This is a genomic window from Necropsobacter rosorum, assembly GCF_964241405.1.
In the GTDB taxonomy this organism is placed as follows: Bacteria; Pseudomonadota; Gammaproteobacteria; order Enterobacterales; family Pasteurellaceae; genus Necropsobacter; species Necropsobacter rosorum.
Map to the genome: position 1 here is coordinate 557,175 of NZ_CAXSXF010000001.1, position 57,671 is coordinate 614,845.

Below are 57,671 nucleotides of genomic sequence, written 5' to 3' on the forward strand. Positions count from 1 at the left end.
TTATCCGTTATCTGATCCGCCGCCGTATCGGCGAAGCGCAGTCGTTACTGATTAATACCAATTACAGCATAACCAAGATTGCCGGTTTAGTCGGCTACGATGATGCAAATTATTTCAGTACATTATTCGGCAAAATGATCGGAATTTCCCCCACTCAGTACCGTGCCGCGTGGATCGGTAAAAAAGTGCGGTCATTTTTTTAAAAGTTTTATCATGCGCAGGATAACAAAGCCATCCTGTCGGATTTGTGCGCCATATCGCAAAAAAACCGTTTTTTCCGCCGCATAAATCGCAAGATCGTCAAGATCGCCTTGCTCGCCGTTTTATATACTTTAACCGATGAAAAACCAAAACGGAGTGAAGCTATGAGCATCAGAATTTCCACCGCACCTTGCTGCTGGGGTGTCGATGACCCGAAAAATCCCCATCTGCCGCCTTGGACACAGGTATTAACCGAGGCGCATCAAGCCGGTTATCAGGCAATCGAACTCGGCCCTTACGGTTATCTTCCCATTGATATCGAAACCGTTTCCGCCGCATTGATGAAACACCGTCTTCATATTATCGCCGGTACGATTTTTGACGATTTAATCACGGCGGACAATCAGGCCAAACTGATACAACAGACTCATGCTATTTGCCGCTTGATTACCCGCCTCCCGCAGGCGCCGGCAACAGCGGGACAAAAATTTCCGGCCCCGTATTTAGTGATTATCGACTGGGGACATGACGAACGCGATTACGCCGCCGGTCATCCGGATAAAGCCCCTCGTCTGGCGAAAAATCTATGGCAACAAATGCTCTCGCATATTAAAACGCTGGCGCAAATCGCCGCAGATTACGGGGTACGGGCGGTCATTCACCCGCATGCCGGCGGCTATATTGAATTCGCCGATGAAATCGATGCCATTGTTCAGGCGATACCTTATGAATCGGCCGGTTTATGTTTAGATACCGGACATTTATGGTATTCCGGCATGGCGCCGGTGGATTATTTGCGTCAATACGCCGCTTGCCTAGATTATGTGCATTTCAAAGATATTAACCCGACGGTTTATGCGCGGATAATGCAGAAAAAAATCCGCTTTTTCGACGCCTGCGCACAGGGCGTGATGTGCCGTATCGGTGAAGGCTGTATTGATTACCGCAAAGTGCGGTCGGTTTTATGTGAGGAATTGGATTATCACGGCTACATTACGGTTGAGCAGGAGCGCGATCCGCGTAACGCGGCAACCAGTTTGCAGGATGTCAGAATCAGCCGTGATTACTTAACCGCTATCGGATTTTAAGGAGCCTATTATGATTTATGGTGAAAAAACCGTAGAACGCCCGATTCGTTGGGCAATGGTCGGCGGCGGCCGCGGCAGTCAGATCGGTTATATCCATCGCTGCGCCGCACTGCGGGATTTCAGTTTTGAGCTGGTTGCGGGCGCCTTTGATATTGATGCGCAGCGCGGCAAAGATTTCGGTAAAAATCTGCATGTGGATGCGACACGCTGTTATCCCGACTATAAAACCCTGTTTGCCGAAGAGGCAAAACGCCCTGACGGTATTGAGGCCGTCTCCATCGCCACACCGAACAACACGCACTTCGATATTTGTAAAGCCGCACTGGAAGCCGGCTTACATGTGATTTGCGAAAAACCCCTGTGCTTTACTTATGCACAGGCCAAACAGCTGGCCGCACTGGCCGCCAAACAACAGCGCATAGTGGGGATCACTTACGGTTATGCCGGCCATCAAATGATCGAAGAAGCCCGCCGCTTAATTGCCGACGGCGCATTAGGCGAAATACGCATTGTGAATATGCAGTTCGCCCACGGTTTCCATCATGTGGCGGTTGAAAACAGCACGGCAAGCACAAAATGGCGCGTTGATCCGAAATTTGCCGGCCCAAGCTATGTACTGGGCGATGTCGGCACTCATCCGTTATACCTTTCCAAAGTCATGTTGCCGCATCTCAAAATCAAGCGCTTACTTTGTACCCGGCAAAGTTTTGTACCAAGCCGCGCCCCGTTGGAAGATAACGCCACAACCTTAATGGAATACCACACAGGCGCGGTGGCGACGGTCTGGTCCAGTTGCGTAAACTGCGGTTCCATGCACGGGCAAAAAATCCGGGTGATCGGCGAAAAAGCCAGCCTTGAATGGTGGGATGAGCAGCCGAATCAATTACGTTTTGAAGTGCAGGGCGAACCGGTACGGATTTTAGAACGCGGTATGGGCTACCTGCATGACAGCGCGCAGCAGGAAGATCGTATCGGCGGCGGACATCCCGAAGGCTTATTTGAAGCCTGGGCAAATTTATACGCCCGCTTTGCCAAAGCAATCGCCGCAAACGCGCAAGGAAAAGCAACCGATTTCTGGTATCCCGATATCCGCGCCGGTGTCGAAGGCGTGCGCTGGGTGGAAAACTGCGTGAAATCCGCTGATGCCGGCGGCATCTGGGTTGATTATGAATAACAGCAAAAGGAGAAAACGATGAAAATAGCATTTGATGTGGATGTGCTCGCCAAACAAATGAGCATCAGCGATATGGTTTATCAGGTGGCGGATTGGGGATACCGGTATATCGAACAGTCGCCCCATCCCCGTATCAATCCGTTTTATAAACACCCGTTATTTTCCCGCGAATGCGAAAAAGAATACCGCACCGCGTTACAGCGTACCGGTGTGGCTATCTCTTCTTTTATCGTAGTCTATCGCTGGTCCGGTCCGAGCGAAGAACAACGCCGGCACGCCGTGGCAAACTGGAAACGGATGCTCGAAATTGCCGATAGCATGGATGTGCGCGTGATTAATACCGAACTGTCCGGCGACCCCCATCAACCTGAACTTTGCAACGGCATGCTATTCCGTTCGCTGGATGAGTTAATGCCGTATTTCGAAAAATACGCTATTCGCTGTGAAATTCAGTCTCATCCTTATGATTTCTGCGAGCTGAATAATGAAACCTGCGATATCGTCAAATCCTATCGTTCGGATTATCTCAAATACGTTTATTCCGCACCGCACGGCTTTTTCTACGACCGCGGCAAAGGCGACGTCCGCGCCATGCTGGCATACGCCGGCGAGGATTTATCCCATGTGTTATTTGCCGATACTTACAACCAAACCATGGATTGCCGCTATATTCTCAATCCGCCGCAAACCGATGCGGTCGTTCATCAGCATTTACCGATGGGCGAGGGCGATGTGGATTTCGAAGGGATTTTCGAGAGCTTAAGAAACATGGATTTTTCCCACCGCACTTATCCGGTCGGCGGCGAAGCCATCGCCTGCGTTTCTATGTTTGGATTTGCCGAAAAAATGGCCGTCGAAGCGCCGAAAGCCAGAGAACGGATTGAGCAGGAATTGTTAAAATAACGGTTAATCGCGGCGTTGCAAAAAAGCGCCGCGTTTTTATTTCATCCGATTTTGTGAAATCCATCTTATTTATCCCGACAATTTTCCCTTTCTGAAAAATTTTTATCCAAATTAGACAAGCCGTTTTTGTTCTTTTTCTTAATATAACCAGTGAAATACGGCGCCGTTTCTAATCAAACTAAGGAGATTATGATGAACATTGACAGATCCCGTTTTTGTATCAACCGCAAAATCGCTCCGGCATTAAGTATTGAAGCGTTTTTTCAAGTCGTGCAAAAGTGCGGTTTAAAAAAAGTAGAAATCCGTAATGATATGCCGAGCGGTAAAATACTTGACTCGCTCAATGCCGAACAATTTAATCGCTTGGCCGAAAAATATCATATCGAAGTGGTGACGATTAACGCACTTTACCCGTTCAACTTAGTTGCGGCAAGAGAAGCAGTGACACAAAAAGCAATTGAAATGCTGGAAACCGCGCAGCAAATCAATGCCGAAGCGGTGATTATGTGTCCGTTTAATGAACCCGATATGCGCAATGAGCAGCAACGCCAGTCGGAAACACTGGATTCCATTGATTATTTCAGCACATTGTTTGCCAAATACGGTATTAAAGGACTGATTGAACCTTTAGGGTTTCCGGTCAGTTCCCTGCGTTCTTTCAATCTTGCCGGCAAACTGATCAAACAAGCAAATTCACCGTTTAAACTGACGTTAGACACTTTTCACCATCATTTAGCCGGATTACCGCTCGAGAATTATGCCGCTACGGTCGATATTAACCAGATCGGTTTAGTTCATCTTTCCGGTGTGGAAGATAATCGTCCGACTGCACAACTGACCGATGAAGAACGTATCATGCTCAGTCCGGCTGATGTGCTGAAATCCAAAGAACAGGTTATTGAACTGGAAAAACTGGGCTATCAGGGCATTTATTCATTCGAACCCTTCGCTTCCGGTCTGAATAGCTGGGATGCCGCAGCGGTAGAAAAAGCGATCAATGCCAGCATTGATTATCTTTGCAGCGAATAAACCTATTGTAATCACTAAGGAGTCAAAGATGACATTGAAAATCGGTGTAATCGGTACAGGTGCTATCGGACAGGAACATATTGAGCGGTTAAGCAAAAAATTAATCGGCGCTCAGGTTGTTGCCGTTAATGATATTCACGAACAAAATGCACAATCGGCAATTCAGCGGATTGGCATTAACGCATTATTTTATTCGGATCCGTATGCGTTGATAAACTCCCCCGAGGTGGACGCCATCGTGGTTACCTCTTGGGGGCCGTCACATGAAGAATTCGTGTTGGCATCCATTGCTGCGCACAAGCCTGTGTTCTGTGAAAAACCCCTTGCGGTAACCGCGGAAGGCTGTAAAAAAATTGTCGAAGCGGAAATGGTTTATGGTACGCGGTTGGTACAGGTGGGATTTATGCGCCCGTTTGACCGCACTTACCGCCAACTGAAAGCGGCACTGGATGCCGGAGAGATCGGACAGCCCCTATTACTGAATTGCAAACACTTTAATCCGGCGGTCGGTGATAGCTACAAAACCGATATGGCTATTGTGGATACCTTTATTCATGAGCTGGATGTGCTACGCTGGCTGCTTAACGAAGATTATAAATCTGTCCGCGTTATTTATCCGCGTAAAACGACAAAAGCAGCCACCCATTTAATGGATCCGCAGATCGTCATTCTGGAAACCCAAAGCGGCATCGTGATCAATACGGAAATTTTTGTTAATTGCCAGTACGGATACGATATTCAGTGTGAAGTCATCGGAGAAAACGGCATCGCTTATCTGCCGGAGCCGAATCAGGTTATATTCAGAAAGGCGGCTAATTTGCAACGCGGTATCTTAACGGATTGGAAGAAACGTTTTATTGATGCCTATGATGTGGAATTACAAGCCTTTATTGATAACGTGAATTCCGGCATATTCAGTCAGGGAGCAAGCGCATGGGACGGTTATGCGGCGGCCGTTGCCGCAGATGCCTGTGTGAAAGCCCAGCAAACAGGTAAATCGGAATCCATCAACATGCCGGCCACACCGGATTTTTATCAATAAACGCCCCATCCTAAAAGCAAACGGACTAATAGACTAATTAGTCCGTTTTTTGTTATATTGAAATAAATATTTTTATTCTTACAGGGTAGCGATATGGATACTTTTTCGTATGAAGAATATTTTCAAAATGACAATACATTATTTGCTTTCAGTTATACCGACCCGGAAAACAATGAAATTGAACATACGCATGAATTTAATGAACTGGTAATCGTAGATAAAGGATGCGGCGTTCAGGTTTTTAATGGCGATCTCTATTTTATTCAGGAAGGTGATATTTTTCTGGTAAAAGAAGGTGACAGGCATTTTTACAATGAACTGGGAACGCTGAAGCTAATGAATTTACAGATTAATACCCGTTACCGGTTTCAATATCTACAACAATTTGAAGCAATTCTTGAACAAACCTATGTAAAAAACGGTGAAAATTTCATATGGTTAATGCCGAAAGATAAAGATTTCTGCGTAAATCTCATTCGCCGGATACCGCAAATTTACCGCCAGCCGGCACCGATAGCCTGCTTTCAGGCTGAAACGGCGTTTATGCAAATATTGAGCACGATTATGCTCAGTCACAGCTCGATTCAACATAGCAGTACCCAGTATAAAATACGGAATATCTTAATTTATCTGCAACGAAACTATGCGCAAGAAATTGATTGGCTGGTATTGTCCGATCTGTTTTTCATTACCTACAAAACGATGACGCGAAAACTGAAAGAACTGACAGGCATGACGCCGGTCAATTATCTGAACCGGCTGCGACTGCTTTCGGCCCGCGACAAATTACGTCACAGCGACGATTCGGTTACGGATATCGCCGGCTTATGCGGCTTTAATAACAGTGATTATTTCGCCAAATGCTATAAAAAACATTTCGCCCTTTCACCGTCGGACGAAAGAAAGAACTACTTATAAAATAAAACCTTTCCTGAAAATATCGGGCATTCACAGTTTGTTTAAATTTGTGAACTGCATCTTTTCGACCCTAATTATTTCGCCCTCGGATAAAGATTTTTATCCAAATCGAACAAGAGAACATTCACTAAATTCTCCTAAGATAACCTTAGTATTAGCCAAGCTAATGTAAGGAGAAAACGATGAAAATAGCATTTGATGTGGATGTGCTCGCCAAACAAATGAGTATCAGCGATATGGTTTATCAGGTGGCGGATTGGGGATACCGGTATATCGAACAATCGCCCCATCCCCGTATCAATCCGTTTTATAAACACCCGTTATTTTCCCGCGAATGCGAAAAAGAATACCGCACCGCTTTACAGCGTACCGGTGTGGCTATATCTTCTTTTATCGTGGTCTATCGCTGGTCCGGGCCGAGCGAAGAACAACGCCGGCACGCCGTGGCAAACTGGAAACGGATGCTCGAAATTGCCGATAGCATGGATGTGCGCGTGATTAATACCGAACTGTCCGGTGACCCCCATCAACCTGAACTTTGCAACGGTATGCTATTCCGTTCGCTGGATGAGTTAATGCCGTATTTCGAAAAATACGCTATTCGCTGTGAAATTCAGTCTCACCCTTATGATTTCTGTGAGCTGAATAACGAAACCTGCGATATCGTCAAATCCTATCGTTCGGATTATCTCAAATACGTTTATTCTGCACCGCACGGCTTTTTCTACGACCGTGGCAAAGGCGACGTCCGCGCCATGCTGGCATACGCCGGCGAGGATTTATCCCATGTGTTATTTGCCGATACTTATAACCAGACCATGGATTGCCGCTATATTCTCAATCCGCCGCAAACCGATGCGGTCGTTCATCAGCATTTACCGATGGGCGAGGGCGATGTGGATTTCGAAGGGATTTTCGAGAGCTTAAGAAACATGGATTTTTCCCACCGCACTTATCCGGTCGGCGGCGAAGCCATCGCCTGCGTTTCCATGTTCGGGTTCGCCGAAAAAATGGCCGTCGAAGCCCCGAAAGCCAGAGAACGGATTGAGCAGGAATTGTTAGCCGGATAGTTTCTGCATTTATTCACAACACGAATACCTTAACGGTGATTTACCGGCATATTTCGCATATGCGGGTAAAATCATGCGTTACCTTTTCTAACTTGAGCCAGCAAGGACATCATCATGCAAGCACATAACAATGCCACTAAAAGACATAATCTCGCCTATATAATGAGAATCAGCGCCGTTGCTTCTCTGGGAGGTTTGCTGTTCGGTTATGATACTTCTGTGATATCAGGTGCAATCGAATCACTGAAAATCTTTTTCAACCTCAGTCCGCTTGAAACCGGTTGGGCGGTTTCCAATGTTGTCATCGGCTGTGTCTTTGGCGCACTGATTTCCGGAGAGGTCGCCCGAAAATTCGGACGCAAAAAAGCGTTGATCATCGCCGCCTTACTCTTTACCGTCAGCGCGATCGGTTCCGCTGTCGTCAATAATTTCGCCTGGTTTGTGGCTTATCGGATGATCGGCGGTGTTGCAGTCGGATTAGCCGGCGCAATATCGCCGATGTATATTGCCGAAGTTGCGCCCAAAGATTACCGCGGCACCGCATCGTCAATGAATCAGTTTGCCGTCGTCTTCGGACAGATCCTGATTTTCTATATAAACTACAAATTAGCACAGGGTATGACGCAGGAATGGCTGGTCCATTCAGGCTGGCGCTATATGTTGGGTTCGGAAATTATTCCTTGCCTGCTATTTTGTCTGGTTATCGGATTTATTCCGGAATCTCCGCGCTGGAATGCGATGCGAGGCAGAGATGATCTCGCTCTTGCCACCCTCACGAAAATCTCCAATCCGCAACATGCGCGCAATTTATTGGTAGAAATCAAACAATCCATGCTGAAAGACGGGCAAAAGCAGAAACAAAAACTCAATTTCAAACGACCCGGTACATTGTTTATCCTCTCGGTGGCCTGTGTGCTTGCCGCATTACAACAATTAAGCGGCGTCAACGTAATGATGTATTATGCACCGACCGTCCTGAAATCCATTACCGGTAATATTGAATCGGCCATGTTCCAAACGATCTGGATAGGCGTGGCTCAGTTAGCCGGCATCACGATCGGTGCAATTCTGTTCGACAAAATCGGACGCCTGCCGTTAATGAAAACCGGCGCTCTCGGTGCCGCTGTCGGATTATTAATCACATCTTACGCTATGTACACACAAAATCCCGGTTATCTGGCATTATTCGGTATGATCTTTTTTATGATCTTCTATGCGTTCTCCTGGGGCGTCGGTATGTGGGTTCTCATTGGCGAGATTTTTCCGAACTATATGCGCGCGCAAGGCATGGCAATCGCCGTCGCTTTTCTATGGCTGTTTAACTTTATCGTCTCGCAGGGCTTCCCGATGATGAACGAACATCCCTATCTGCTTGAAAAATTCCACGGTGCGTTTCCGATGTGGCTGTTTGCCGGGTGCTGCATTATCGGCTTTTTCTTTATCCTGCGCTATTTTCCTGAAACTAAAGGTGTATCGCTGGAAAAAATGGAAGAAATTATGCTGGCGAAACAGGCGAACCGTTGACATAAGAAATTATGTATCCATAACAAGGTCGTTTAAATGTTAACCGGATCACAAAGCAAGCAAATTATTTTTCTTTTTCATTGACAAAAAAGATCGGCAAAAATATATTTTGGCGAAATAAAAATTTCTTAAAATAAGAATAACGAAAAATAATTTTCAAATCTATCTTGATAAGATTAACTAAAATCAATATTCCGGAGGATAACATGAGCTTTACCACATTCAGCATTCCCAACAAGATTATACACGGTGCGGACGCGCTAAATTATCTGTCGGTCTTACAGGGCAAGCGCGCAACCTTAGTGACCGGCGGCAGTTCGATGAAACGCTTCGGTTTTCTGGACGAGGCACAATCACTGCTTGAAAAGGCGGGCTTTGAAGTGCAGATTATCGACGGTGTCGAGCCGGATCCGTCGATCGAAACCTGTATCCAGGGCGGACATAAGATGGCTGAATTCAATCCCGACTGGATCATCGCTATCGGCGGTGGTTCGCCGATGGATGCGGCTAAAATCATGTGGGTTTACTATGAATATCCCGATTATGATTTTAATGAGCTGGTTAAGTTTAATTTCCCGACACTGCGCACCAAAGCCAAACTGATCTGTATTCCTTCCACCAGCGGTACCGCGTCGGAAATCACCGCCTTCAGCGTAATTACGGATACCCAAAACGCCGTAAAATATCCGCTGGTCAGTCCGGATATTGTTCCCGATATTGCGATTTTGGATACGCGGCTCCCGGCCAAAATGCCGCCGTTGATTACCGCACAAACCGGCATGGATGTGATGACCCATGCCATTGAGGCTTACGTTTCAAGCGCAGCGGATGATTTTACCGATCCCTATGCGGTAGCCGCTATCCGTCTCGTCTTTGAATATCTGGAAACTGCGGTCAATGAACCGGACAATATGCTGGCAAGAGAAAAAATGCACACCGCCTCGACCATTGCCGGTATGGCATTCAGTAACTGTTCGCTCGGCATTGTACACAGCATGGCACATAAAATCGGCGGACAGTTTCATTTAACACACGGCGAAGCTAACGCATTGATTTTACCTTATGTTATTCGGTTCAATCGAAAAGCAACGGATAAATACGCACGTTTGGAAGCCTTATTGCATATTGATCAGCTTGAACAGGCGATTTTCCGATTAAACCGACGTGTGGGTTTACCACGTTCAATCCGGGCAAGTCAGAATACGGAGATTCCCGAAACCGCATTTTTGGCCGCCGTCGACCGCATGAGCCGGCTTGCCGTTGAAGACGCTTGTACATTAACCAATCCGAGAAAACCAACAGCCGATGATATTAAAGCCATTTACAAAGCGGCCTATTACGGTCATGAACTGGAAATATAATGCAACGTTTTTCGTTTCCGGCAAAGCGCTTAATTTGATAACAGCCGTTTTCAATGCAACTAAAAGTATGGTATCCGCCATACTTTTATTGTCAGCGGAAAGCGAATGAGGATTTAACGATATTGATTTCACAACCGCCGGATCTCGAAAATTTGATCACTGCCACAAAAATGAAATTTATTTTTCATTTATATTCCATTTGGAATAAAGATGTGATTATATAACCTGAAAGTCGAGTCAGTTATTATCAGGAGATAAATATGAAAACAGTCAGACTTACCGTCGCACAGGCGCTTGTGAGATTCCTTGATAATCAATATGTGGAATTTGATGGCAAAGTCACCAAATTCGTTGCGGGCGTGTTCGGTATTTTCGGTCATGGTAATGTGCTGGGGCTGGGTCAGGCGCTGGAACAGGACAGCGGCGATCTCATCGTGCGGCAGGGACGCAACGAACAGGGCATGGCACATGTTGCGACCGGTTTTGCCAAACAAAAACGGCGCAGACAAATTTATGCCTGTACTTCTTCCGTGGGTCCCGGTGCGGCAAATATGATTACCGCGGCGGCTACCGCATCGGCAAACCGAATTCCGTTGCTTCTGCTGCCCGGCGATGTTTTCGCGACACGGCAGCCGGACCCTGTTTTGCAGCAAATCGAACAATCCTACGATTTAAGCATCAGTACTAATGATGCGTTTCGCGCCGTCAGTAAATACTGGGATCGCGTAAGCCGTCCGGAACAATTGATGACCGCCTGCATTAACGCCATGCGGGTATTGACTGATCCCGCCGAAACCGGCGCCGTCACCATCGCGTTGCCTCAGGATGTACAGGCGGAAGCCTATGATTTTCCGGAACATTTTCTGCAAAAACGCATTCACCGCATTGAGCGTACACCGCCGACCGAAGCGATGCTGCTGGATGCATTAACCCTGATCCAGCGTAAAAAGAAACCGCTCATCGTATGCGGTGGTGGGGTGCGTTATTCGGAAGCGGCCGAACAATTAAAACGTTTTGCCGAAACTTATCATATTCCCTTTGCCGAAACACAGGCCGGAAAAAGTGCGGTCGTTTCCGCACATGATTTAAATGTCGGTGGCATCGGCGAAACGGGTTGTCTGGCAGCGAATCTGCTCGCGAAAGAAGCGGATTTAGTGATCGGAATAGGCACCCGATACACCGATTTCACCACCTCTTCAAAATGGATTTTCCAGAATCCGGAGGTCAGTTATCTGAATATTAATACGGCGCGTTTCGATGCTTATAAACTTGACGGCGTACAAATCACCGCCGATGCCAGAGAAACATTAGAAAAACTGACCGCACTTTTAGCGCCGACCGGTTATCAGACCCAATGGGGCGACCGGATTGCCGATGCCAAAAAACAATTCGCCGTCGAATTGCAACGGGTGTACAGCCTGACTTACACGGGAGCTGATTTTATTCCGGAAGTCGCGGATCGTCTGAATACGGACGCCGTATTCGCCGAATTTATCGCAATGACCCAATCGGCACTGACGCAAAGCCGCGTACTGGGCATTCTGAATGAAACATTAACTGATAATGACGTTATCGTTGGTGCCGCCGGCAGCCTGCCGGGTGATCTGCAGCGCTGTTGGCAGTCTAAAGGAGAAAATACTTATCATCTGGAATACGGCTATTCCTGCATGGGCTATGAAGTCAACGCCGCGCTTGGGGTAAAACTGGCGCAGCCCGACAGTGAAGTGTATGCCTTACTGGGCGACGGCTCCTATATGATGCTGCATTCCGAACTGGTCACGTCGGTACAGGAACATCAAAAAATCAATGTCGTGCTGTTCGACAATATGACCAACGGTTGTATCAACAATCTGCAGCTTGGTCACGGCATGGATAGCTTCGGCACCGAATTTCGTTTCAGAAACGAGCAGACCAATCAGTTAAACGGCGGCCTGGTGCCGGTGGATTTCGCGATGAATGCGGCGTCCTACGGTTGTAAAACCTATAAGGTCACAACCGAAGAGCAATTACGCGCCGCATTGGCAGATGCGCGCAAACAAACGGTCTCCACCCTGATTGATATTAAGGTGTTACCAAAAACCATGGTGCACGGTTACGGCAGTTGGTGGCATGTCGGCGTGCCGGCGGTATCCGACAAAGAAACCGTACGCGAAGCTTATCAGCACTCGGTACAACGTATCGGTGAGGCCAGACGTTATTAATTTGCCTGAATTCCTCTTTAGCGCGGGAATAATCAGGCGGCAGAATACTCCAATCATTCTTTGACAAGGAAAAACTATGAAAGCTGAAAATGTAAAATTAGGTATCGCTCCTATCGGTTGGACGAATGACGATATGCCGGATCTCGGCAAAGAAAATACATTCGAACAATGTATCAGCGAAATGGCGCTGGCCGGCTTTACCGGCAGCGAAGTCGGCAATAAATACCCGCGGGATGTGGAGGTGCTGAAACATAAGCTGGCGGTGCGCGGAATGGAAATCTGTAATGCCTGGTTCAGTACTTTCTTTGTGGACGGGAAAAAAGAACAAACGCTTAAGGATTTTATTCAACATCGTGATTTCCTGCATGCCATGGGGGCAAAAGTGATCGGCTGTTCCGAACAAAGCCGCAGCATCCAGGGTACGACAAAAGCCGTTTTCAAAGAAAAAACGGTCTTTACCGACAGCGAATGGCAATTACTGGCCGAAGGTTATAACGAACTGGCGAAACTGGCAGCGGAAAAAGGCATGCGTGTCTGTCTGCATCATCATATGGGTACCGGTATCCAGACTCCGGCGGAAATTGATCGCTATATGGCGGCGGTAAATGACGACGTCTATTTACTATTTGATTCGGGTCATCTTTATTATTCCGAAGGATCTCAGCAGATTATGCGGGATGTGTTGGAAAAATACATTGATCGTATCATTCACGTTCACTTAAAGGATGTCCGTGATGACGTAGTCGCGGAGGTAAAAGCGAACAATCTAAGCTTTCTGCAAGGCGTTCGTAAAGGAACCTTTACCGTACCGGGCGACGGCGTTATTGATTTCAAACCGATTTTCGACATTCTGGATAAACACAATTACCAAGGCTGGATGGTGGTGGAAGCCGAACAGGATCCGGCGATTGCCAACCCATTCGAATACGCGCTGAAAGGCCGTCAATATATCAAACAAGTTGCGGGGATTTAATGATGATTAAACTGGGTATTATCGGTGCCGGCCGTATCGGCCGCGTACATTCCGAAAGTATTACGAAATATGTGAAAGGTGCTGAAATTAAAGCGATTTCGGATGTTCGTGTCACCGAAGAATTACAACGCTGGGCCAGCGCCATGGGCATTGCAAATGTCTATGAAGATTACAAACGGATTCTGCAGGATCCGGAAATCGATGCCGTACTGGTGTGTTCCTCCACCAACACTCATGCACCGATTTCCATTGAAGCCGCCCGAGCCGGGAAACATATTTTCTGTGAAAAACCGATTGATGCGGATGTTGCCCGTATCAAACAAGTCTTAGCGGAAGTGGAAAAAGCGGGCGTAAAATTTCAGGTCGGTTTCAACCGTCGCTTCGATCATAACTTTAAAGCCATCAAACAACGCGTTGCGGCAGGCGATATCGGTGAGCCGCATATTATCCGCGTCACCTCGCGCGATCCGGACGCGCCGCCGATCGATTATGTAAAAGTCTCCGGCGGTATGTTCTTTGATATGACGATTCACGATTTCGATATGATCCGTTACTTATCCGGCAGCGAAGTAACCGAAGTCTATGCCGCAGGCGGCGTACTGGTCAATCCGGAAATCGGCGAAGCCGGTGATATCGATACCGCAGTCATTACCTTAAAACTGGCTAACGGCGCAATCGGCGTAATTGATAACAGCCGCAAAGCGGTATATGGCTATGATCAGCGCGCGGAAGTTTTCGGTTCCAAAGGTGCGGTACAAACCCGTAACGATACCGATTCCACCGCAGTCTATTCCTGTGAAGCCGGCGTTATTGCCGAAAAACCGAAATATTTCTTCCTGCAACGCTACATGCAGTCTTTTGCCGACGAAATGCTGTGTTTCATTGATTCCGTAATCAATGACAAACCGACTTTAGTGAACGGCAATGACGGTTTACAGCCGGTATTAATCGCCATTGCGGCGAAAAAATCGCTGGAGCAGGGCCGTCCGGTAAAATTGGCGGAGATCAGCTAACCGCTTTCCACACCGAAACGAATAAAATCCAAAGGCGAGGCGTCAATGATAAGGCGCTCGCCTTTTTTACGGATAATGTGAAATCTGCCGCACTATTCAACCTGCCAAAAATCACGGCAGCAAAACCATTTACACTCACACCAACACCAACTCCACTTTCATTTCATGAATAGCGTCCTGTACGTTGGTTAGGAGATCTTTATCGCAAATCACGCAATCGAACTGGTTCAGCGGGCAGATGTGGAAGGTTGCGCTTTTGCCGTATTTGGACGAGTCCGAAACCAGCACTTTTTTCTGGCTGGATTGCATAATGGCGCGTTTGACCGGGAGTTTGTTTTCATCCGGTGTGGTCAGGCCTTTCAAATTCCAGGATGAAGTGGAAACAAAGGCGATGTCGAGGGAAATCTGGCGCAGCAGCTGGGCGGCAAGCTCACCGACCGATGAGTAATTCGCTTTATTTATGCTGCCGCCGGTATGCAGCAGCTCGCATTTGCCGTTCATCATTAAAAAATTGGCAATCATAAAATCATTGGTGACCACCAGCAAATCATCCCGATCCACAATGCGGTGTGCAATTTCCAATGTGGTGGTGCCGGCATCCAGATAGACCGTAGTATTGCGCGGAATCGACTGCGCCGCCTGCATGCCGATATGTTCTTTTTGTCGCATGGATAATAAGGATTTATCCTGATGGGTCGGTTCGGTAAACAGATGTTCCAGCAATTTCACGCCGCCGGAAACGGAAACCACGCGCCCTTCCTGCTCCAGTTTCTGAATATCACGTCGCACCGTCATATGCGATACGCCGAGAATCTCCACCAGACTGGCGATGCTGATAATATTGTTCTGACTGATAAGATTGAGTAACTGCTTTTGTCGTTCTGCGGGGATCATGATCGGTATCCGAATAGCTTTTTTCCTGATTATAACGATTTCTGATAAAAAAGCATTGTTTTTAATTCACAAATTTTAACAATAAAAGTGAATAAATGTTAATTTTTGTGATCTATATCGCGTTTTTTTGTACAAAAAAATGCCAGAATAAACGCCGACATAATACTTAAGGTCATTTTATTATTTCAGGAGAAACATATTATGGGTAATCACTATTCAGTGGCCATCGTCGGCTTGGGCGCAATGGGTATGGGTGCGGCAAAATCCTGTATTAATGCGGGCTTAATCACCTACGGCGTGGATCTTAATCCGGCGGCGTTAGCCGATCTGAAAGCCTTCGGCGCCAAAGACGTCGGCACAAGTGCGGTCGGTTTTGCGCCACAATTAGATGCCGTGATGCTGTTGGTGGTCAATGCTCAACAGGTGAATGCGGTGTTATTCGGCGAAAACGGTCTGGCCCCGCAGCTGAACGCCGGCACCGCGGTCATGGTATCGTCCACCATCTCCGCGCAGGATGCGCAAGCGATTTCACAAAAATTAACAGATTTAGGTCTTATTATGTTGGATGCGCCGGTTTCCGGCGGTGCGGCAAAAGCGGCCGCCGGTGAAATGACCGTAATGGCATCCGGTTCTCAGCAAGCCTTTGACAAATTACAGCCGGTGCTGGATGCGGTTGCCGGTAAAGTCTATCGCATCGGCGAAGCCATCGGATTGGGCGCAACGGTCAAAATTGTTCACCAGCTGCTCGCCGGCGTCCATATCGCTGCCGGCGCGGAAGCCATGGCGCTCGCGGCCAAAGCCGGCATTCCGTTGGACTTAATGTATGAGGTCGTCACCAACGCGGCGGGCAATTCCTGGATGTTTGAAAACCGCATGAAACATGTGGTGGACGGCGACTACACCCCGCTTTCCATGGTTGATATTTTCGTTAAGGATTTAGGCTTGGTCAACGATACCGCCAAATCGCTTCATTTCCCGTTACATTTAGCCAGCACCGCCTATTCCATGTTTACCGAAGCCAGCAATGCCGGACACGGCAAAGAAGATGACAGTGCGGTAATTAAAATTTTCAGCGGTATCGAACTGCCAAAAAAAGGAGAGCATTAATATGTTAGGTGTTATTGCCGACGATTTCACCGGCGCAAGCGATATCGCCAGCTTTCTGGTGGAAAACGGATTAAGTGCGGTGCAAATGAACGGCGTTCCCGCCACGCCGTTGGCGGATAGGGTCGATGCTATCGTCATCAGTCTGAAATCCCGTTCGAACCCGGCACAGGAAGCCGTCGCACAATCATTACAGGCCTTGCGCTGGTTACAGCAAAACGGCTGCGATCAATTTTATTTTAAATATTGCTCCACCTTCGACAGCACCGAAAAAGGCAATATCGGGCCGGTTACCGATGCGTTGCTGGATGCTCTACAGGCGGATTTTACCGTCGTCACGCCGGCTCTGCCGGTAAACGGACGCACGATTTTCAACGGCTATTTATTCGTCGGCGATGTGCTGCTGAACGAATCCGGTATGCGCAATCATCCGATTACGCCGATGAAAGACGCCAATCTGCTGCGTCTAATGGATGCGCAAGCGCGCGGCAAAACCGGTTTAGTGGCGTATGCCGATGTCATTTCGGGCGCACAACGGGTGAAAGCCCGCTTCGCCGAACTGCAAGCGCAGGGCTACCGTTATGCGGTGGTGGACGCGGCGGATAATTCGCAGCTGGCGGTGCTGGCGGAAGCCGTCGCCGATTTAAAATTAGTCACCGGCGGTTCCGGGCTGGGCGCCTATATGGCGGCACACCTCAGCGGCGGTAAAAAAGGCACCAATGCGTTCACCCCAAGCAAAGGCAAAACCGTGGTGCTGTCCGGCTCCTGTTCGGTGATGACCAACAGTCAGGTCAACGCTTATAAAGCCAAAGCGCCAAGCTATCTGCTGGATGTCAAACAGGCCTTAAACAACCCCGATTATGCCGGCGAATTATATCAATGGGTATTAGCCCATTCGACACAACCGCTGGCGCCGATGGTTTACGCCACCGTAGCGCCGGATCAGTTAAAGGCCATTCAGGCTGAATTTGGCGCGGAGCAGGCCAGTGCCGCCATTGAAAAAACGTTCGCAAAACTGGCCGCACTTTTAAAAGCGGCGGGCTTTACCAACTTTATTACCGCCGGCGGCGAAACCTCCAGTATCGTCGTGCAGGAGCTGGGCTTCAGCGGTTTCCATATCGGCAAACAAATCGCGCCCGGCGTGCCTTGGCTGAAAGCGGTGGAAGAACCGGTTTATCTGGCGCTGAAATCAGGCAATTTCGGTAAACAGGATTTCTTTGAATTTGCACAGGATATGTTTGTATGACGGAAGCAGAACAAAAACAACAAATGGTGCGCTTAGCCAAATCGCTGTTTGATCGCGGCTACAGCGTGGGCGGCGCGGGCAATTTGTCCGTGCGGCTGGATTCACAGCGCATTTTAGTCACGCCGACCGGCTCGTCGCTGGGTCGTCTGGAAGCTGCGCGGCTGTCCGTACTGGATATGCAGGGCAACCTGTTAAGCGGCGATAAACCGTCCAAGGAATCGGTGTTTCATTTGGCCATGTACCAGAAAAATCCGGACTGTCAGGCCATCGTGCACCTGCATTCCACTTATCTGACCGCCCTTTCCTGTATCGAAAATATCGATACGGCAAACGCCATTAAAGCCTTTACGCCCTACTATGTCATGCGCGTGGGCAATTTGCAGGTGATTCCTTATTATCGTCCGGGCGATGTCAATATTGCGCGCGAACTGAGCGAACGCGCCCTCAGCGGCAAGGCCTTTTTGCTGGCCAATCACGGCATTGTAGTGACCGGTTCGGATCTGCTGGATGCCGTGGATAACAGCGAAGAGCTGGAAGAAACCGCCAAGCTGTATTTTCTCTTACAGGGACAAAAAATCCGTTATCTGACCGATAGCGAAATCAACGATTTAGCACACAGAGGAAAATAGTTATGCCTAAATTTGCAGCCAACCTCACCATGATGTTCAACGAAGTACCGTTTCTAGACCGCTTTGCCGCCGCGGCAAACGCCGGTTTTCAGTATGTGGAATTTCTCTGGCCCTATGAATATCCGGCCACGGAATTAAAAGCCAAATTGGATCAGTACGGTTTAAAACTGGTGCTGTTCAATACCCCGGCGGGCGATGTCGGCCAAGGCGAATGGGGTGTTTCCGCCATTCCGGGGCGGGAGTCGCAAAGCCACCAGCATATTGATCAGGCGCTGGAATATGCCCTTGCCCTCGGCTGCCCGAATGTGCATGTAATGGCGGCGGTGGTGCCGGAAGGTGCGGATCGCAACGCTTACCGCCAAACCTTTATTCAAAACGTGCGCTATGCGGCGGATAAATTCAAACCGCACGGCATTAACGTTCTGCTTGAAGCGTTAAGCCCGGCGGTGAAACCGAACTATCTGCTGAAAAGCCAGCTGGATACGCTGGATATCGTCGAAGCGGCGCAGCGCGATAACGTTTTCGTGCAGCTGGATTATTTCCACGCGCAGAATGTGGACGGCAATTTATCCCGCTTAACCGACAAGCTCAACGGCAAATTCGCTCATGTGCAGATAGCCTCAGTGCCGGATCGCCACGAACCGGACGAAGGCGAAATCAATTATCAGTATATTTTCGACAAACTCGACCAACTCGGCTATACCGGTTATGTCGGCTGCGAATACAAACCGCGCGCCGACACCGCCGCCGGTCTGGATTGGTTTGCAAAATATAAATAAAAACGACCGCACTTTTATCAAGCGTATCGATTATAAAATTAACGCGCTGCGTTAAGCCGCGCGTTTTGTTCCCTGTTCGGAGGGGTGTATGTCAAATGAAATTCTTATTTTAATCGGCTTATCCAGCGTTATCGCGTTGCTGGTGATTATGATCAAAGGTAAAGTTCATCCGTTTCTCGCCTTAGGTCTGATCAGTATCGCCGTTGCCTTAAGCGCCGGTATTCCAATGAGCAAAGTGATTCCCACCTTAATCAGCGGCATGGGCAGCACTTTAGGCGGCGTTGCGCTGATCGTGGGGTTAGGCGCAATGCTCGGTAAAATTATCGAAAAATCCAACGGTGCCGATGTATTGGCCACTTGGCTGCTCAACAAATTCGGCGAGAAAAACGCGCCTTTCGCCTTAGGAGCGACCGGCTTTATTTTCGGTATTCCGGTGTTTGTCGATGTAGGCTTTATCGTCCTGATCCCGATTATTTTCAGCGTGGCAAGACGTATCGGCGGCAATATGCTGGTTTATGCCTTACCGATCGGACTGTCCATGTTGATGGTGCATGTGATGCTGCCGCCGCATCCGGGCGTGGTTGCCGGCGCACAGACGTTACAGGCGGATATCGGTCTGGTGCTGGGTATCGGGCTTATCGCCGCATTACCGGCTTATTTACTCGGTCAGCTGTTTATTCCGTTTTTCACCAAACGTAATTTCGTCAGCATCCCGACTTCCAGCGATTTAATTCAATATCAAAAACAGGTGCTGCACGACGGCGGCTTACCGAAATTCAGCACCGTATTAGGCATGATCGTGACACCACTGATCTTAATCATGCTGGGCACCGTCACCGCCACCACTTTACCGCCGGAAAATATACTGCGCGAAGTGTTCAGTATGATCGGCAGCTCGCCGTTTGCGCTGCTGTTTTCCGTCTTTCTCTCTTCTTATGTGTTGGGTATCCGCCGTGGTTGGGATAAAAACAAACTGGAAGAGATTCTCAACTCCGCCCTTGCGCCGATTGCCGGCATTATTTTAATCACCGGTGCCGGCGGTATGTTCGGCAAAGTGCTGGATGCCAGCGGCGTCGGCAAAGCGCTTTCCGAAGTGCTGGCCAGTACCGGCCTGCCGCTGCTGGTGCTTGCCTTCGTGTTATCCTCGCTACTGCGGGCGGCACAGGGTTCGGCCACCGTTGCCATCATCACCACGGCGACCATTCTGGCGCCTGCCATTGCCGCCGAACAATATACCGGTATCCAAATCGCATTGCTGACTTCGGCAATCGGTGCCGGCGCGATGACGCTTTCCCATGTCAACGACAGTTTATTCTGGGTCTGGACAAAATTCTTCGGCATTTCTATCTCCGAAGGATTAAGAACCTGGTCCATTTTAACCACAATTTACGGCATATTCGCATTTCTCTTTATCTGTATTCTGTGGGCATTTTTCGGCTAATGACACTGCGGCGGATCGGTTACGATCCGCTTTTTTTATGACAGGAACGACATTATGCGACAGTATTACCTTTTCCTCCTTTTGCTGTCGGCGGCCATGCCGGTGACGGCATTTGAACCGGATTTCGCCCAAAAACCGACCGCACTTTCCGCCGTCTTATTGGCAGACATTACCGCGCAAGGACAAAAAATCAATGCCGTCGCCTTAGAATATGAGGACAATATTCTTTCCGGCAGCGATCTGACCTTACTTTATCAGGTGGAAACCCGGCTGGATCAGCAAGCGCCGGAAAAACGTACCGTTCAACGGGCATATGTGAATGACCGCCCGCAGCTCGGCTCGCAATCAAAACCCGGAAAATTCGTCATCATCGAATTGGATACCCGCGACCCCAATGCCGCCCCTTACCGCCTGCGTAAAGAAAACACCCGCCCGCTGACATTCCGTGCGAAAGCGAACGGAGAAACAATCACTCTTGAAAAAGCCCAGCCGAATAGCGTTCCGGATTATTATAACGGGCGTCTGGTGTATCACATCCGGCAGCGGGGCAATCTCAAACTGACCAACGGAAAAACCCTTGCCGCCACGGAAATTCAGCAAAGTGCGGTACAAAATCAGATAAAAACCCCGTTTCTGGATCAGTTCGCCGCCGCACAAATCACCCTGCATCATCCCGACAACCGCTTGCGTTACCGTTTATACCGCCCGCAGCCGGTCGCCGGAAAAAAATATCCGTTGACCGTTTTTCTGCACGGTTCAGGACAAATGGGCAAAGATAATCTGGCGCAGCTGCTGTCCAGCAAAGGGGCGGTCGCTACGCTGCAATATGAAGACGGTTTTGTCCTCGCGCCGCAATACGACGGCGTCTTTGATCCTTTCGACGACATTCGCAAAGGACAACGGGGCGGTATTCACTGGCAAACGGAAAACCGTCAGCAATTGCTGCTGAAACTGATCGATAAAACCCTGAGTGACAATCCCGCCATTGATCCGGCGCGGATTTATCTTGTAGGGCTATCGCGCGGTGCGGAAGGCGCATTAAATTTATTATTAAAACGACCGCACTTTTTCGCCGCCGCACTGCTGATGAGCGGACGGGAGGCCGGCACGCTGGAATGGATGGACGGCAATGCGACAGCGGACATGCTTGCGCCACTCAAACAATTACCGATTTGGCTGTTCCACAGCAAAGAAGATCAAATCGCCCCGGTACAGGGCTCACGGATCAATTACGACATTCTACACCACCGGCTTAAGGCGCCCTTAGTGCGCTATACGGAATTCAGCAGCGAAAACGCCGGCGATAACGGTATTCTCAATCCTAACCCGCATAACACCTGGGATGCGGTATTTAACAGTCCTGAAGTGATTGGCTGGTTATTGCAACAAAAACGTCATACCGATTAAGGAGTTAATATGAACTATCAATATTTATCCTATCTTCTTGATGTCAACGCCCCCGGTTTTCCGGGCGAACCGACGCTTAGTCTGGAAACCTGTAGCGATATCGAACGCGGCGATAGCTATAACAGCAGTAAAATCCATTTATTCAACCATTTCGGCACGCATTTCGACGCCCCGCGCCACTTTAATCCGCAAGGCTTAAGTATCACGCAACTGCCGCTCAGTCAGTTTATCTATGAACAACCGCTGTTGCTGGACATACCTAAACAGCAGGGCGAAATGATAGAACCGACTGATTTAGCACCGCACTTAGCCCGGATTCAGCAAGCCGATTGCCTGCTTATCCGTACCGGTCTGGAAAAAGTGCGGGCTGAAAATCCGTCGCAATATGCCGCCAACGGCTGTGCGGTCAGCATACAGAGCGCGCAATATCTGATTGATCATGCCGCAAATCTGAAGGCGATTGGGTTTGACTTTATTTCCCTTGCTTCGCCTGCCAATCCTGAACACGGCGTCAAAGCGCATCAGATAATGTTAGGTATGTTCAGCCCGAATTTTATTTGCATTATTGAAGATATGCAGCTCGCCGCTTTGGTGAGCCGCAAACTTAAACGTATTTTCGCCCTTCCCTTACGGGTAATCGGTATCGATAGCGCACAGGTCACCATTATTGCAGAGGTGGAATAATGAAAACACATCACATCAGTGGGTTGTCTGCGGTTATTTTTCTGCTGTTAAGTCTAATCGGCGCCTATCTGGCGGCACAAGTGGAACGGGATTTCGGACGCATTGACGTTCGCATTATTAGTTTTATGACCGAAGAACAACAGCCCATGAGCGCCAAACTCTATCGTCCCGTCAGCGCCACCGCCGACAATCCCAAACCCGCATTACTGGCATTGCATGGTTATCAAAGCGATAAGGAGGCCACCAATACCTTTGGCGCATTAGAGCTGGCCAGACGCGGTTTTGTCGTGTTGGCGATTGATCATTTCGGCCATGGTTATTCCACTAAGCTGCCGGCGGCCAATAAAAATATGAGCGGCGCCAATAACGGTTATCGCTATTTGAAAAGCCTGCCTTTTGTCGATAAAGAACGGCTCGGTATTTTCGGTCACTCCACCGGCGCACTGAACGCGATACGGGTCGCCAAACTCAATCCCGATCATAAAGCCGTCAACGGACAAAGCAGTAACGGCGGTGATCCGAGCCTGCATAATTATCTGTTAACGCAAGGTTTATTTGAAGAAATCGGCGGCTACCGGGAAAAATCCTTCCCGGTGAAAAATCTGGTCAATCATCCGGCACGCTTAACGGCATTTTCCTTACCGGAAAACGACACGTTATTATGGAATCACACTTACGGCGATATATCGCAAGGAACCGCACGCCGCGCGGCTTTGGTGAACGGAACGCATTTGGGCGTCATGATTGCGGAGCAAACCAATAAAGAAGCGGTTTTATGGTTTAATCAAACATTACAAAACGGCGAGCAGGATGATGATTGGCGTGATCCCGATGATCAGATCTACTGGTATAAAGAATTTGCCGGTTTATTTGCGCTGTCCTGCGCACTCATCTCCGCCCTGTTCCTCGCCGATGCCTTATTACGAACCCGCTATTTTGCCTCCGCCACAAAAACGCCGACCGAATCCACCGCACTTTCTCCGGCTAAATGGCGCTTATTTGCACTAGTGAATATTTTAGCGACCATCGTGCTTTATCCTTTATTGACCCAATGGGGTGGCGCCAATGAACCTATCGCCGCTCTTTTGCCGTTTATGCCGCTTGAAATGGGCAACGGGATCATTCTCTGGTTGACCGTCAGTGCGGTGATTAATCTGCTGTTTTTCTTACTCTGGAGACGCAAAAATCCGATTCCGTTAGCCGAATTCGGCCTCACCGCTCAGCATGCGGCGACCCGACAGGTGATCGCTCGCAGTCTGATATTAAGCGTTATATTAATCGGCTGGCTGTATATTATCGCGCTGTCCGTTTATCACATTTTTGGAGTGGAACTGCGTTTTCTCTGGCCGTTACTCAAACCATTAACCGTAGAGCGCATAGCGCTGTTTCCGGTTTACTGGCTACCTATATTTTTCTTCTTTTTCATTTTCAACGGGTTAATTATCGGTGTGCAAATGAAACTGCCGCTCCGTAAAACGTTATCGGCCACCTGGCTGAACTGGACGGGCAAAACGGTCATTTTCGCGACAGGCGGCTTATTTATATTATGGGGATTTCATTTCATACCGGATTTTATGCAAATCGGCCCCGGTTTCGATCTGCTCGGTTTACCCCAATTTGGCGGGCGCTGGATGATGATGCTGGCGGTTATTATTCCGCAATTCATCGTCTTCATTGCGCTTAATCACTGGTGTTATTTGAAAACCGGTTATATCTGGCTCGGAGTGTTTTTTACCTCCATGCTGATGGCCTGGATTTTGGTCGGCGGTCAGGTCATCGGACGATTTCTCGCATAACCGCCGCCGATACCGGCATGAAATGCCTCAATAACACAACATCAACCAAGCACTATTTAGCGAAGGAGAATGATGATGAGTGAAATCTATATTCTATGCGTTTTTATCATTGCTATCGCGCTGATGATTTTAATGATATCGAAATGGAACGTCCATCCTGCGACGACATTGCTGTTAGTCGTGATTGCGTTAGGCTTTGCTGTGGGGTTAAGCGGTGAAAAAACCATGTCGTTGCTGAATAAAGGCTTCGGCGATACGATCGGGAAAGTCGGTCTGCTGTTTTTCCTAGGCTGTGTGTTAGGAAAATTACTGGAAAGTACCGGTGCGGCAATAAAAATCACCAATGTCATGTACAAACTTTTCGGTAAAAAGCAGGCTATCTGGGCGATTGCCGTGGCTTCGGCCATTTTAGGCATTCCGATTCTTGCCGATACGATCGTGATTGTGTTAATTCCGATTATTTCCAATCTCGCCGTACAGACCGGTGCCTCAATGGCGCAATACGGTACGGTTTTGTATCTAGGCGCTTATGTAACGGCCTCCGCCGTACCGCCGACACCGGGGCCGCTCGCCGCTGCCGCCTTTTTGAATCTGGATCTCTCGCAAGCTATTTTATGGGGGATTTTAATTTCTATTCCGGGTATTTTTGCCGGCACCTTATATTGTAAATACATCGACATTCCCATCGCCCCTAAAGAGGAATTTCTCTCCAAAGGAAACGAAAACACCAAAATTTCATTATTTCAATCCCTGGCGCCGATTATCTTGCCGATTCTGCTGATTATGATGAGTTCGATCCTGGCCAATGTGGATATGCACGGCGGATTAAAAGAGTTCATTCTGATTTTAGGCAATCCGATCGTCGCGATGCTTATTGCCATTGCCTATTCGCTTTCTTTAACCGGCGAGCGCTGGAAAAGTAAAGAAGTGCTGAACGATTGGTTTGAAACCGGGTTGAGACTGGCGGCGATGCCAATCATTGTCACCGGGCTTGGCGGCAGTCTGGCGTTAATCATTAAAGACACCAAAGTGGCGGAAAGTATCGCCAACAGTATCGCCAACGTTAATATTCCGCCGGTGTTGATTCCGTTTATTATCGCGGCGTTAGTCAACACCATCACCGGTTCGAATACTCTCGGCGTATTAACCGGCGCCGCCATTGTCGAGCCTATGCTGGGAACGTTAAATCTCTCGCCGCTGGCCGCGTATCTGGCCTGTGCGACCGGCGCTCAGATATTTAAACATTCCAACTCCAGCGGATTTTGGGTCACCGTGAGTCTGTCGAATATGGATCTGGCGCAAGGGTTGAAATCCGTCGGGGTGGCCACTGCCATCAGCGGGCTGACATCCGGCGTTGTGGTACTGTTATTAGATCTGTTTAATCTTATTTAAATTCACATAATGAGGTAGCCATATGTTTTATAATCAATTATTTAATTTCTCCGCCTGTCCGGATATCCGCATTTCCATCTTAGGCGCTAACGGCGGCTTCGGTTATTCGTTACTGGCGCAATGCAAACTAATCAATAAAATTCACGTCGCCGTAGTCTGCGATATCGATACCGAAAAAACACAGCAAATTTTAACCGCACTTGGCTGGCATTCCGATGCCATCAGACAGTGTTCGACCCTTGAAGAAATCGCGGAAACCGTCGCCCGACGCGGTACGGCGATTATCAACGAGCCGGAATTATTGCCCTTATGCCCGGTGGATATGCTGATTGAATCGACCGGCAACCCTGAACTCGGCGCAGTGATTGCGGAACGTGCGTTAATTCATAAACAACATGTAGGCATGGTTTCCAAGGAAACCGAAGCGGTCGTCGGGCCTTATCTGGCCAAACTGGCGCAAACTCACGGCGTCACTTATACGACGGTGGACGGCGATCAACCCAGCAACCTGATTCATTTGTACACTTGGATTCATTCCCTCGGCTTAGAAATTATCGCCGCAGGGAAATCCAGCGAATACGATTACATTTGGTCTGCGCAAGAAAATAAAATCCGTTATCTGGATAAAGAGGTTTCCGTTCCGGATTTTCGGCATTTATGGCAGCTGGAGGGCAATGTGGAAACGATACTCGCCCAGCGCAGCAAAATGCTGCACGCGCTGCCGCAATATGCCACGCCGGATTACTGCGAAATGAACGTTGTTGCCAACTCACTGAACCTGAGCGTCGATAAACCGGAGATGCATTATCCGATCTGCCGCATAAACGAATTGGCCGATATTTTTATTCCGCAGCAAGACGGCGGGATTTTACGGCATCAAAATGTGGTCGAGGTATTCAATTGCCTGCGCCGGGAGGATGAACTCAGTTTTGCCGGCGGCGAATTCGTGATCGTGAAATGCCATAATCAGGCCGTCTGGCAGATTCTCAAAGAAAAAGGGCATATCGTCAGCCGGCATACTCAATATGCCGCGATTATTCTGCCGTATCATTTAATGGGTGTGGAATCACCGATTTCTATCTTCTCCGCCGTGCTGCATAACCGAGCCAGCGGCAACCCTGAACAAAAACCGGTACTGATTATGGCCGGTCAGGCCGAACGGGATTTCAGCCAAGGCGAAACCCTCAGTATGGGCGGCCACCATCATGTGATTCATCACGTCAGACCGTTACTATTGCCTCATTCGGCGGAAAACCGCAATCTCGCGCCGTTCTATTTGATGTCGAACAAAACCTTGCGGCGGAATGTGGCCAAAGGCGAGCTATTTACCCTGTCCGATGTGGATTTAAACGATTCCGAATTATACCGAATGTATAAACAGCTGGCTTAACTCAGGCCGCTTGTCGGAATTCTTTATCCGTCAAAATAAGAGCGGGCTCCATCGGCGCATGGGATACCGCTCTTTTCATGGTTTGCGTTGCGCGTTTTGCTGATTTTAGTGAAGAAAAACCTGATGATTCAACGGCATAAAGCCGTCGCGATAACGGTGGTCTTTTAGCGCCCGCCACGCCGATTTCTCAGGAACAAATAACCGCTCAAATATTCATTTCAATATCAAAAAATCATTTTCTATTTTCCTGAAAAATGAGAAAAGCATCACACTTTTGTCATTTGAAATGACGTAATGGCGAGAATGCGATCCAGATCACATTATTTTTTATGAATTATGTATAAATTAGCATTACAAAAGTTAATGCAATGTTCTTTTGAACAAAACTGGAGAGCCTTTATGACAAAACCGACCTTAGCTTTATTACTTGGCGATCCCGCCGGTATAGGGCCTGAGCTGGTTGCTAAATTATTAGCTCAGGATGCACAGCGCGCTAAAGCCAACATTGTGCTTATCGCAGACAGACAGGAATTACGCAAAGGTATGCAAATCGCGCAGGCGGATTTTGAGTTTGATGAAATTTCAACGCAGGATTTACCGTACTATCATTTTAGACCCAATATTCCCGTTCTGATTCATCACCAATGTTCCCGCCCCGAACCGTTCGAATACGCTACGGCAACGGCGCAAAGTGGGGTTTATATGCTGGAAACCCTGAAAAAAGCGGTGGATTTGGCACAGACCGGTCATGTGCAGTCCATTTGTTTTGCGCCGTTAAATAAACAGGCGATGCATAAGGGGGGCTTGCAATATCGCGATGAGCTGCATTGGTTTGCGGATCAAACGAATTATCGTGATTTTGTCTGTGAGCTGAACGTGGTCGATCGCATCTGGGCCGCCCGGGTCACGTCACATATTCCGTTTAAAGACATTGTGCCGAATTTATCGGTGCAAGCGGTTATCGACTGCATCTTACTGCTCTATCGTTCGTTAACCCGGGCCGGCGTTAAACAACCTAAAATTGCGGTGCAGGCGTTAAATCCCCATGGCGGCGAGGGCGGCGTGTTCGGTGATGAGGAAATCACCATCATTAAACCGGCCATTGAAAAGGCCAAAGCGGAATACGGCATTGATCTTTACGGGCCGTTCCCGAGCGATACAACCATGCGGGAAGTGCAGCGTTTGGCTCTCGACGGTGTGGTGTCCATGTATCATGATCAATTTTCGACCGCCTTGAAATTGCTGGGCTTCGAACGCGGCGTGACGGTTCAGGGTGGCATTCCGATTCCGATTGCGACGGCCAACCACGGCACGGCTTATGATCTGTACGGAAAAAATGTCGCCATTCCGACCGCACTTGAGACGGCGTTTAATATCGCGGTTCGGATGGGACAAGGCGTTCTTGAATCTCAATAACATTCAGATATCACACAGGGGAGATACATCATGAGCAGTAGAAAACCGAAAAAATTATTGAATAATCCGCATGATGTTCCGGCAGAACAGTTGGAAGGTTTGATTTACGCCTGCGGGGGAAAGCTGGTTAAAGTTGACGGCGTCAGCGGGGTAATCCGGCATGATATTGCCGATGATCAGGTCGTTGTCGTCACCGGCGGCGGCAGCGGTCACGAGCCGATGTTCGCCGGCTATGTGGGAAAAGGGCTGGCGGATGCGGCGGCATTGGGCGAGATTTTCGCCTCACCGTCGCCGGATATTATTATCGAAACCGCAAAAGCGGCGCAAAAAGGCAAAGGCGTCTTATTTGTGTACGGTAACTATGCCGGCGATAACATGAATTTTGATATTGCCGCGGAATTGCTGGAGGAAGAAGGCATTCCGGTCAAAACGGTACGGGTCAGCGATGATATTTCCGCCGCGCCGCTGTCGCGCATGACCGATCGCCGCGGGGTGGCCGGTGATATGTATGTGCTGAAAATCGCCGGTGCGGCGGTGCAGGCGGGTTATGATCTGGAGAAATTACATGAAGTCGCCGCCAAAGCCAATTTTAACACCAGAACCATGGGCGTGGCGCTCGGCGCCTGCTCGATTCCGCAAACCGGTAAATTTAATTTCGAATTGGCCGACGATGAACTGGAACTCGGTATGGGAATCCACGGTGAGCCGGGCGTGCGCCGTCAGAAAATGGCCGCCGCGGACGACATCAACGGCGAAATCATCGACGCCATTTGTCATGATATCGGTTTAACTGCCGGTGATCGCGTTTGCGTGACCGTTAACAATCTCGGCGCATCAACCTATAGCGAACTGTTTATTGCCTACAGAAAGGTTTATCAGGAACTGACCCGGCGCGGTATCGACATCTATGACACGCTGATCGGCGGTTATTGCACCTCACAGGAAATGGCGGGTTATTCGATCACGCTGTTCCGTTTAGATGACGAACTGCAAAAACTTTACGATATGCCTTGCGACAGTTTCAAATGGAGAAAATAACCATGAACGTGACAGAAACCAAAGCCTTACTTTTATATACGGCGGAAAAAATGGTGGAAAGTGAACCGCACTTAACCGAACTTGATCTGAAAATCGGTGACGGCGATCACGGTTTGGGCATGCAGCGCGGGTTTGCCGCAGTCCGCGATTTACTACGCAGCGAGACGTTCCAACCGAAAGATATCGGTGAGTTATTATTAACCGCCGGCACCAAAATGATGTCCAGTATGGGCGGTGCCTCCGGTGCGATTTTCGGCACCTTATTCCGGGCGGGCGGCAAAGCATTGGCCGGTAAAGCGGAATTTAACGCCGAGACTCTGTCGCAGTTTCTCAGCGCCGGCGCCAAAGCGGTATTTGAGCGCGGCGGGGCAAAACCGGGAGATAAAACCATGATCGATGCCTTGGCCGCCGCGGACGCGCAATCCCAGACAGTGCGGGAGAACAGTTTAAAAGACGCGCTGAGTGCGGTGGCAAAAGCCGCGGCACAGGGTGCGGAAAACACCCGCAACCAGATTGCCGTTTTCGGCCGGGCGAAAAGTCTGGGCGAACGCTCTTTAGGCTATGTGGATCCCGGTGCGGTGTCCATGTCGTTGATTCTGCAATATATGTCCGATTATGTGAATCAGCATTAACCGGTTTTTAGTCGGGCATCAAGAGACGTCAGTCAAGCGGAGGAACCATGATGAAAGAAAATGCATCCCATGTTCGTTGGTTTGTTTTCGGCATTATTTTCCTGCTGGTGGTTATCAACTTAATCGACCGCATTTCCCTGTCCATTGCGATGCCGACCATCGCGCAGGAATTTGATCTTTCGCCGCAGACTCAGGGCTTGATATTAAGCAGTTTTTTCTGGGCCTATGCCCTGCTGCAAATTCCCGGCGGCTGGTTAATCGATAAATACGGTCCGCGCAAAATTATCACCGGTTCCACGGTATTATGGGGGATTTTTCAAACCTTAGCGGCATTTTCAACCGGCGGACTTTCTCTGCTGGCGGCGCGTTTTATGCTCGGCGCCGCCGAAGCGCCGCTGTTTCCTTCCGGCGGAAAACTCAATGCTACCTGGCTGTCCCCTCAGGAACGCGGACGCGGCGCGGTGATTATGGATTGCGGCGGCCCGCTTGGTGCTGCGCTGGGCGGTATTATTATCGCTTATATGCTCGCCGGTATCGGTTCCTGGCGCATTGTGTTCGCTATCGCCGGTATCGTCACGGTGCTGTTAGGCTGGGTTGCCTGGGCGTTTTTACGCGATACGCCGCAGCAGCACCATGGGGTGAATCAGCAGGAATTGCGCTTAATTACCCATCAGACCGCCCAAAGTGCGGTGGATTCTGAGCCGGTTTCGTCGGGCATCGGGGTGGATTTTCCGTCACTTGCCGCCATTTTGTGCGGGCGCGCCGCCTGGGCGATGATGTTTTTCGGTTTACTCACTTGGGGGCCGAGCTATCTGGCTCAGGCAAGAGGATTCGACATTAAAGGCATCGGCAATGCCACCTTCATTATTTTTCTGTGCGGCGCCTGTGGCTCATTGTGTGGCGGGTTTATTGCCGATATGCTGGTGAAACAGGGCCTGGCACAAAAAGTGGTTTTAAAATCCGTTTTAACCTTATCCGGCCTCAGCACCCTTGTCGCATTTTATCTGTTACCGACCATGCAGGATCCTGTCGTGGCGATAGTCATTTTATCCGTCGCCGCCTTTTTCTTAATGTGGGGCAGCCTGTACTGGAGTTTTCCGGCGCTGCTGGCACCGAAAAACAAAGTCGGCATCGTCGGCGGCATCATGAATATGGCGGGCAGTGTCGGCGGCATTGCGGTACCGATTTTAGTCGGTATGATTTTAGGCCGCTCGCACAATTATGATCATGTCCTGCTGTTTTTTGCCGGCTGCTCACTGGTCTATATCTTAGGCACTTTAAGCATTAAGCTAAGCCAAGAAAATAAATAGGAGACACCGTATGAATACCGAGTTATACCACGGCCCGATGATCGACGCGCACCAGCATTTCTGGCAACCGCAGATTAATCCGCATCCCTGGCTGGCGAAAGATGTGCTGATTCCCTTCAGATACGGCGATTACAGCGCCATTAAAAAAGAATATCTGCCGCCGGATTATTTAGCCGACGCCACGCCGAAGCATAATGTGGTGGCCACCGTTTATATTGATGCGGAATGGGATCCCGATGATCCTATCGGCGAAACGGCTTATATTCATACCGTTGCAGACAAATTCGGCATGCCGAACGCAGTTGTAGCACAAGCATGGCTGCACCATGACGATATCGACGAGGTGTTACAACGGCAAGCGCGCTATCCGTTGGTCAGAAGCGTTCGGCACAAACCGGCGGGGCCGGCGACGCTAAGAGAAGCGGAAATGGGATTCAGAACGCTGATGAGCGATGACAGATGGCGACAAGGTTATCAATTATTACAGAAATATCGGCTGCATTTTGATTTACAAACGCCGTGGTGGAATCTACACGAAGCCAAACAGCTGGCGCTGGATTTTCCGGCAACGCTGATTATCTTAAATCATACCGGATTACCGGCGGATCGCTCGGCGGAGGGGTTGCGCGAATGGCATAAAGCCATGTCGCAGCTTGCCGATATTGCGAATATCGTGGTAAAAATTTCCGGCCTCGGATTAGCGGATAAACGCTGGAATATTGAAGACAACCGCTGGATTATTCAGGAAACTATCCGCATGTTCGGCACCGATCGCGCCATGTTCGCCAGTAATTTTCCGGTTGACAGTTTATGCGGTAGCTTAGACACCATTTTCGACGGTTTTAAAGACAGTGTAAAAACATATAGTTATGATGAACAATACCAACTGTTTTTCGCCAATGCGCAAAAATATTACAACATCCATGTAGAGGCATAATCGATGACGAATACACTGAAACTTGCGGTAAATACTTCGATTTACGACGGTTACGATATCGAAACCGCCTTGGCTTCAATTAAAAAGTGCGGTTTTAATTACTTCGAATTAGCCTACAACCAAGGCTATGTCGGTAATCTGAAGCAGGATTTATTCGGTGAGGAAAATGCTGAGAAAATCAACCGGTTAAAACAAAAATATCAGCTCTCCACCCTTGCTTTGGGCTGTACCATGGATTTGGCGGCGGAAAATTTTGCAGACATCTTCGCTCCGCGCATTTATTTTGCCGAATCCATCGGGGCGAAATACCTCAACGTCTGCACCACGACACGCCAAAAATATAAACAATTAGTGGCGAATCTGACATCGTTAAAACCGATATTGCAACAAACCGGCTGTATTTTATGTCTGGAAAACGCCGGAGATGCGAATTTTGATGCCTTCGTCACCTTAAACGACGGAATCGAATTACTCACCGCACTGGCTTCGCCGCATTATTCAATTAATTTTGATCCGGGCAATATGGTGACGTACGACAGAAACCTGCCTGTTACGGAGCAAGCGATACGGTCGCTTAACTATTCGCGGCATTTTCATATTAAAGACGTCGCCGTCGTCGATAATAAATTCGAGTTTATTCCGATTGAAGGCAACGGGCTGATTGATTACGCCCAAATCATACCGGCGGTAAAACAAAAAGATCTGCCTTGCAGTTTTGAAATTCCGTTGAGAATTTACCGCGATTTAGACGCCACGCCGCGCAGAAAAGCCAGCCCCGCGGCGCTTTCCGTCATAGAAAATACCTTGATGAGATCAAAAAATTATATTGATTCACTTTAACAACAACAGGAAGACACATGAAATCTGAAGATGGTGATTTATTAACCGAGATTGCAATTGCCTATTATGAACATGAGCTGACGCAGGAAGAAATTGCGCAACGCTTTAATATTTCACGGGTTAAGGTCGGGCGTTTATTAAAAAAAGCCCGCCAGGAGGGCATTGTCGAAATCAATGTTAAATATCACCCGATATTCACGTCTCAATTAGAGAAAAAATTAATCGAACAATTCGGTATTCAGCGCGCCTTAATTGCCGTTGACGAATACAGTGAAAAAGAACAGCGCAAGCAGGTGGCCGCGCTGGTGAACGGCTATCTGGTGAATGTGTTAAAAGACGGCATGACCGTCGCCGTCGGTCAGGGACGCAATGTCGCCGCGATCGGAGAATATATCGGCATTTCGCCCGAACGAAACTGTAAATTTATTTGCAGTATCGGCGGCACTCAACGCATCGGCCCGCCGGTGGATGCGGATCATATTTGCCGTAATCTGGCCAAGCGCTTTAACGGGAGCTATGAAACCTTATATGCGCCGGCCTATCTGGAAAATAAAGAATTCAGAAGTATTTTTATGAAAAACGGCGTGATTAAAGACACGCTGGATCGCGCCCGCAAGGCCGATATCGCTTTAGTCGGTATCGGCGATATGAACGAAAACAGCTATATGGTGCAACTGGGCTGGTTCACGCCGAAAGAAATCACCGACGCCCGCATCAACGAAGGGGTCATCGGCGAAATTGCGGGCTACGGCTTTTTTAATTTGCAGGGTGAATTGGCCGATACCGTGATGAGTAACCGCGTCATCGGTCTGAGTCTGGAAGATTTGCGGGATATTCCCTGCGTTATCGGCATCGCCTCCGAAAATACCAAAGCGATGGCCATTCTGGGTGCACTCAGAACGGGGATTATTAACGTGATTGCCACCACGGCGACAAATATTAACAGTATTCTTAATTTCACCAAAATTTAAATGACGATCAACCGATAAGGAGAAATCACGATGAAAATTGCGATTGGTTGCGATGAAGCCGCTTACAATTTAAAAGTCGAATTAATGAAGTATCTGGATTCGCTCGGCATTGAATATCAGGATTTCGGCGCCGATGCCGGTACGGTGGTGCTTTATCCGGACGTCGCCGAACAGGTGGCGCTGGCGGTGGCAGACGGCAAATACGAACGGGGCATTTTAACCTGCGGAACCGGTATCGGCATGGCGATTACCGCCAATAAAATCCCGGGGATCCGAGCGGCCGTTTGTCACGATGTGTTTTCCGCCGAACGGGCAAGAAAAAGCAACGATGCGCAGATTATCTGTTTCGGTGAACGCGTGATCGGCGTCGAGCTGGCCAAATCGTTGCTCAAAGTCTGGCTGGAATCGGATTTCGCCGGCGGCGGATCGGCACCGAAAGTCGCAAAAATCAAAGCGATTGATGCGAAATACAGCAAACAACGTTAAACAACCCGCCTGTCATCACTCATTCAATGGAGGTGTAATATGCCAAAAACGACTCTGATTTCCACCGCACTTTTTAGCGCATTATTGTCCGGTTCCGTGTTCGCTGCGGGACAACATACCTTCGCCTTAAGTCATTACGGCTCGCCGAGCGATACGGTTACCAAAGCCACCGAATTCATGGCCAAACGGGCAAATGAACTTTCGAACGGGCGGATCACGATTAAACTGCATCCGAACAGCGAACTGGGCAACTCGGACACCCAAATCGACGGCACCCGCATGGGCACCATCGATATTGTGGTGGTCGGCAATCCGTATTACACCACATTTAATGAAAAGCTGAATTTACTGGATTTGCCTTTCCTGTTCAGAGACGAACAGCATGTGGAAAACGTACTTAACGGCGATGTGGGCGAACAGCTGTTAAATTCGCTGGAAGAATCCAATTTAAAAGGGCTGGCGTTTTATGAAATCGGTTTCCGCGATATAACCAACAGCAAAAAGCAAATTAACACGGTGGCGGATCTATCCCATTTAAAACTGCGCACCACGCCGAACCCGGCGCATATCGCCGCCTTTAAGGAATGGGGCGCCAATCCGACCCCGATGCCGTTTAACGAAGTGTATTTCTCGTTAAAAACCGGCGTGATCGACGGTCAGGAAAACCCGGTGCATCATATTTATAACAACAACTTGCAGGAAGTGCAGAAATACCTTTCGCTGACTCATCACGCTTATACCGCCGCCCCGATGTCGATGAATCTAGACCGCTTTAACAGTCTGGATCAGGAAGATCAGGCGATTTTATTGCAGGCGGCGAAAGAAGGCGCCGAACTGGAGAAAAAACTGAACATAGAGGAAAACAAAATTTATCTGGACAAACTCAAACAGCAAGGCATGGAGGTCGAAACTCATCCGGATGTGGCGACATTCCAACGCGGTGCGCAGAAAGCCTGGGATGACTATGCGCAAAAATTCGGCCGGGAGATGATTTCCAAAGTGACGGAAACCCAATAACGGCAGGTTCAGGCTAACGGGGACAAACGATTATGATCGAGCAATATGAAAAATTCATCAACAAAACCTTTTTATCATTGGGGTGCGTCTTTTTTCTCGTTATTGTCGTCATGACATTTATCCAGGTCATCACTCGGTATGTGGTGAACATTTCCTTTCCATGGGCGGAGGAATTTCTCCGCTTCTGCTACACCTGGATGATTCTGTTCGGCATATTAACCACCACGCAAATACAGGTTCCGCTGTTGAGAATTATGATCTTTGAGAAATTTAAATACGGCTGGTTATTATCTTCTCTGCTTTACATCATCATGCTGATTTGCCTGTTTTTATTAATCAAAGGCGGTATCAAAGTCTATTCGATGAACCTGAAAAGCTATTATTCGGCGTTCAAAATCTCAAAAGCCTGGGTATATATTCCGTTTATCATCTGCCTGTCTTTGGAGATGATCAGAATCGTTATCGCCTCGGTGTCCTTGGTTAAAACGCATAAAGTGAGGGAATTATAATGTCATTTATTGTCTTGCTCGGCGTAATGTTCGTCCTGACGGTGTTAGGTCTGCCGCTGTTTTACAGTATTATCTTCGCCTCAATCGTCACCTTATTTTATTTCCTGCCGACCATTCCGATCACCATTGTGGCGCAACAGGTCATGCAGGGGCTGGATACCAATGCGCTACAGGCGCTGGCATTCTTCTTCCTGGCCGGCGAGTTAATGAGCGTCGGCGGCATCACCACCCGCATTATCCGTTTTGTCACCGCATTAATCGGACGCTGGAAAGGCTCCCTTGCCTATATCAATATTTTTTCCAGCCTGTTTTTCGGCTCCATCAGCGGTTCGGCGGTGGCATCAACCGCGGCGATCGGCAGTTCCTTAATTCCGGCGATGAAAAAAAACGGCTATCCGGCGGATTTTTCCGCCGCACTGACGCAGTCCGCCTCGATTATCGGCCCGATTATTCCGCCCAGTGTGCCGATGATTGTGTTTGCCGCCCTGGCCGGCGCCGGTGTGTCGGTGGGCAAAATGTTTATGTCGGGCATTATTCCCGGCATCATGATCGCATTAACCCTGATTTTGGTGACGTTCGTACTAAGCAAAATCTATAAATACGGCAATCCGGCCACGCCGTTTGACTGGCAGGAAGTAAAAGCAAGCGCCAAAGATGCGCTGTGGGCGTTACTTTGTCCGATCATTATTCTGTACGGCATTATTTCCGGCATTTTCACCGCTACGGAAGCGGGAGCGGTCTCGGTAGTTTATGCCTATCTGGTCGGCACTTTCGTGTATAAAGAGCTGAGTATCGAACTGCTGAAAAAAGCCCTGTTTTCTTCGCTGAAAGGCACCATCACCGTGATGCTGATTGTCGGCGCGTCCTCCATTTTCGCTTGGCTGATCGCCCGTTTACAAATCAGTCATCAGGTCGCGTTATGGGTATCCGCCGTGTGCGACAGCCCGCTGGAAGCGCTGATTCTGATTAACGTCATCGTGCTGTTTATCGGCATGATTATGGATCCGACCGCGGCACTGACCATTCTGGTGCCGGTATTTATGCCGATCGTCAATCAGTTCGGTATCCACCCCGTGCATTTCGGTCTGGTGATCGTGTTAAATCTGATGATTGGGTTGGTCACCCCGCCGGTGGGCTATTTAATTTTTCTCTCTGCCAACATTGCCGAATGCGAACCGATGCGGGTATTAAAAGAAAGCCTGCCGTTTTTACTGTCGCTGTTCGCGCTGTTGATCCTGTTAATTTTAGTCCCTGAATTCAGCACCTGGTTGCCAAATCTGCTGTTCCCGTAAGGAGAAAAATGATGAATAAGTGGATTGACCTCAGCATGCCGATTTGCGCCGATCACATTCGCTGGCATGCCGATATCACGAAAAAAGGCTGTTTTGCCCAAGGCGATTTATTCGAAGCCACGCAATTACAGGTTTCCTGTCATGCTTTCACCCATATGGACGCCTTAAGCCATATTCAACAAGACGGCTACACTATTTTGGATATTCCGATCGAAACCTATATCGGCGAATTTCATGTTTTGGATTTATCCGCTCAAATAACCGATAATTTTGCCATCACGGCACAGGTTCTGGATGCCATCTTTCCCGCCGAGCCGGTCAGCAAAATTATTTTCAAAACCTGTTGGGATACCCATTACAGCTACAATTCAACCCAATTCTGGGGCAATGCGCCCTATATTACCGCCGACGGCGCGGCCTATCTGGCCGACAAAGGTTTAACCATTATCGCCTTCGATTTCCCACAGGATTACCCGATCCGCGGCTGGCTCAGCGGTACCATGGAAAAGCCGCTGAGCAAACATGTCACCCATCATCATTTATTGCAAAAGGGCATCACGCTGGTCGAATATCTGTGCAACACCCGAAAAATTACCGGTCGGACGGTTGATGCGTTAATGATACCTATCGCCATCGACAATGCCGACGGTTCGCCTTGCCGGGTGTTAATCAAAAATAAGGAATAAGCCATGAAAAATAAAAAAATTTATTTCGGTACCAATTTAAAAATGTACAAAGGTAATGCGGAAACGGTGAATTATTTGACCGCACTTTCTCATCTGGCGGAACAATTGCCGTCGCACTATGACATCGAATTATTCGTGATTCCCTCTTATACCACGCTCAAAGACGCCACCACCCTGATGGCGTCCGAACACATGCGCCGCAAAATCACCATCGGCGCGCAAAATCTCAACGCCAATGACAGCGGGCAGTTTACCGGGGATATTTCCCCGCTTATGCTGAAAGAAATCAATACCCAGCTGGTTATGATCGGGCATTCCGAACGGCGGCATATTATGAAAGAAACCGATCAGGAAGAAAACGAAAAGGTGATTGCCGCATTAAAGCACGGCTTTACCACGTTGCTTTGTGTCGGCGAAACGCGGGAGCAAAAAAACTATGCCATTTCCGATGAAATATTGCGCATGCAATTAAAAATCGGTCTGCACGGCATTCAGCCGCATCAGCTGGACAAACTTTGGATCGCCTATGAACCGGTATGGGCGATCGGTAACAATGGGGTTCCAGCCAGCGCCGAATATGCCGATGCAAAACACGCCGTGATCAAACAGTGTTTATTTGAATTATTCGGCGCAAACGGCCGTGACATTCCGGTGCTGTACGGCGGCAGCGTCAATCCGGAAAATGCCAATAAACTGATTGTAAAACCGCATATCGACGGGTTATTTGTTGGCCGCAGCGCCTGGGATGCCGATAAATTCTACGCCCTAATCCGGGATGCGTTGCACACCCTATCCGAAGGAAAAACCGACGCAGCACCGCAAGCCTGCGAATTGACCGCCACCGCCAAGCAATTAATCGCCCTGTTAGGCGGGCAAGACAATATCGTGGCGTTGACCCATTGTGCGACCCGGTTGCGGGTCGTGTTGAAAAACGACGGCAAAATGGATAAATCCGGCATTGAAAAACTCAAGGCAGTGAAAGGATTATTTTCCATTACCGATCAGTATCAAATCATCCTGGGCGCAGATATCGTGCATGTCGTGTATGCGGAAATGGTCAAACAAATGACCGCACCTCAACAAGCGGCGCACTAGCGTGCCATATCGACGCAGTCAACGCGCTTTCGCCGGCGATTAATTGACCCTTTCATACTGATAAGGAGTGAATGATGAACGAACCTGCAACAACTGAAAAACCGACTTATTTCCGTTGGATCATTTTCGGCGTGATGTTTTTTCTGATGGCGGTCAATCTGATGGACCGAATCACCTTGTCCATCGGCATGCCGTATATCAAAGAAGAGTTTAATCTTTCGCCCGTTATGCAAGGACTGATTTTGAGCAGTTTCTTTTGGTCGTACGCCTTGCTGCAAGTACCGGGCGGCTGGCTGCTGGATCGGTACGGGCCGCGCAAAGTGATTACCGGTTCTCTTGTGGGCTGGGGCTTTTTTCAGGCGATTATCGGTCTGGCGACCGGCGGTATTTCCATGATTCTGGCCAGAATCGGATTAGGCGCGACGGAAAGTCCGATTTCACCGAGCGGGGCGAAACTCAGCTCCGCCTGGTTAACCTCCTCGGAACGGGGACGCGGCGCGGTGATTATGGATTCCGGCAGCCCTTTAGGCGTAGCCTTAGGCGGTATTATCGTCGCCCATTTAATCATTTTATTTGATTCCTGGCGCCTTGCGTTTATTGTGGTCGGGTTGTTTACCATGTCGTTAGGCATTCTGTCCTGGTGGATACTGCGCGACAAACCGAGCGAACATCATCGCGTAAACCGTGCGGAACTGGCTCACATTGAGGCGGGCAATAAAGTATCCGGCACCGGCGCTGACAACAAGCCGACAAAAGGCATCGGCATTTCTTGGTTTACCATGACCGCCATTATGCTCGGCCGCGCCTCCTGGGGCATGGTATATTGGGGCTTATTAACCTGGGGGCCGAATTACCTTGCTCAGGCACAGGGATTGGATCTCAAAAGCATCGGCAATTCGACATTTTTAATTTTTATTCTGGGCACGCTGGGCTGCTTATTCAGCGGCTTCTTCGTCGATTTTCTGGTCAAAAGGGGCATTAGCCATAATATTGCGCTGAAAAGTTTATTATCCCTGTCCGGCATCGTCGGCTTGACCGTGTTCTTAATGCTGCCGTCAACCTCGGATCCGTCAACCGCCGTATGGCTGCTCGGCATCGCCGCATTCTTTATGATGTTCGGCAGCTTATACTGGAGTTTTCCGGCAATTCTGGCGCCAAAAGACCGGGTCGGGATCGTCGGCGGCTTTATGAATATGGCGAACAGTTGCGCCGGTATTCTGGTGCCGATTTTAGTCGGCGTTATTCTTGAATATACCGGCAGTTTCGCTGGTGTCTTAACCTATTTTGGCATTTGTGCGGGCTGTTATATTTTGGGAACGCTGTGCATTAATTTTAATAAAGTGCCGTGTTCGGCGAACGCGCAAGCCTAGGAGGCCATATGCAAAAAACCGTTTTATCGCCCTCGTTACTGATTCCGGAACTCTTTTTTCCGTTAATGACGAACGAACGGAATGTGCTGGATATCGTCAATAACATCATTACGTTCGATTTTTACCGCACAATCGAACTCGGCATGCTCACCCAGCCGCCTGTCATCCGCCGCCTCCGACAGCTTGCGGAACAGCATCACCTGAACATCGTGCAATGGATGACCTTCGAATTATTGAAAGACAATCTGAATTTAGCCAGCTTAGACCCCGCACTGCGAAAAAAATCCGTCCGACGGGCCAAACAACTCGTTCATCTGGCGGCGGAAACGGGCACCGGTAAGCTGTCGATCGTCAGCGGTGCAAAGCCGGCCGATGCCCGTTTACAACATGAGGCGAAAAAATGCCTGGCGGATTCGCTGATAGAACTCAGTCAGGAAACCAAACAATTCCGGATGGTATTACAAATCGAACCGTTAGACTGTTTTGCGCACAAAAAACAGTTAATCGGTTTAACCGGCGATACCGTCGACTGGATTCAACAGTTCCGCAACGAATGTCCGAATTTATATATTGCCTGGGACAGCGCGCATACCGCGTTGAATCGGGAAGATATGATCGAATCGTTACAAACCGCCGCGCCTTTTATTTCTCAATTACATTTGTCTAACGCCGTGTTAAATTGCGATGATCCGCTGTACGGCGATTTTCACATGCCATTGGGCGCGCCCGGTTTTCTCACCGAAGAGACGGTGATACCGATTTTAACGGCGGCGCAACAATTAACCATCCCAAGCGTATTTGATGAACTGACGGTTGCCGTCGAAGTCCGAACCACGGAAACCGACGATCTTTGGCAGCATGAAAAACAATGCCGACATTTTCTTAATGCGGCATTAACCGCACTTTAGAGGTAATTAAGTATGACAAATCCCCCGATATTAAAAGTGGAAAAAGTCCCTGAACTGGTGGTGGATATGCTGTCGGCCGACTATACCGTCCTTGCCTATGAGACCATGACCGCCGCGCAATTCGCTGAGGTCGCCGAAACAGTGCAGGTTATACTGGCAAGCGGCGAGTCCAGCGTGCCGGCAAATCTGATTGAAAAACTACCGCACTTAAAGCTGATTGCCGTTTTCGGGGTCGGATACGACGGCGTGGATATGCCGGCGGCGTTGGCAAAAGGAGTAAAAGTCACGCACACCCCGGACGTATTAACCGATGACGTAGCGGATTTAGGCATGGCGCTTATGCTGGCAACGGCGCGTCGAATCGTGGCGGCGCAGCGTTTTATCGAAAATCAACAGTGGGGCAAACAGCCTTATCCGCTCGCCACCAAAGTCAGCGGCAGCCGTCTGGGCATCGTCGGCTTCGGCCGTGTCGGTCAGGCGGTCGCCAAAAGAGCGACGGCGTTTAACATGCAAATCGGCTATTTCTCGCTGGAACAGGTGCCCGATTCGCCCTATACCTACTATGCCGATTTAAGCGCATTAGCGCGGCAGAGCGATGTTTTAATGCTGTGCCTGTCCGGCGGAAAAACCACCAAACACATAGTAAACGCCGATATTTTGCAGGCGCTGGGTAATAAGGGGATTCTCATTAATATCGCCCGGGGCAGTGTTGTGGATGAGCAAGCCTTGGTGCACGCCATTGAAAACCACATTATTGCCGGTGCCGGGCTGGATGTTTTCGCCGACGAACCGCATGTTCCGCCGGCGCTGTTGCATAATGACAGGGTTGTCGTCACCCCGCATATCGGCAGCGCAACACTGTCCACCCGCACGGCAATGGGGCGCTTGGTGGTCGACAATATTGATTTATTCTTTGCCCGGAAAGCGTTGAAAACGCCGGTGCCTGAATGCCGGGAATAAACACCTTATTCATATTTATCAATTTAAAACACATTGGGAGAAAAACCTATGACAACACAATTAGACGCTCTGCGCGGCATGACCGTGGTGGTTGCCGATACCGGTGATATCGATGCGATTAAACAATACCAACCGCAGGATGCCACCACCAATCCGTCCTTAATTTTAAGCGCTTCCGCCCTGCCGCAATACGCCGCGCTGATTGACGAGGCGATTGCTTACGCCAAAGCGCAAAGCCAAGACCGCGCGCAGCAACTGATTGATGCGGAAGACAAACTGGCGGTCAATATCGGGCTGGAAATCCTCAAAATCGTGCCGGGACGCGTTTCCACCGAAGTGGATGCCCGCCTGTCTTATGACACTGACGCCACAGTGGCGAAAGCACGCAAGTTAATCAAACTGTATAACGACGCCGGCATTGCCAACGAGCGGATTTTAATTAAAATCGCCTCCACCTGGCAGGGTATCCGCGCGGCGGAAATTCTGGAACAAGAAGGAATTAACTGTAATCTGACCTTATTATTCTCCCAGGCGCAGGCGCGCGCCTGTGCGGAAGCGGGGGTCTATCTGATTTCACCGTTTGTCGGCCGTATTCTGGACTGGTATAAAGCGCACGGCGAGAAAAAAGACTATGCGCCGGCGGAAGACCCGGGCGTAATTTCCGTCACCAATATTTACAATTACTACAAACAGCACGGCTATCAGACCGTAGTAATGGGCGCAAGTTTCCGTAATGTAGGCGAAATCATCGAACTGGCCGGCTGCGACCGTCTGACCATTGCACCGCCGTTATTAAAAGCCTTGCAGGAAAATCAGACCGCACTTGCGCGTAAACTGACATTCAACAGTCAGGTACAGGCCAAACCGCAACCGTTAAGCGAAAGCGAATTCTACTGGCAGCACAACAGCGACGCCATGGCGGTGGACAAACTGGCGGAAGGCATCCGTAAATTCGCCGCCGACCAGGAAAAACTGGAAGCAATGCTGGCGGCGAGATTTTAAAAACGAAAAAAATGTTATCAATTTTCACCGCACTTTTGGTCTGAGTTTGACTAAATACGGCAACAAAAATCCCCATGCAAAGCGGGGATTTTATTTTGCGTTTAAATCCGCGTGGGGCTATGTTTCTTATGTCGATCTGCTTATAATTTAAGCCATTGTTTTCTGTTAACGCCACTATATTTAACGTCACAAAGGAGAACACGATGTCCGTCAATTTATCCCGCATTCAAACAATCATTGAAAAACTCGCCGCCATTTCTTCCGCGCCGGACAACCTGACCCGCCTGGCATTCAGCCGGGAAGACGCCATAGCCCGTGCTTATCTGATTGATCTGTGTAAAGAATACGATCTACAGGTGAGCACCGATGCCATCGGCAATGTGGTTATCCGCAAAGCGGGGTTAACCGACGATCTGCCGGCAGTGGCGTTCGGCTCGCATATTGATACCGTGATCAATGCGGGTAAATTTGACGGGCCGCTGGGCGTGGCGGCAGGATTGGATATTTTATTTCACGCCTGCGAACAAAAATTACAAACCCGTTATCCCCTTGAGCTGATTATTTTTGCCTGTGAAGAATCCAGCCGCTTTAACTATGCGACCTTAGGCAGTAAAGTCCTGTGCGGCGTCGCCAATCAAGTGGCGCTAAGCACCTTACGCGATAAACAGGGCATCGGGCTGCCGGAGGCGCTGGCGGAGATCGGCTTGGATTTTACGCGTATTTCTCAGGCCAAGCGCAGCGGCAACGAATTCAAATGTTTTTTTGAGCTGCATATCGAGCAAGGGCCGCGTTTGGAAAACGAAGGGAAAACGATCGGTATCGTCAGCGGTATCGCCGCGCCTATTCGCTGTATCGTGCGGATTGAAGGCCGGGCCGATCATTCCGGCGCCACCGCAATGCATTATCGTCATGATGCGTTATTAGGCGGCGCGGAATTGGCGCTGGCGCTGGAACAGGCCGCCATCCGTGCCGGTCACGGCACAGTCGCCACGGTAGGCAATTTGACCGCCAAACCGGGCGTAATGAACGTGGTGCCGGGAAGAGCGGAATTATTGGTCGATATCCGCGGCATTCATACACCGGCCAGAGAATCGGTGTTTAATACCTTGCAGCAGGAGATGGAACGCATCGCCGAAAAACGAGGGCTGACTATCACCCTACAGCTGATTTCCAGCGATCCGCCCGTACTGTTGGCGGAGCCGCTCATACAGCATATCCGGCAGGTGACGGAAACGCTGGGCTATGCGTATGAAATTATGCCGAGCGGCGCAGGCCATGACGCCATGCACATGGCAAAATTATGCCCAACGGGGATGATTTTTGTCCCGTCGAAAAACGGCATCAGTCATAATCCGCAGGAATTTACCCGCTGGGAGGATATTGAAGCGGGCGCAACGGTTTTGCAGCGGGTCGTGCTGGAACAGGCGGAAATTCAAAACGGCTAGCTCAACGAAAAGTGCGGTAAAAATCACCGCACTTTACCGCGTTTATCACAATGCCATATTGGCGACGATATCCTGTGCGAATTCGGAGGTGGTGCGCAGGGTTGCGCCCGGCAGCATGTCGGCGAAATCGAAGGTGACGGTTTTATCGGCGATAGTTTTTGACACCGCGTTCACCACTAAATCGGCCGCTTCCGACCAGCCTAAATGGCGCAACATCATTTCACCGCTGAGAATCAGCGAGCCCGGATTGCCTTTATTCTGACCGGCGATTTTCGGCGCGGTGCCGTGAGTCGCTTCGAAAATGGCGGCCTCCGCGCCGATATTCGCGCCCGGCGCAATGCCGATACCACCGACCTGCGCCGCCAATGCGTCGGAAATATAATCGCCGTTCAGGTTCAGGGTGGCAATCACATCGTAATCCGTCGGATGCAGCAGCACTTCCTGCAAAAAGGCATCGGCAATGCAGTCTTTAATGATAATTTCGCGCCCGGTTTTCGGGTTGGTAAGCGTCATCCAAGGCCCGTTGTCAATAAGCTGCGCGCCGAATTCCTTCGCCACCTCGTAGCCCCATTCTTTAAACGCCCCTTCGGTAAACTTCATAATGTTCCCTTTGTGTACCAGGGTGAGGGATTGACGATCGTTGTCGATCACATACTGCAACGCGGCGCGCACTAAGCGCTGGGTTCCCTGCTTGGACACCGGTTTAATGCCGATACCGCAATCCTGCGTAAAGCGGATTTTGCTCACGCCCATTTCCTGTTGCAGGAACGCGATCATTTTATCGGCTTCCGGCGAGCCGGCTTTCCATTCCACGCCGGCATAAATATCTTCCGAATTTTCGCGGAAAATCACCATATCCACCAGCTCCGGATGCTTGACCGGACTCGGCGTGCCTTCGTAGTAACGAATCGGGCGCAGGCAATTATATAAATCCAGCCCCTGACGCATCGCCACATTCAACGAGCGGATTCCGCCGCCGACCGGCGTCATCAGCGGGCCTTTAATCGCTACATGATAATCGCGGATAAAGGTCAGCGTTTCATCAGGCAGCCAAGTGTCCGCGCCGTATAGCGCGTTCGCCTTGCCGCCGGCATAAATTTCCATCCAAGCGATTTTACGCCGCCCGCCATAGGCTTTTTGCACCGCGGCATCAATGACCGTGCGCATCGCCGGGGTGACGTCAACCCCGATCCCGTCGCCTTCAATAAACGGAATAATCGGATTATCCGGCACATGCAATGCGCCGTTAGCGTCCAGTCGGATTTGCTCACCTGCCGGAATGATCACTTTCGATTGTGTTGTTTGCATAGCTGATTTCTTCCTTATTTTGCCGTATGTTATGTTAGTATAATGAAAAAAACGAACACGCGTTTCCTATCCCGCATAAAACGGTAGCCACTAACATATATGAAGCCTAAAATTCTTGCAAGCGGCAATAAATCAAAATCCGTCAACGCACGCAAAAAAAGTGCGGTGCAAATTGTCCGCAAAAAACCGACCGCACCGAATTTTGCCCGAACTACCGTCATCTTATTCAACAAACCTTTTGACGTGCTGACCCAGTTTACCGATGAAAACCGGCGCAAAACCCTGAAAGATTTTATTCCGGTTGCCGGAGTGTATCCCGCCGGGCGTTTAGATCGCGACAGCGAAGGATTAGTGCTGTTAACCAATAACGGGCTGCTTCAGCATCGTCTGTCGGATCCGCACTATAAAACGGAAAAAACCTATTGGGTACAGGTGGAAGGCATTCCCGGCGAGCGGGATTTGGAGCGCCTGCGGCAGGGCGTCCTATTAAAAGACGGCATGACATTACCGGCAAACGTGCGCTTGATTGACGAGCCGGAAACGTTATGGCCGCGCACGCCGCCGATTCGTCAGCGCAAACAGATTCCGACCGGCTGGCTGGAAATTACAATCTGCGAAGGCAGAAACCGTCAGGTGCGCAGAATGACGGCGCATATCGGGTTTCCCACTCTGCGTTTAATCCGCTGCCGCCTGTCGCGGTTTACGCTGCATGATCTGCCGAGCGGCAATTACCGCCTATTAACGCAAACGGAACTTATCCGATTATACGATTCATTAAAATTAAGGAAGTAAATATGCACAAACCGAATATCACCATGGCCTGTATCGTCCATTGCGACGGCAAATTCCTGTTTGTGGAGGAATTCGAATACGGCAAGATGACCTTAAACCAACCGGCCGGTCATTTGGAAAAAGGAGAAACCATTCTTGAGGGCGCCAAACGGGAATTATTTGAAGAAACCGGCATCCGCGCCGAAATGCAAACCCTGATAAAAATTTATCAATGGCACGCTCCGCGCAGCAATACCGATTATTTACGTTTTGTCTTTGCGGTCGAACTGCCGGAACAGGCGGAGATCACCCCTTCCGATCCGGATATCGCCGGCGGACGCTGGCTGACGTTTGATGAATTTCAGCATTATATCCGACAGCCGGGACAGGCCGAACGCAACCCGCTGGTGACGCAGGCCGTGCTGGATTATTTGGCCGGTACACGATACTCTTTAGCGCTACTTGCCCACTTTGCATAAAAACACAAAAGCCCGAATGATTCGGGCTTTTAAGTGTGTAAATGAGTTGACCGATTAACGGAATTGCTGAGTCAACGGCACTTCGGCATCCGGTTCGTGCGTAATGCGGTTACGCAGGTCACGACGAATCACCTCAATGGTCCAGAACCAGAAAATATGACCGACTAATTCCGACACGTGTTCATACCACGGCCATTCTGATACCGGCGGGGTCAAACCTAATGCCGGGAATGAAATGTAGTGCACGCACAGATTGGCGATAAGACCGGCGCCGATACCCTGCCAGAATTTAATTTTAGGGAAACGTTCGGCAACCAAACAATAACCGATAGCGAACACTAACGAGAAGGTAATATGGGTAACGCCGATCCAGTCGAATCCGTAATCGGCAAACGTAAATACCGCCTGAGTCGGATCAATACCGATATAATCACGCAGAAAAACATGCGGCGGATTTAAAAAGGCGCGCGAACATTGCTCCAGCGCGGCCGCTTGTGCGGCAACCTGATCCGCGGCGGAATTTAACGCGTCCAAAACAGGCTGTGGGCAGGCCGCCGTAAATAAATCTTTCGGACTGCGTGGCGGGAACGGATGTTCCGCACCCCATTTAACAAAGGCAGAAACCAGTCCTGCAATGATACCGACAAATACGGCTAACCCGTAACGGCGACGAGCCGGATCGGTCTGAACGAATAAACCTGACATAGATGCTCCGATTTTGATAAGAAAAAAAAGAATAAGCTGTCTTGCATACAGCGATTACAATTAATACGATTTGAGTAAAATCGTGCTAATCTTAAGCAATCAGATAAAATAGTCAAGCGCTTTCTGCCTCAAATGGAGTAGGCGGCATCAAAAATGCGGTGAATTTTCACCGCACTTTACCACATGTTTGATCAGAATCTCGCCGCCAGCATTGCTTCCAGTTTTTCTTGGTCGGCGGCGAATTTACGGATGCCTTCCGCCAGTTTGTCCACCGCCATGGAGTCGCTGTTGTGCTGCCAGTAGAATTCGCTTTCGCTTAACGGCTGCGGTTTGGCCTGTACCTGGCCGTTGAATGTCAGTTTACGCGCAAGTGCGGTCTGATTTTCCTGCAAGGCTTTTAATAACGGCGGTGCAATGGTCAGCCGGTCGCAGCCGGCCAGTTCGGTGATTTCGCCCACATTACGGAAACTTGCGCCCATCACTACGGTCTGATAGCCATGCTGTTTATAATAATTGTAAATATTGGTGACGGAAATCACGCCCGGGTCTTCCGCCGGCGCATAGTCTTTTTTCTCGCCGTGCGCTTTATACCAGTCCAGAATACGGCCGACAAACGGTGAAATCAGATAGACCCCCGCTTCCGCACAGGCGCGCGCCTGCGCCTGGGAGAATAATAAGGTCAGATTACAATTAATCCCTTCTTGTTCCAGAATTTCCGCCGCACGAATACCCTGCCAAGTGGAGGCGATTTTAATTAAAATCCGCTCGTTGGCAATGCCGGCGTCGTTGTACAGTTTGATTAACTTGCGTGCTTTCGCCACTGTGGCTTCGGTGTCATAAGACAGGCGGGCGTCCACTTCGGTAGAAACGCGTCCCGGCACGATTTTCAGAATTTCCAGCCCGATATTGACCGCCAGTTTGTCTTCCGCATCAATCAGTTGCTGCGCGCGGTCCTGGCTTTGCGTTTTGGCGTAAGCAATCGCCTCGTCAATCAGCGCGGCGTATTGCGGCAGGGCGGAAGCGCTTAAAATTAAGGACGGATTGGTGGTGGCATCCTGCGGTTGGTATTGTTTAATCGCATCGATATCGCCGGTATCGGCAACCACCACGGTCATACCGCGCAGAGCGTCTAATTGTGTTGTCATAATTTTTCCTCTTTTATTTATTACGGTTTCATTCTATGTCGTAGGCGAATACAATAGCATATCTTCGTTATGAAGAAACGGATATTTTGGCTTTAATAGCAATAGGCAAATGCCGGTATCTTTTCAGGGCGCTTATCATAGGCGAAGCCGGTAAAAATAACCGTGATCTCAATCACAGTATTTGGAGTAACAATATGACAACACGTTGTTCATGGTGCGAAAGCGCACAGATTTATATTGATTATCACGATCAGGAATGGGGAAAACCGCAATACGACAGCGTGAAATTATTTGAAAAACTGTGTCTGGAAGGACAACAGGCCGGGCTGTCCTGGATTACGGTGCTGAAAAAACGTGAACATTATCGTCAGGCCTTTTATCATTTTGATCCGCATAAAATCGCCGCCATGGGCGAACAGGATATCGACCGTCTGATGTTAAATCCGGGTCTTATCCGCCATCGCGCCAAACTGCAGGCCATCGTTAAAAATGCCCATGCCTATCTGGCGATGGAAAAGTGCGGTGAAAATTTCAGCGATTTTATTTGGTCGTTTGTCAATCATCAGCCGCAAATCAACGACCGGCCGACGCCGGACAGCATCCCGGCCAAAACGCCGACCTCGGCATTAATGTCCAAAGCGCTGAAGAAAAAAGGTTTTGTATTTGTCGGCGAGACCACCTGTTATGCCTTTATGCAATCCATGGGATTGGTGGACGATCACATCAACGGCTGCCGGTGGAAACATAAATAACATGCTTTTTGAGCGGATTTTCTTTATAATCAAGCAAATTTTACGTCACAGATAAACGGTTAACCGATGAAAAGACATTATTATACTTTACTTTCTCTGTCTGTTCTGACCGCCTTCTACAGCACGCAAAGCCGGGCGGATTTACAACAACAATGTTTGATCGGCGTACCGCATTTCAGCGGTGATGTCATTACGGGCGATCCTAATGATCAACCGGTTTATATCGAAGCGGATCGCGCCGAGCTGAATCAGCCGACCAGCGCGCGCTATGAAGGCGGCGTGGATATTAAACAGGGCAACCGTCATCTGCAATCCCGTATCGCGGAAGTCCGCCAGTCCGGCGAGGGTGAGAACGTTCAGCGCTACGCTTATGCCAAAGGCGGATTCGACTATAAAGACAATTTAATCAATCTGACCGGCGACAACGCCAAAATTCACCTCAATACCAAAGACAGCGACATTGAAAACGCCGATTATCAGCTGGTTGACCGTCAGGGGCGCGGAAAAGCCGAACAGGTGGAGTTGCGCAGCGATTACCGTTTAATGAAAAATGCGACTTTTACCACCTGTCTGCCGAATGATAACGCTTGGGCGATTGACGCCAGCGAAATGCGTCAACATATTAAAGAAGAATATGTGGAAATGTGGCATGCACGCTTTAAGGTGCAGGGCGTACCGATTTTCTATACCCCTTATTTGCAGCTGCCGATCGGCGATCGCCGCCGTTCCGGTTTGTTAATTCCGAACGCCGGCAGTTCAAGCCGCGACGGATACTGGTATTCGCAGCCGGTGTATTGGAATATTGCGCCGAACTTTGATGCTACTCTCACGCCGAAATATATGTCGCACCGCGGCTGGCAGATGAACGGAGAATTCCGCTATCTGACCGCGCTCGGCGAAGGCAAAATCGCCGGCGAATATTTGGGCGACGACCGTTATGAAGATTTCACCGACGATAACCGCTCCCGTCATTTATTCCATTGGCAACATAATTCCCGCTTTCTGCAAGACTGGCGCCTGAACGTCAATTACACCCGCGTCAGCGATAAACGCTATTTTAACGATTTCGATTCGGATTACGGCAGCAGCACCGACGGTTATGCTGATCAAACCGCGCGCGTCACCTATTATCAGCCGAACTATAATTTTTCCATTTCCGCAAAACAGTTCCAGGTTTTTGATGAAGCCAGTATCGGCCCTTACCGCGCATTACCGCAAATTGATTTTAATTATTACAAAAACGATCTAGCGGGCGGCTTACTGGATTTCAAACTGTTTTCCCAAGCGGTACGCTTTGAAAATGACAGCACACTGATGCCGAAAGCCTGGCGTTTCCATGCGGAACCGAGTTTAACCTTACCGCTGTCGAATAAATACGGCAGCCTGAATATCGAAACCAAACTGTACGCCACCCATTACAACCAAACGAAAGGCAGTGACCGCGATGCGGAAGAGGTGCAGAAATCGATCAACCGGGTTCTGCCACAGGTGAAGGTGGATCTGCAAACCCTGCTGGCAAGCCACCAGAGTTTTATCGACGGCTACACGCAGACCATCGAACCGCGGGTGCAGTATTTATACCGCCCGTATAAAGATCAAAGCAATATCGGTTCGCAGCTGAATTCTCAATATCTGGGTTTCGGTTACGACTCCGTGTTGCTGCAACAGGATTACTATTCGCTATTCCGCGACCGGCGTTACAGCGGCTTAGACCGAATTGCCTCCGCCAACCAGTTCACCGTGGGCGGCACCACCCGTTTTTATGACGAGCAGGCCAACGAGCGCTTTAATCTGTCATTGGGGCAAATCTACTATATCCGCGACTCCCGTATCGACGATGATCCGCAAAACAGCACGCACGGTTCGTCCTCCTCCTGGGCGCTAGAATCCAACTGGCGCATTAGCCCGCAGTGGAACTGGCGCGGCAGTTATCAATACGACACCAGTCTGAACCAGACGTCACTGGCCAATACCACGCTGGAATTCAATCCGCAGGGGAATAATCTGGTTCAGTTGAACTACCGTTACGCCAGTCAGGAATATATCGACCAAAACCTGACTTCCAGCATTAACCGCTATAATCAGGATATCAAACAGCTTGGCATCGTCGCCGCGTGGGAAGTTACCGACAACTGGGCGGTGGTCGGGCGTTACTATCAGGATCTGGCGCTGAAAAAACCGGTGGAACAATACCTCGGCGTACAGTATAACGCCTGCTGCTGGGCTATCGGCGTCGGCGTAAGACGCTATGTCACCAGCCGTACCAACCAGACCGATGACGAAGTCTTATACGATCACGGCATCGGCTTCACCTTTGAGCTGCGCGGCTTGGGCAATGATCACCGCAGCGGTATCGAAGAAATGCTGAAAAAAGGCAAACTGCCTTATATTCAACCGTTCAGCCTGTAAGCGACGAACCAAAACGGCGGAAATTTATCCGCCGTTTTCTCTGATACATCTTATCTAAAACACATAACATTTTTACCGCACTTTTCTCACCGTCCTAAGCCGTTCGCTCGTTAGATTAGCCTATTTGAGGCAGGTAAATATCGAAGCGGTGGTTTTTGGTTTCGCGGCTAAAGTGCGGTGCTTTTTGCGCAAGAAAAGCGGCATAATCAGGGCGTTTCACCACCACCCGTTTACGCGCCAACCGCAAGGCCGGCACCAGCAGTTGATCGGCATCGGCATCGGCGCCGATCAGCTGCTGAAAAAGGCGCATTTCCTTTTTCACCAGTGCGCTTTTCGGTTTATGCGGATACATCGGATCCAAATAAACCGCATCGGCAAATTCCGTGGCGGGATCTAATTGCGCGATATGACGAACCGGCAGTAAGCGCATATTCCGTCGCATCATGGCGCCGATTTCCGCATCCGCATAAGCCCGCCGCAAGCCGTCCTGCAATAATAAATACACCACCGGATGCCGCTCCACCAAACGCACCCGACAGCCGAGCGAAGCCAGCACAAAAGCATCGCGCCCCAGACCTGCGGTGGCGTCAAGTACCGTCGGTATTTCAGCGTGCTTAATCCCGATGGCTTTAGCGATGGCTTCGCCGCGCCCGCCGCCGAATTTACGCCGGTGCGCCAGCGCGCCACCGACAAAATCCACATAAACCGCGCCTAACTTCGCATCATCCAGTTTGCGCAATACCAAACACGCCTCGCCGTTGACCTCGCACTGCACCAATGCCAGCGTCGCCGACGGGTCATGGTTCAGGCCTTGCGCGGCGCAAAGTGCGGTGAAATTTTCGCGCGTTTCCGTTTCGCACAGCAACTGAATCGCTATTTTCTGATCAGCCATACACCGCTTTCCATATGTTCCGTATAAGGGAATTGATCGAACAGCGCCGCTTTTTCAATTCGGTGCGTGCGGCATAAGGTCTGCAAATTATCGCACAGACTGTGCGGGTTGCAGGAAATATACAAAATGCGCGCATACCGGCTGACCATGTTCAGCGTATCGGCATCCAGCCCGGCGCGCGGCGGATCCACCAACAGGGTATCGCATTGGTACTCGCGCAGATCAATGCCGCGTAAACGGTTAAACTCGCGTACCCCGTTCATCGCTTGGGTGAATTCTTCCGCCGACATACGGATAATCTGCAAATTATCAATTTTGTTGGCCGCAATATTAAACTGTGCCGCGGCGACCGAAGGCTTGGCGATTTCCGTCGCCAGCACTTTGCGGAAATTGTGCGCCAGCGCGATGGAAAAATTGCCGTTGCCGCAATACAATTCGAGCAAATCGCCCTGACTGCCCTGCGTACAGGCCTGCGCCCAGTGCAGCATTTTGCAGTTTACCGCCGCGTTCGGCTGAGTGAAGCTGTTTTCCACCTGCCGATAAATATAATTTTTTCCGTTTACCGTCAGCACTTCGTCGACAAAATCCTGCGCCAAACAGAGTTTCTGCTTGCTGGCGCGCCCGATCAGTTCAAGCGCAAACCCTTGCTGCTGCAAATCCGCTTTCAGGTCTTGCGCCGCCTGTAGCCACGTTTGATCCAAGATTTTGTGATACAGCAGGCTGACGATAATTTTATCGCTCAACGTGCTGAGATAATCAATCTGAAACAGACGCCGGCGCAGCACCTCGCTGGCTTTTAAGCGCGGCAGCAGCGATTGCATCATCCGGTTGATCAAACGGGACGCGACGGGAAAGCTGTCGATGCGGCAACGGCGCCGGGTCTGCGGGTCAAACATAATGTGATACAGATCGTCGTTCTCATGCCAGACTCTGAATTCCGCGCGCATGCGGTAATGCTGCGGCGGTGAATCAAACACCTGAATGTCGGGCGCGCCGAAAGGCGCCAGAAGTGCGGTCAGTTTTTTGTGTTTTTCCGCCAGCTGCGCGGCGTATCCTTCAATCGGTAAATTTTGCATGAGCTTTGTTCACGGTTGCTAACATAAAAACAAAAGGCTTGAAATCATCAAGCCCTTTCATCTGAATAACGCGATCCTTATTATTCCGCGGAAAAATCGTCCAGATTATCCGCGCCCACCACGCCGGATAAGGTATATACCCGTTTCGTACTGGAAACGCGCGAGCGGTATTTATACCAGGTCTTTTCAAAGAAGGTTTCCGCCGCACGTTTACCCTGACAGAACGCCACAAAGGCTTTTTCTTCTTCGGTCACCGGTTTGCGTTCGCCCAGCTCCAAGGCTTTAAACGCCTGCCCGTACTGTTCCAGTGCCTGAGATTCTTTAATGGTGTAATCACCGTGGCGTGCAAAACCGCGCGGGTAATGCTTGTCGTCAAAGAAACGACGGGTGACGCTAAAACTTTCAGCCATAATATCCTCAAATAATCAGTAGTAAAATCGGCAGGCATTAAACCAATTTTTTACCGCTTTTGCAATTTTTTTGTTATTTTTGCAGCAGGCCCTTGACCGTTTCCACATAGTCCTGCACGAAACCGTCCGCACTGCGGGTCAGCCCTTCCGGATTGACGCGGAATTTGCCGTTAACATAAAAATCCGGCACGCCGTGTACCTGCAATTTTTCCGCCAGCTTAACCTGCTGATTCACCAGCCCGTTTACCGCAAAACTGTTGATTCCGCCGTCAAACTGTTCCGCCGTAACACCATTAGCCAAAAAGATTTTGCGCACCGCATCCGGCGAAGGTGCGGACTGATCTCTGTCGGCCACCGCTTTTTGAGCGGCCTCGAATAACGGCGCTTTCACTTTATCTTCCACGCCCAGCGCCATTGCCAGCGCCCAGGCGCGGGTCAGGTTATCCGATTGAAAACCGAGGAAGCTGACATGATATTGTTTAAACTTGGTGCCTTCCGGCAACGCCGCCTTCACTTTTTGCGGAATGCCGTATTCCATTTCGAAGGAATAACAGTGCGGGCAGTAAAAAGAGAAAAACTCCACCACTTCCGGTTGCAGCGAACGCGCGGTATCCAGCTCAATATATTGTTTGCCTTCCGTTAAATCCAGTGCCTGCGCATTGGTGATAAAGAGAAATGAAATACATGCAAAAAGAAATTTTTTCATACTGTAACGTCCTTATTTAATAATGCCACGCGCCTTTAACAGCGCGGTTTTAAAATCTGCTTCATAATCTTTTTTGATCCCCGGAATGGGTTCATTTTTATCCTTGCCGTACATTTTCAGATGATAAATAATCACCTCGTCGGTCAGCTCTGAAACGGGCTTATCAAAGCCGGCTTCAGCGGCGATTTTCTGCAGAATCTGGATTAAGTGCAAATCCGGATCGTTAGACCAATAGGGTTGTAAAAGTTCCAACACTTCATTCAAACGATGACATTTCATAAAGTTTTCCTTATTATGTGCAAAATCCCGTCAATCATACTTGAATTAAGGGCAGAATAAAACATGGCGATCACAATTAGTGCGGTAATTTTAGCCGGCGGACAGGCCAAACGCATGGGCGGCGCAGACAAAGGGCTGCAACTTTTTCGCGGCGAACCGTTGTTTATGCACGTTTACCGGCGGCTGTCCGCGCAGGTCGGCGAAATCGCCCTTAACGCCAACCGCAATCAGGCGCGCTATGCCGCCGCCGGGTTGCCGGTATTTGCCGATCGACTGCCGGATTTCCAAGGGCCGCTGAGCGGTATGCTGAGCGCGCTGGAACGGGCAAAAACGGATTTTGTGCTTTTCGCGCCCTGCGATACGCCCTTTCTTCCGCTCAACCTACGGGCAACGCTGCAAAGTGCGGTGGAAAAATCGCATGTTTTCGCCGCCTATGCGCACGACGGCGAGCGCGCACATCCCACCTGCTGTCTGCTTGCCGTTGCGTTAAAAGACAAACTGGAGGACTTTTTGCAGCAGGGACACCGCCGCATCTTGCAGTTTATGCAGCAAAACGGCGCACAGGCGGTGGATTTCAGCGCACAACGCGCCGCGTTTACCAATATCAATACTCCGGAAGAGCTGGAAAGATGATTTCGCTCAAAGCGTGACCATACATTTTGCTTTTTTATCGCTCTTATAATCAGTATAATGCCGGAAATCAGTTTTAATCAGGAAGACCCGTATGTTTAAAAAATGTTCCATTCTATTCATGGTTGCCGTGCTTTCTGCATGTTCCGTTTCCTCGTATATTCCGTTTATGGGTGACAAAAAACCCGTTATCAATTTAGATAAAGACCAAATCGACCAGAAATCCTACGCCACCGCCTATGCCGCCACAGTAGAAACTTACGCCGGTCGCGTGAATCAGGATTATGACGTCAACTCTTTCGCCAGCGGCGCCAACGACTGGTATTTAGGGCGGATTTTAGTGCCGATTGATAAAATCAAAGCCAATCTGTATCAGGGCGGACATGACAGCAATATTTACGCCTATTACAGCGGTGTGGTTTTCGCCTCGGAACTGCAAAACAATTTTAACCGGTTAAGCGCAAACTGCTGGCAGCATATTGACCAGCCGAGCGCAACGCAGGGGATTTACGACGCCATGCTGGATTTACAAAAAAATAAAGTGCGGTCGGAAGACGACGAATATATCGTGCAGGGCAGCGAGCAGATTCTGACCCTTTGCCGCGGTAAATAATCGGAACAATATCGCTAAGCTGTTGATGCAACATAACCTCAACAGCTTTCTCTTTTTAACCATAGGCTGAAAGGTTTTTGCTTATAAATTTATTTATCCGCATTTCAGTCAATCTAAACCATCGAGACACATAAGGAGAAGGAATGTTTAATTTACCCGAAACTAACATTCATTTATCTGCACAGGCAAGCAATAAGCAGCAGGCGATTGAACTGGCGGCACAAGCATTAGAACAGGCCGGTTATGTAGAAAGCGGCTACTTACAGGGCATGCTGGCGCGCGAAACCCAAACCTCCACTTATTTGGGCAACGGGATTGCCATC

General features: G+C 49.4%; 57 protein-coding genes (2 of these 57 cut by a window edge). 48 read left to right on the plus strand and 9 right to left on the minus strand.

All coding sequences use genetic code 11. The features are described from left to right. The 13 genes from ACESOH_RS02615 to iolG (ACESOH_RS02675) form a co-directional block, all read left to right on the plus strand. Positions 1-203, plus strand: partial view of a helix-turn-helix transcriptional regulator gene (locus ACESOH_RS02615; protein WP_373099490.1) — the 3' end only. The gene continues 580 nt to the left of window position 1, outside the view; 203 of the gene's 783 nt are visible here — the last part of the coding sequence; the start codon falls outside the window, past its left edge; the stop codon is at positions 201-203. A 162-nt stretch (positions 204-365) separates the two neighbouring features. Beyond that, positions 366-1,289: a TIM barrel protein gene (locus ACESOH_RS02620; RefSeq protein WP_373099492.1), complete on the plus strand. Its 924-nt coding sequence runs from the start codon at positions 366-368 to the stop codon at positions 1,287-1,289. Positions 1,290-1,299: 10 nt separating this feature from the next. Then, positions 1,300-2,463, plus strand: a complete 1,164-nt coding sequence (locus ACESOH_RS02625) for a Gfo/Idh/MocA family protein (protein ID WP_373099493.1) — start codon at positions 1,300-1,302, stop codon at positions 2,461-2,463. An 18-nt stretch (positions 2,464-2,481) separates the two neighbouring features. Beyond that, the gene (locus ACESOH_RS02630) at positions 2,482-3,366 is read left to right on the plus strand and encodes a sugar phosphate isomerase/epimerase family protein (protein ID WP_373099495.1); all 885 of its coding nucleotides are present in this window, start codon (positions 2,482-2,484) and stop codon (positions 3,364-3,366) included. 192 nt (positions 3,367-3,558) lie between these two features. Continuing rightward, complete coding sequence (locus ACESOH_RS02635; RefSeq protein WP_373099497.1) at positions 3,559-4,395, plus strand: TIM barrel protein; 837 nt, start codon at positions 3,559-3,561, stop codon at positions 4,393-4,395. Between the two features lie 28 nt (positions 4,396-4,423). After that, positions 4,424-5,437, plus strand: a complete 1,014-nt coding sequence (gene iolG, locus ACESOH_RS02640; RefSeq protein WP_373099499.1) for a bifunctional inositol 2-dehydrogenase/D-chiro-inositol 1-dehydrogenase — start codon at positions 4,424-4,426, stop codon at positions 5,435-5,437. A 93-nt stretch (positions 5,438-5,530) separates the two neighbouring features. Further along, positions 5,531-6,355: a helix-turn-helix domain-containing protein gene (locus ACESOH_RS02645; protein WP_373099501.1), complete on the plus strand. Its 825-nt coding sequence runs from the start codon at positions 5,531-5,533 to the stop codon at positions 6,353-6,355. Positions 6,356-6,537: 182 nt separating this feature from the next. Continuing rightward, positions 6,538-7,425 carry a sugar phosphate isomerase/epimerase family protein gene (locus tag ACESOH_RS02650; protein WP_373099503.1) on the plus strand — a complete coding sequence of 296 codons (888 nt, stop codon included), beginning with the start codon at positions 6,538-6,540 and terminating at the stop codon, positions 7,423-7,425. A 114-nt stretch (positions 7,426-7,539) separates the two neighbouring features. Beyond that, entirely contained in the window at positions 7,540-8,949 is a 1,410-nt protein-coding gene (locus ACESOH_RS02655; protein WP_373099504.1) for a sugar porter family MFS transporter, read from the plus strand. Between the two features lie 206 nt (positions 8,950-9,155). Next, complete coding sequence (locus ACESOH_RS02660; RefSeq protein ID WP_373099505.1) at positions 9,156-10,310, plus strand: iron-containing alcohol dehydrogenase; 1,155 nt, start codon at positions 9,156-9,158, stop codon at positions 10,308-10,310. A gap of 260 nt (positions 10,311-10,570) precedes the next feature. Continuing rightward, on the plus strand, positions 10,571-12,511 hold the full coding sequence (gene iolD, locus ACESOH_RS02665) for a 3D-(3,5/4)-trihydroxycyclohexane-1,2-dione acylhydrolase (decyclizing) (protein WP_373099507.1): 1,941 nt from the start codon (positions 10,571-10,573) through the stop codon (positions 12,509-12,511). A gap of 76 nt (positions 12,512-12,587) precedes the next feature. Further along, complete coding sequence (gene iolE, locus ACESOH_RS02670) at positions 12,588-13,484, plus strand: myo-inosose-2 dehydratase (RefSeq protein ID WP_373099508.1); 897 nt, start codon at positions 12,588-12,590, stop codon at positions 13,482-13,484. 2 nt (positions 13,485-13,486) lie between these two features. Further along, the gene (iolG, locus tag ACESOH_RS02675) at positions 13,487-14,497 is read left to right on the plus strand and encodes an inositol 2-dehydrogenase (RefSeq protein ID WP_373099874.1); all 1,011 of its coding nucleotides are present in this window, start codon (positions 13,487-13,489) and stop codon (positions 14,495-14,497) included. A 135-nt stretch (positions 14,498-14,632) separates the two neighbouring features. Here iolG (ACESOH_RS02675) and ACESOH_RS02680 read toward each other — a convergent pair whose 3' ends face one another. Further along, positions 14,633-15,391 carry a DeoR family transcriptional regulator gene (locus tag ACESOH_RS02680; protein WP_032093066.1) on the minus strand — a complete coding sequence of 253 codons (759 nt, stop codon included), beginning with the start codon at positions 15,389-15,391 and terminating at the stop codon, positions 14,633-14,635. A 201-nt stretch (positions 15,392-15,592) separates the two neighbouring features. Here ACESOH_RS02680 and ltnD point away from each other — a divergent pair, with 201 nt between their 5' ends. The 28 genes from ltnD to ACESOH_RS02820 all read left to right on the plus strand — a co-directional run bounded on the left by ltnD (position 15,593) and on the right by ACESOH_RS02820 (position 45,173). Beyond that, positions 15,593-16,498: an L-threonate dehydrogenase gene (gene ltnD / locus ACESOH_RS02685; RefSeq protein ID WP_373099510.1), complete on the plus strand. Its 906-nt coding sequence runs from the start codon at positions 15,593-15,595 to the stop codon at positions 16,496-16,498. Position 16,499: 1 nt separating this feature from the next. Continuing rightward, positions 16,500-17,741: a 3-oxo-tetronate kinase gene (gene otnK / locus ACESOH_RS02690; RefSeq protein ID WP_373099512.1), complete on the plus strand. Its 1,242-nt coding sequence runs from the start codon at positions 16,500-16,502 to the stop codon at positions 17,739-17,741. After that, on the plus strand, positions 17,738-18,370 hold the full coding sequence (gene otnC, locus ACESOH_RS02695) for a 3-oxo-tetronate 4-phosphate decarboxylase (protein WP_373099514.1): 633 nt from the start codon (positions 17,738-17,740) through the stop codon (positions 18,368-18,370). The genes otnK and otnC overlap by 4 nt, the downstream gene beginning before the upstream one ends. Positions 18,371-18,372: 2 nt before the next feature. After that, complete coding sequence (gene otnI / locus ACESOH_RS02700; protein ID WP_373099516.1) at positions 18,373-19,149, plus strand: 2-oxo-tetronate isomerase; 777 nt, start codon at positions 18,373-18,375, stop codon at positions 19,147-19,149. A gap of 88 nt (positions 19,150-19,237) precedes the next feature. Further along, positions 19,238-20,590 carry a GntT/GntP/DsdX family permease gene (locus ACESOH_RS02705; protein WP_032093071.1) on the plus strand — a complete coding sequence of 451 codons (1,353 nt, stop codon included), beginning with the start codon at positions 19,238-19,240 and terminating at the stop codon, positions 20,588-20,590. 51 nt (positions 20,591-20,641) lie between these two features. Next, the gene (locus tag ACESOH_RS02710; RefSeq protein WP_373099876.1) at positions 20,642-21,997 is read left to right on the plus strand and encodes an alpha/beta hydrolase-fold protein; all 1,356 of its coding nucleotides are present in this window, start codon (positions 20,642-20,644) and stop codon (positions 21,995-21,997) included. Positions 21,998-22,006: 9 nt separating this feature from the next. Beyond that, on the plus strand, positions 22,007-22,681 hold the full coding sequence (locus ACESOH_RS02715; protein WP_373099518.1) for a cyclase family protein: 675 nt from the start codon (positions 22,007-22,009) through the stop codon (positions 22,679-22,681). Next, positions 22,681-24,477 (plus strand): alpha/beta hydrolase, encoded by a 1,797-nt coding sequence (locus ACESOH_RS02720; protein ID WP_373099520.1) that lies wholly within the window; start codon positions 22,681-22,683, stop codon positions 24,475-24,477. The genes ACESOH_RS02715 and ACESOH_RS02720 overlap by 1 nt, the downstream gene beginning before the upstream one ends. Before the next feature lie 75 nt (positions 24,478-24,552). Further along, complete coding sequence (locus tag ACESOH_RS02725) at positions 24,553-25,869, plus strand: GntP family permease (RefSeq protein WP_373099522.1); 1,317 nt, start codon at positions 24,553-24,555, stop codon at positions 25,867-25,869. Between the two features lie 22 nt (positions 25,870-25,891). Continuing rightward, a complete protein-coding gene (locus ACESOH_RS02730; RefSeq protein ID WP_373099524.1) occupies positions 25,892-27,259 on the plus strand; it encodes a hypothetical protein in 1,368 nt (455 codons plus the stop codon). Positions 27,260-27,658: 399 nt separating this feature from the next. Then, positions 27,659-28,675, plus strand: coding sequence for a 4-hydroxythreonine-4-phosphate dehydrogenase PdxA (locus ACESOH_RS02735; RefSeq protein WP_373099526.1), 1,017 nt, complete (start codon positions 27,659-27,661; stop codon positions 28,673-28,675). A 30-nt stretch (positions 28,676-28,705) separates the two neighbouring features. After that, entirely contained in the window at positions 28,706-29,713 is a 1,008-nt protein-coding gene (locus ACESOH_RS02740) for a dihydroxyacetone kinase subunit DhaK (protein ID WP_373099528.1), read from the plus strand. A gap of 2 nt (positions 29,714-29,715) precedes the next feature. Beyond that, a complete protein-coding gene (dhaL, locus tag ACESOH_RS02745; RefSeq protein WP_373099529.1) occupies positions 29,716-30,345 on the plus strand; it encodes a dihydroxyacetone kinase subunit DhaL in 630 nt (209 codons plus the stop codon). A 47-nt stretch (positions 30,346-30,392) separates the two neighbouring features. After that, positions 30,393-31,655 (plus strand): MFS transporter, encoded by a 1,263-nt coding sequence (locus ACESOH_RS02750; protein ID WP_373099530.1) that lies wholly within the window; start codon positions 30,393-30,395, stop codon positions 31,653-31,655. 10 nt (positions 31,656-31,665) lie between these two features. Continuing rightward, positions 31,666-32,592 carry an amidohydrolase family protein gene (locus ACESOH_RS02755; RefSeq protein ID WP_373099532.1) on the plus strand — a complete coding sequence of 309 codons (927 nt, stop codon included), beginning with the start codon at positions 31,666-31,668 and terminating at the stop codon, positions 32,590-32,592. Between the two features lie 3 nt (positions 32,593-32,595). Beyond that, positions 32,596-33,432 carry a sugar phosphate isomerase/epimerase family protein gene (locus ACESOH_RS02760; RefSeq protein WP_373099534.1) on the plus strand — a complete coding sequence of 279 codons (837 nt, stop codon included), beginning with the start codon at positions 32,596-32,598 and terminating at the stop codon, positions 33,430-33,432. A gap of 17 nt (positions 33,433-33,449) precedes the next feature. Then, complete coding sequence (locus ACESOH_RS02765) at positions 33,450-34,403, plus strand: sugar-binding transcriptional regulator (RefSeq protein ID WP_032093082.1); 954 nt, start codon at positions 33,450-33,452, stop codon at positions 34,401-34,403. A 30-nt stretch (positions 34,404-34,433) separates the two neighbouring features. Beyond that, the gene (gene rpiB, locus ACESOH_RS02770) at positions 34,434-34,889 is read left to right on the plus strand and encodes a ribose 5-phosphate isomerase B (RefSeq protein ID WP_373099535.1); all 456 of its coding nucleotides are present in this window, start codon (positions 34,434-34,436) and stop codon (positions 34,887-34,889) included. Between the two features lie 39 nt (positions 34,890-34,928). Next, entirely contained in the window at positions 34,929-35,906 is a 978-nt protein-coding gene (locus tag ACESOH_RS02775) for a TRAP transporter substrate-binding protein (RefSeq protein ID WP_373099536.1), read from the plus strand. Positions 35,907-35,938: 32 nt separating this feature from the next. Further along, positions 35,939-36,415, plus strand: coding sequence for a TRAP transporter small permease (locus ACESOH_RS02780; RefSeq protein ID WP_032093085.1), 477 nt, complete (start codon positions 35,939-35,941; stop codon positions 36,413-36,415). After that, positions 36,415-37,707 (plus strand): TRAP transporter large permease, encoded by a 1,293-nt coding sequence (locus ACESOH_RS02785; RefSeq protein WP_032093086.1) that lies wholly within the window; start codon positions 36,415-36,417, stop codon positions 37,705-37,707. The genes ACESOH_RS02780 and ACESOH_RS02785 overlap by 1 nt, the downstream gene beginning before the upstream one ends. A gap of 11 nt (positions 37,708-37,718) precedes the next feature. Then, positions 37,719-38,393 carry a cyclase family protein gene (locus ACESOH_RS02790; protein ID WP_373099537.1) on the plus strand — a complete coding sequence of 225 codons (675 nt, stop codon included), beginning with the start codon at positions 37,719-37,721 and terminating at the stop codon, positions 38,391-38,393. A gap of 3 nt (positions 38,394-38,396) precedes the next feature. Then, positions 38,397-39,488: a triose-phosphate isomerase gene (gene tpiA / locus ACESOH_RS02795; protein ID WP_373099538.1), complete on the plus strand. Its 1,092-nt coding sequence runs from the start codon at positions 38,397-38,399 to the stop codon at positions 39,486-39,488. Positions 39,489-39,559: 71 nt separating this feature from the next. Next, entirely contained in the window at positions 39,560-40,858 is a 1,299-nt protein-coding gene (locus ACESOH_RS02800; protein ID WP_373099539.1) for an MFS transporter, read from the plus strand. Positions 40,859-40,866: 8 nt separating this feature from the next. Then, positions 40,867-41,766 (plus strand): sugar phosphate isomerase/epimerase family protein, encoded by a 900-nt coding sequence (locus tag ACESOH_RS02805; protein WP_373099540.1) that lies wholly within the window; start codon positions 40,867-40,869, stop codon positions 41,764-41,766. A gap of 12 nt (positions 41,767-41,778) precedes the next feature. Beyond that, complete coding sequence (locus tag ACESOH_RS02810; protein ID WP_373099541.1) at positions 41,779-42,726, plus strand: 2-hydroxyacid dehydrogenase; 948 nt, start codon at positions 41,779-41,781, stop codon at positions 42,724-42,726. A gap of 48 nt (positions 42,727-42,774) precedes the next feature. Continuing rightward, a complete protein-coding gene (gene tal / locus ACESOH_RS02815; protein WP_373099542.1) occupies positions 42,775-43,728 on the plus strand; it encodes a transaldolase in 954 nt (317 codons plus the stop codon). Positions 43,729-43,931: 203 nt separating this feature from the next. Next, a complete protein-coding gene (locus tag ACESOH_RS02820; RefSeq protein ID WP_373099544.1) occupies positions 43,932-45,173 on the plus strand; it encodes a Zn-dependent hydrolase in 1,242 nt (413 codons plus the stop codon). A 45-nt stretch (positions 45,174-45,218) separates the two neighbouring features. Here the strand turns inward: ACESOH_RS02820 and icd are convergent, their stop codons facing one another. Then, positions 45,219-46,481, minus strand: a complete 1,263-nt coding sequence (gene icd, locus ACESOH_RS02825; protein ID WP_373099545.1) for an NADP-dependent isocitrate dehydrogenase — start codon at positions 46,479-46,481, stop codon at positions 45,219-45,221. Positions 46,482-46,580: 99 nt separating this feature from the next. On the opposite strand from icd, the gene ACESOH_RS02830 reads away from it, so the two are divergent. Both ACESOH_RS02830 and ACESOH_RS02835 read left to right on the plus strand, forming a co-directional pair. Continuing rightward, positions 46,581-47,273, plus strand: a complete 693-nt coding sequence (locus tag ACESOH_RS02830; RefSeq protein ID WP_373099547.1) for a pseudouridine synthase — start codon at positions 46,581-46,583, stop codon at positions 47,271-47,273. Positions 47,274-47,275: 2 nt separating this feature from the next. Further along, positions 47,276-47,731, plus strand: coding sequence for an NUDIX domain-containing protein (locus ACESOH_RS02835; protein ID WP_373099548.1), 456 nt, complete (start codon positions 47,276-47,278; stop codon positions 47,729-47,731). A gap of 54 nt (positions 47,732-47,785) precedes the next feature. Here the strand turns inward: ACESOH_RS02835 and ACESOH_RS02840 are convergent, their stop codons facing one another. Next, positions 47,786-48,436 carry a YagU family protein gene (locus ACESOH_RS02840; RefSeq protein WP_032093095.1) on the minus strand — a complete coding sequence of 217 codons (651 nt, stop codon included), beginning with the start codon at positions 48,434-48,436 and terminating at the stop codon, positions 47,786-47,788. 191 nt (positions 48,437-48,627) lie between these two features. Further along, on the minus strand, positions 48,628-49,581 hold the full coding sequence (gene tal, locus ACESOH_RS02845) for a transaldolase (RefSeq protein ID WP_373099549.1): 954 nt from the start codon (positions 49,579-49,581) through the stop codon (positions 48,628-48,630). Between the two features lie 194 nt (positions 49,582-49,775). On the opposite strand from tal (ACESOH_RS02845), the gene ACESOH_RS02850 reads away from it, so the two are divergent. Further along, the gene (locus tag ACESOH_RS02850) at positions 49,776-50,333 is read left to right on the plus strand and encodes a DNA-3-methyladenine glycosylase I (RefSeq protein ID WP_373099550.1); all 558 of its coding nucleotides are present in this window, start codon (positions 49,776-49,778) and stop codon (positions 50,331-50,333) included. Between the two features lie 66 nt (positions 50,334-50,399). Beyond that, positions 50,400-52,742 (plus strand): LPS assembly protein LptD, encoded by a 2,343-nt coding sequence (gene lptD, locus ACESOH_RS02855; RefSeq protein ID WP_373099551.1) that lies wholly within the window; start codon positions 50,400-50,402, stop codon positions 52,740-52,742. Between the two features lie 115 nt (positions 52,743-52,857). On the opposite strand, the gene ACESOH_RS02860 is transcribed toward lptD, so the two are convergent. The 5 genes from ACESOH_RS02860 to ACESOH_RS02880 form a co-directional block, all read right to left on the minus strand. Beyond that, positions 52,858-53,634 carry a class I SAM-dependent methyltransferase gene (locus ACESOH_RS02860; protein ID WP_373099553.1) on the minus strand — a complete coding sequence of 259 codons (777 nt, stop codon included), beginning with the start codon at positions 53,632-53,634 and terminating at the stop codon, positions 52,858-52,860. Next, positions 53,616-54,710: a tRNA (uridine(54)-C5)-methyltransferase TrmA gene (gene trmA, locus ACESOH_RS02865; RefSeq protein WP_373099555.1), complete on the minus strand. Its 1,095-nt coding sequence runs from the start codon at positions 54,708-54,710 to the stop codon at positions 53,616-53,618. The genes ACESOH_RS02860 and trmA overlap by 19 nt, the downstream gene beginning before the upstream one ends. Before the next feature lie 80 nt (positions 54,711-54,790). Next, entirely contained in the window at positions 54,791-55,120 is a 330-nt protein-coding gene (locus ACESOH_RS02870) for a MaoP family protein (protein ID WP_032093100.1), read from the minus strand. A gap of 73 nt (positions 55,121-55,193) precedes the next feature. Next, positions 55,194-55,826: a thiol:disulfide interchange protein DsbA gene (gene dsbA, locus ACESOH_RS02875; RefSeq protein WP_032093101.1), complete on the minus strand. Its 633-nt coding sequence runs from the start codon at positions 55,824-55,826 to the stop codon at positions 55,194-55,196. A gap of 12 nt (positions 55,827-55,838) precedes the next feature. Further along, positions 55,839-56,105, minus strand: a complete 267-nt coding sequence (locus tag ACESOH_RS02880) for a YihD family protein (RefSeq protein ID WP_373099557.1) — start codon at positions 56,103-56,105, stop codon at positions 55,839-55,841. A gap of 63 nt (positions 56,106-56,168) precedes the next feature. Here ACESOH_RS02880 and mobA point away from each other — a divergent pair, with 63 nt between their 5' ends. The 3 genes from mobA to fruB all read left to right on the plus strand — a co-directional run. After that, positions 56,169-56,738 (plus strand): molybdenum cofactor guanylyltransferase MobA, encoded by a 570-nt coding sequence (gene mobA / locus ACESOH_RS02885; protein ID WP_373099558.1) that lies wholly within the window; start codon positions 56,169-56,171, stop codon positions 56,736-56,738. A gap of 91 nt (positions 56,739-56,829) precedes the next feature. Further along, positions 56,830-57,348, plus strand: coding sequence for an HI_0449 family lipoprotein (locus ACESOH_RS02890; RefSeq protein ID WP_373099560.1), 519 nt, complete (start codon positions 56,830-56,832; stop codon positions 57,346-57,348). Positions 57,349-57,491: 143 nt separating this feature from the next. Continuing rightward, positions 57,492-57,671 carry the beginning of a fused PTS fructose transporter subunit IIA/HPr protein gene (gene fruB / locus ACESOH_RS02895; protein ID WP_373099561.1) on the plus strand. It continues 1,341 nt past the right edge of the window, so 180 of the gene's 1,521 nt are visible here — the first part of the coding sequence; it begins with the start codon at positions 57,492-57,494; its stop codon lies off the right edge, out of view.

Excerpts from the sequence above, each read along its gene's own strand:
- ACESOH_RS02620 (WP_373099492.1), top strand. The coding sequence starts at position 366 with ATGAGCATCAGAATTTCCACCGCACCTTGCTGCTGGGGTGTCGATGAC.
- ACESOH_RS02625 (WP_373099493.1), top strand. The coding sequence starts at position 1,300 with ATGATTTATGGTGAAAAAACCGTAGAACGCCCGATTCGTTGGGCAATG.
- ACESOH_RS02630 (WP_373099495.1), top strand. The coding sequence starts at position 2,482 with ATGAAAATAGCATTTGATGTGGATGTGCTCGCCAAACAAATGAGCATC.
- ACESOH_RS02635 (WP_373099497.1), top strand. The coding sequence starts at position 3,559 with ATGAACATTGACAGATCCCGTTTTTGTATCAACCGCAAAATCGCTCCG.
- iolG (WP_373099499.1), top strand. The coding sequence starts at position 4,424 with ATGACATTGAAAATCGGTGTAATCGGTACAGGTGCTATCGGACAGGAA.
- ACESOH_RS02645 (WP_373099501.1), top strand. The coding sequence starts at position 5,531 with ATGGATACTTTTTCGTATGAAGAATATTTTCAAAATGACAATACATTA.
- ACESOH_RS02650 (WP_373099503.1), top strand. The coding sequence starts at position 6,538 with ATGAAAATAGCATTTGATGTGGATGTGCTCGCCAAACAAATGAGTATC.
- ACESOH_RS02655 (WP_373099504.1), top strand. The coding sequence starts at position 7,540 with ATGCAAGCACATAACAATGCCACTAAAAGACATAATCTCGCCTATATA.
- ACESOH_RS02660 (WP_373099505.1), top strand. The coding sequence starts at position 9,156 with ATGAGCTTTACCACATTCAGCATTCCCAACAAGATTATACACGGTGCG.
- iolD (WP_373099507.1), top strand. The coding sequence starts at position 10,571 with ATGAAAACAGTCAGACTTACCGTCGCACAGGCGCTTGTGAGATTCCTT.
- iolE (WP_373099508.1), top strand. The coding sequence starts at position 12,588 with ATGAAAGCTGAAAATGTAAAATTAGGTATCGCTCCTATCGGTTGGACG.
- iolG (WP_373099874.1), top strand. The coding sequence starts at position 13,487 with ATGATTAAACTGGGTATTATCGGTGCCGGCCGTATCGGCCGCGTACAT.
- ACESOH_RS02680 (WP_032093066.1), bottom strand. The coding sequence starts at position 15,391 with ATGATCCCCGCAGAACGACAAAAGCAGTTACTCAATCTTATCAGTCAG.
- ltnD (WP_373099510.1), top strand. The coding sequence starts at position 15,593 with ATGGGTAATCACTATTCAGTGGCCATCGTCGGCTTGGGCGCAATGGGT.
- otnK (WP_373099512.1), top strand. The coding sequence starts at position 16,500 with ATGTTAGGTGTTATTGCCGACGATTTCACCGGCGCAAGCGATATCGCC.
- otnC (WP_373099514.1), top strand. The coding sequence starts at position 17,738 with ATGACGGAAGCAGAACAAAAACAACAAATGGTGCGCTTAGCCAAATCG.
- otnI (WP_373099516.1), top strand. The coding sequence starts at position 18,373 with ATGCCTAAATTTGCAGCCAACCTCACCATGATGTTCAACGAAGTACCG.
- ACESOH_RS02705 (WP_032093071.1), top strand. The coding sequence starts at position 19,238 with ATGTCAAATGAAATTCTTATTTTAATCGGCTTATCCAGCGTTATCGCG.
- ACESOH_RS02715 (WP_373099518.1), top strand. The coding sequence starts at position 22,007 with ATGAACTATCAATATTTATCCTATCTTCTTGATGTCAACGCCCCCGGT.
- ACESOH_RS02720 (WP_373099520.1), top strand. The coding sequence starts at position 22,681 with ATGAAAACACATCACATCAGTGGGTTGTCTGCGGTTATTTTTCTGCTG.
- ACESOH_RS02725 (WP_373099522.1), top strand. The coding sequence starts at position 24,553 with ATGAGTGAAATCTATATTCTATGCGTTTTTATCATTGCTATCGCGCTG.
- ACESOH_RS02730 (WP_373099524.1), top strand. The coding sequence starts at position 25,892 with ATGTTTTATAATCAATTATTTAATTTCTCCGCCTGTCCGGATATCCGC.
- ACESOH_RS02735 (WP_373099526.1), top strand. The coding sequence starts at position 27,659 with ATGACAAAACCGACCTTAGCTTTATTACTTGGCGATCCCGCCGGTATA.
- ACESOH_RS02740 (WP_373099528.1), top strand. The coding sequence starts at position 28,706 with ATGAGCAGTAGAAAACCGAAAAAATTATTGAATAATCCGCATGATGTT.
- dhaL (WP_373099529.1), top strand. The coding sequence starts at position 29,716 with ATGAACGTGACAGAAACCAAAGCCTTACTTTTATATACGGCGGAAAAA.
- ACESOH_RS02750 (WP_373099530.1), top strand. The coding sequence starts at position 30,393 with ATGATGAAAGAAAATGCATCCCATGTTCGTTGGTTTGTTTTCGGCATT.
- ACESOH_RS02755 (WP_373099532.1), top strand. The coding sequence starts at position 31,666 with ATGAATACCGAGTTATACCACGGCCCGATGATCGACGCGCACCAGCAT.
- ACESOH_RS02760 (WP_373099534.1), top strand. The coding sequence starts at position 32,596 with ATGACGAATACACTGAAACTTGCGGTAAATACTTCGATTTACGACGGT.
- ACESOH_RS02765 (WP_032093082.1), top strand. The coding sequence starts at position 33,450 with ATGAAATCTGAAGATGGTGATTTATTAACCGAGATTGCAATTGCCTAT.
- rpiB (WP_373099535.1), top strand. The coding sequence starts at position 34,434 with ATGAAAATTGCGATTGGTTGCGATGAAGCCGCTTACAATTTAAAAGTC.
- ACESOH_RS02775 (WP_373099536.1), top strand. The coding sequence starts at position 34,929 with ATGCCAAAAACGACTCTGATTTCCACCGCACTTTTTAGCGCATTATTG.
- ACESOH_RS02780 (WP_032093085.1), top strand. The coding sequence starts at position 35,939 with ATGATCGAGCAATATGAAAAATTCATCAACAAAACCTTTTTATCATTG.
- ACESOH_RS02785 (WP_032093086.1), top strand. The coding sequence starts at position 36,415 with ATGTCATTTATTGTCTTGCTCGGCGTAATGTTCGTCCTGACGGTGTTA.
- ACESOH_RS02790 (WP_373099537.1), top strand. The coding sequence starts at position 37,719 with ATGAATAAGTGGATTGACCTCAGCATGCCGATTTGCGCCGATCACATT.
- tpiA (WP_373099538.1), top strand. The coding sequence starts at position 38,397 with ATGAAAAATAAAAAAATTTATTTCGGTACCAATTTAAAAATGTACAAA.
- ACESOH_RS02800 (WP_373099539.1), top strand. The coding sequence starts at position 39,560 with ATGATGAACGAACCTGCAACAACTGAAAAACCGACTTATTTCCGTTGG.
- ACESOH_RS02805 (WP_373099540.1), top strand. The coding sequence starts at position 40,867 with ATGCAAAAAACCGTTTTATCGCCCTCGTTACTGATTCCGGAACTCTTT.
- ACESOH_RS02810 (WP_373099541.1), top strand. The coding sequence starts at position 41,779 with ATGACAAATCCCCCGATATTAAAAGTGGAAAAAGTCCCTGAACTGGTG.
- tal (WP_373099542.1), top strand. The coding sequence starts at position 42,775 with ATGACAACACAATTAGACGCTCTGCGCGGCATGACCGTGGTGGTTGCC.
- ACESOH_RS02820 (WP_373099544.1), top strand. The coding sequence starts at position 43,932 with ATGTCCGTCAATTTATCCCGCATTCAAACAATCATTGAAAAACTCGCC.
- icd (WP_373099545.1), bottom strand. The coding sequence starts at position 46,481 with ATGCAAACAACACAATCGAAAGTGATCATTCCGGCAGGTGAGCAAATC.
- ACESOH_RS02830 (WP_373099547.1), top strand. The coding sequence starts at position 46,581 with ATGAAGCCTAAAATTCTTGCAAGCGGCAATAAATCAAAATCCGTCAAC.
- ACESOH_RS02835 (WP_373099548.1), top strand. The coding sequence starts at position 47,276 with ATGCACAAACCGAATATCACCATGGCCTGTATCGTCCATTGCGACGGC.
- ACESOH_RS02840 (WP_032093095.1), bottom strand. The coding sequence starts at position 48,436 with ATGTCAGGTTTATTCGTTCAGACCGATCCGGCTCGTCGCCGTTACGGG.
- tal (WP_373099549.1), bottom strand. The coding sequence starts at position 49,581 with ATGACAACACAATTAGACGCTCTGCGCGGTATGACCGTGGTGGTTGCC.
- ACESOH_RS02850 (WP_373099550.1), top strand. The coding sequence starts at position 49,776 with ATGACAACACGTTGTTCATGGTGCGAAAGCGCACAGATTTATATTGAT.
- lptD (WP_373099551.1), top strand. The coding sequence starts at position 50,400 with ATGAAAAGACATTATTATACTTTACTTTCTCTGTCTGTTCTGACCGCC.
- ACESOH_RS02860 (WP_373099553.1), bottom strand. The coding sequence starts at position 53,634 with ATGGCTGATCAGAAAATAGCGATTCAGTTGCTGTGCGAAACGGAAACG.
- trmA (WP_373099555.1), bottom strand. The coding sequence starts at position 54,710 with ATGCAAAATTTACCGATTGAAGGATACGCCGCGCAGCTGGCGGAAAAA.
- ACESOH_RS02870 (WP_032093100.1), bottom strand. The coding sequence starts at position 55,120 with ATGGCTGAAAGTTTTAGCGTCACCCGTCGTTTCTTTGACGACAAGCAT.
- dsbA (WP_032093101.1), bottom strand. The coding sequence starts at position 55,826 with ATGAAAAAATTTCTTTTTGCATGTATTTCATTTCTCTTTATCACCAAT.
- ACESOH_RS02880 (WP_373099557.1), bottom strand. The coding sequence starts at position 56,105 with ATGAAATGTCATCGTTTGAATGAAGTGTTGGAACTTTTACAACCCTAT.
- mobA (WP_373099558.1), top strand. The coding sequence starts at position 56,169 with ATGGCGATCACAATTAGTGCGGTAATTTTAGCCGGCGGACAGGCCAAA.
- ACESOH_RS02890 (WP_373099560.1), top strand. The coding sequence starts at position 56,830 with ATGTTTAAAAAATGTTCCATTCTATTCATGGTTGCCGTGCTTTCTGCA.